A 57671-nucleotide genomic window follows, 5' to 3' on the forward strand; every position below is an offset into this window, starting at 1 on the left:
CCCCCCCCCGCCCCCCCCCGCGGCGGCCCCCCCCCCCCCCCCCCGGCCCCCCCCCCCCCCCCCCCCCCGCCGCACGTCCCGGCCGGGCCGTGTCCCGCGTCTCCCCGTCCGGCCGCGTCGCACCTCCGCGCCTCTCCGCCCGGCCAGGCCGCGCTTCCCGCTTTCTCCGCCCGGCCGGGTCGCTCCCACCGCGAACGCGCGTCCGATCGCGTCCGGTCCCGGCCTTCGGGGCCGTTCCACCTCGGGTTCCTCGTCGCCGGGGGGAGGATCCCTCGTACACTGATTCGATGATCTCCCCCGAGAACGACCCCGAGGTGAGCGACGCGTCGAGGGTCCTGCAACGCGTCTTCGGCTACGACACGTTCCGGGCCGGGCAGCAGGAGATCATCGACCACGTGGTGGCCGGTGGCGACGCGCTGGTGCTCATGCCGACCGGCGGCGGCAAGTCGCTGTGCTACCAGATCCCCGCGCTGGTCCGGAAGGGCGTCGGAGTGGTGATCTCACCGCTCATCGCGCTCATGCAGGACCAGGTGGACGCCCTGACCGCGCTCGGCGTACGGGCCGGCTTCCTCAACTCCACCCAGGACTTCGACGAGCGCCGCCGGGTGGAGTCGGCCTTCCTCGCCGGTGAGCTGGACCTGCTCTACCTGGCCCCGGAGCGGCTGAGGGTCGACGCGACGCTGCGGCTGCTGGACAGCGGGGTGATCTCGCTGTTCGCCATCGACGAGGCGCACTGCGTGGCCCAGTGGGGGCACGACTTCAGGCCGGACTACCTGGCGCTGTCGGCGCTGCACGAGCGCTGGCCCGACGTGCCGCGCATCGCGCTGACCGCGACCGCCACCAGGGCCACCCACGCCGAGATCGCCTCCCGGCTCAACCTGGAGCGGGCCCGCCACTTCGTGGCCAGCTTCGACCGCCCCAACATCCAGTACCGCATCGTGCCCAAGAACGAGCCCAAGCGGCAGTTGCTGGAGCTGCTGCGCGCCGAGCACGCCGGGGACGCGGGCATCGTCTACTGCCTGTCGCGCAACTCGGTCGAGAAGATCGCCGAGTTCCTGGTGGCGAACGGCATCCCGGCGCTGCCGTACCACGCCGGGCTCGACGCCCGCGTGCGGGCCGCCAACCAGGCGCGGTTCCTGCGCGAGGACGGCCTCGTCATGGTCGCCACGATCGCGTTCGGCATGGGCATCGACAAGCCCGACGTGCGGTTCGTCGCCCACCTGGACCTGCCCAAGTCCATCGAGGGCTACTACCAGGAGACCGGCAGGGCCGGACGCGACGGCCTGCCCTCGACCGCCTGGCTCGCCTACGGCCTGCAGGACGTCGTCCAGCAGCGCAAGATGATCGACACCTCCGAGGGCGACGACGTCCACCGCCGCCGCCTGGGCACCCACCTGGACGCCATGCTCGCGCTCTGCGAGGCGGTCGAGTGCCGCCGCTCGCGCCTGCTGGCCTACTTCGGCCAGGAGGGCACCGCCTGCGGCAACTGCGACACCTGCCTGTCGCCGCCGGAGGCGTGGGACGGCACGGTCGCCGCGCAGAAGGTCCTCTCGACGGTGTTCCGCCTCATGCGCGAGCGCCGCCAGAAGTTCGGCGCGGGCCAGATCATCGACATCCTGCTCGGGAAGAAGACCGCCAAGGTCATCCAGCACGACCACGACGGCCTGACGGTGTTCGGCATCGGCACCGAGCTGAGCGAGGCCGAATGGCGCGGCGTGGTACGCCAGTTGCTGGCCCAGGGGCTGCTGACCGTCGAGGGCGACTACGGCACGCTGGTGCTGACCGAGGCGAGCGCCGAGGTTCTGGGCCGCCGGCGCCAGGTCCCGCTCCGGCGCGAGCCGGAGCGGCCGGCCCGTGCCGCGAAGGCCGCGAAGGCGGCGAAGACCGCCACCGGACGCCGGGCCGACCCGGTCGAGCTGTCCGAGGAGGCGACCGGCGTGTTCGAGCTGCTCCGCTCCTGGCGCGGCGCCACCGCCAAGGAGCAGGGCGTGCCCGCGTACGTGATCTTCCATGACGCGACCCTGCGCGAGATCGCCGCCCGGCTGCCCGCGTCCCTGGAGGAGCTCGGCACGATCAGCGGGATAGGCGAGAACAAGCTCGCCAAGTACGGCGAGCAGGTGCTGGAGACCCTCGCCGGTGTCGGTGGTGACGGGAAGACCGGCGGTGACGGGAAGAGCGGCGGTGGCGGTGAGGAGATCGGCGGCGGTGGTCCCAGGGAGGACGCCTGGGAGGGAGGCTTCAGCCGGGAGCCCCAGGAGGACGACGACGATCCGGAGGCGTTCTCCTGAGGTAGAATCGGGGCAATCCGGGTCTTGAGGCCCGAGCGGTACGCGGTTGGGAGCCTGGAAGCGGATGTCCGCCTCCGGGCTTCTCGCGTTGACGGACGGATTCCCGCGGCTGCGGGCTCCCCGGAAGAGGACGGTCGTTGGCTGACAGAAGGAACGACCCGGTGGTGGTCGTCGGGCTCGGCCGTTTCGGCGGCTCCCTGGCGATCGAGCTGTGCCGCAGGGGGACCGAGGTGCTCGCCATCGACAACCGTCCCAAGGTGGTGCAGAGCATGGCGACCAAGCTCACCCACGTGGTCGTGGCCGACTCCACCGACATCGAGGCGCTGCGGCAGATCGGGGTGCCCGACTTCTACCGGGCGGTCGTCGCCATCGGCACCGACCTGGAGGCCAGCATCCTGACCACGTCCCTGCTCGTCGAGCTGGAGATCGAGGACGTGTGGGCCAAGGCGACCAGCCGCGACCACGGCCGCATCCTGGAGCGGGTCGGCGCCCACCACGTGATCCTGCCCGAGCACGACATGGGGGAGCGGCTGGCCCACCTGCTCAACGGGCGGATGCTCGACTACATGGAGATCGACGGGGACTACGCGCTGGTCAAGACCCGCCCTCCCCGCGAGTACGTCGGCGTGCCCCTGGGCGAGTCCAACCTCCGCCGCAAGTACGGGGTGACCGTGGTCTGCGTGAAGGGCGAGCACGAGGAGTTCACCTACGCCGACGCCGGGACCGTGCTGGGCTACGGGGACGTGATCGTGATCGCCGGCAGGATCGAGAAGGTCGAGCGCTTCACCGAGCTCCCCTGACGCCCCCTGCCTCCCGGCGCCCTCCGTGATCTCCTCCCCGGATGCCGCGTTCCCCGGCGCCGCCCGGGAGGGGGCCGTCCCGGCGTTGTCGTGGCCGGGTGGTGTGCGGCCGCCGCCCTCGACCTACACTGGGCGAACCCAAATAGAATGGAGTTCGGTAGCGATGCGATTCGGACTGATGCTCAACGAGCCCAAGGGTCCCGACGTCTTCGAAGGACTGCGGGAGCGCATCGCCCGCGCGGCCGGCGACGGCTTCTCCTCGTTGTGGATGTCGCACATCTTCGGCCTCGACACCCTGACCGCGCTGGCCGTGGCCGGTGGCCAGGTGCCCGGCATCGAGCTGGGGACCGCCGTCGTCCCGACCTACCCGCGCCACCCGGCGGCCCTGGCCCAGCAGGCCCTCACCGTCAACGCCGCCCTCGGCGGACGCCTCGCGCTCGGCATCGGGCTCTCGCACCAGATCGTGATCGAGGGCATGTACGGCTACAGCTTCGACAAGCCCGCCCGTCACATGCGCGAGTACCTGTCCATCCTGATGCCGCTGGTCCGGGGCGAGAGCGCCGACTTCGAGGGCGAGACCCTGACCGGCAAGCTCGGCCTGAGCACGCCCGCCCCGCACGACATGCCCGTGCTCATCGCCGCGCTGGCCCCCAGGATGCTCAAGCTGGCCGGTGAGGTGGCCGACGGCACCGTGCTGTGGATGACCGGACCCAAGACCGTGGCCGAGCACGTGGCGCCCGCCGTCACCGAGGCGGCACAGGCGGCGGGACGACCGGCGCCGAGGATCGTGTGCGCGCTGCCCGTCTGCGTCACCGACGACGTCGACGCGGCCAGGGCGCTGGCCGCCGAGCGGTTCGAGATCTACGGCCAGTTGCCGTCGTACCGGGCGGTGCTCGACCGGGAGGGCGCGGCCGGACCCGGGGACGTGGCGATCGTCGGCGACGAGGACGCGGTGTCCGCGCAGATCGAGACGCTCGCCAAGGCCGGGGTCACCGACTTCGTCGCCGCCGAGTACTCCTCCGGCGACCGCAGGACGCGGGACTTCCTCAAGGGCCTGCTCTGACGCGAAGGCTCGCGGGGCGGTCCTTCGCGAGGTGAGGACCGGCCGGGAACCCGCCGTGACACGGCGCGGTTCCCGGCCTTCCTGCCGTGAGGCGGCTTTTCCGTAGGCGGCCGGACCGGCCCCGTTCAGAGGCCGAAGGCGCTCAGCGCGGCCCAGGCCGTCCCGGTGCCGACGGCGGCTCCCGCGACCACCTGGGCGGGCGTGTGATGGGTCACCCGGACCCGCGCCCAGCAGATCGCCGCCACCAGCAGTGCGCCCGCGGCCAGGGTGGGCGCGGCGGGCAGCACCTGGGCGAGCACCACCACCGTGCCCGCCGACACGGCCGCGTGGAAGGAGATCTTCCACCTGAGGGTGATCGGGACCGTCACCGCGAGCGCGGCGAGCATCGCCGTCACCGTGGCCACCAGCAGCCGGGGGGCTCCCAGCACGACCAGCAGCACCAGCGCGACGACCACCGCGGCGACCGCCACCAGCAGCGGCCCGGTCCGGCTCGCCCGGTCGACCAGGTGATGGGAGTCCAGGCGCCCTGAGCGGACCCCGGCCAGGATCACCGCGGCCGGCACGCCGCCGCACAGGGCCGAGGCCAGCAGCCCCCAGGCCGCTCCGGCCGGGCCGTCGGCCATCAGCCCCACCAGCGGGGGCAGCGCGATCACCAGCACCTGCGGCGCGAACAGCCCGGTCAGCAACCGGGCCGCCGCGTCCGCCCCCCGCCCGGCCTCGGCGTCGGCTCCCTGCCCGGCCTCGGTGTCTGTGCCGCGTCCCTCCTCGGCGTCCGCCCTCTGCCCGCCCTCGGTGTCCGCGCCGCGTTCGCCCTCGGTGCCCGCCCTCGGTCGCCCCTCGGCGCTCCGTCCACTCTCAGCGTCCGTTCCCCGTCCACTCTCAGCGTCCGTTCCCCGTCCGCCCTCGGCGTCCGGGGTGGTCTGCCGACCGGTCATCGCGTCCTCCCGGCGTTCCGTGCGACGTCGCGGTCGCTCAGTCGTTGGCGTGCAGGACGCTGTTGAGCTCCACGCCCGTGCCCTGGCGGGGGACGACCTCGACCGCGCCGGAGGTGGAGTTGCGCCGGAACAGCAGGCCCGAGGCGCCGGAGAGCTCGGCGGCCTTGACCGCACGCCCCTCGGGCAGGGTCACCTTGGTCCCGGCGGTCACGTACAGGCCCGCCTCCACGACGCAGTCGTCGCCCAGGGAGATGCCGATGCCGCTGTTGGCGCCCAGCAGGCAGCGCCGCCCGATGGAGATGACCTGCTTGCCGCCGCCGGACAGGGTGCCCATGATCGAGGCGCCGCCGCCCACGTCCGAGCCGTCGCCCACGACGACGCCCGCCGAGATGCGGCCCTCGACCATGGAGCCGCCGAGCGTCCCGGCGTTGAAGTTGACGAACCCCTCGTGCATCACGGTCGTGCCGCTCGCCAGGTGCGCGCCGAGACGGACCCGGTCGGCCTCGGCGATCCGGACGCCGGTGGGCACCACGTAGTCGACCATGCGGGGGAACTTGTCCACGCCGTAGACGGTCACCTGGCCCCGGGCGCGCAGCCGGAGCCGTACCCGCTCGAAGTCCTCCACCGCGCACGGGCCGTGGCTGGTCCACACGACGTTGCTCAGCAGGCCGAACAGCCCGTCCAGGTTCTGGCCGTGCGGCCGGACGAGGCGGGCCGAGAGCAGGTGCAGGCGCAGGTAGGCGTCGTGCGCGTCGGCGGGGGCCTCCGACAGCGCGGTGATGCCGGTCCGTACCGCGACCACCTCCACGCCGCGGTCCTCGTCGGGGCCGAGCAGGGCGGCGACCCCCTCGCCGAGCTCCTCGGCGGCCTCCTGCCCGGTCAGCCGCCTGGTGCCGGGGGAGGGGGGCTCACCCAGCTGCGGGGACGGGAACCACGTGTCGAGCACGGTCCCGCCGGAGGTGATGGTCGCGATGCCGGCCGCGTGCGCGCCGGAGGTCTGGGCTGCTGCGTTCACACCGGCCAAGCCTAGCCAGAGCGGTCACGCCCGCGGTACGCCGAGGGAGACCCGAGGGGTTCCGCTGGCGGTACGGCCCCAAGCGCCGCCGACGGAGCCGCGAGAGCGGACCCGGGCCGTGCCGTGGGGGAGCCGCGAGAGCGGGCCGTGCCGTGGGGGCGGAGCCGCGCGGGCGATGCGTGCCGTGAGGGCGGGGCGTGCCGTGAGGGCGGGCCGCGCGGGCCGGGCGGGGTCGCGAAAAGGCGTCCCCGGCACCGGTAGCATCGACTCCCTACAGCTTTCGTCACATCCGACGACGTCTTCCCGGGAGCAACCGTGTCCGCCGTGCCAGAACTTCAGATCACCCTCGCCGGAACCGCGCGTGTGGTGGCGGAGGGCACGACGTACGGCCAGGCGCTGGAGGCCGACGGGCGCTCGGTCGTCGCCGCCCGCGCCAACGGCGAGCTCAGGGACCTCGCGGCCCCGGTGGCCGCCGGCGACGTGGTCGAGCCGGTCGAGGCGGGCAGCCCGGACGGGCGCGCCATCGTCCGCCACTCCGCCGCGCACGTCATGGCCCAGGCCGTCCAGGAGATCTTCCCCGAGGCCAGGCTGGGCATCGGCCCGCCGGTGGAGAACGGCTTCTACTACGACTTCGACGTCAAGGACCCGTTCACCCCCGAGGACCTCAAGCGCATCGAGAAGCGCATGCGCGAGATCGTCAAGCAGGGGCAGCTCTTCTCCCGCAGGCCCGTCTCCGACGAGGAGGCCGTCGCCGAGCTCGCCGCCGAGCCGTACAAGCTGGAGCTGATCGGCCTCAAGGGCGGGGCGGCCGACGAGGAGAGCGTCGAGGTGGGCGGCGCGGAGCTGACCATCTACGACAACCTCGACGCGAAAAGCGGCGAGCTGCGCTGGAAGGACCTGTGCCGCGGCCCGCACGTGCCGACCACCCGCTCCATCCCGGCGTTCAAGCTGATGCGCTCCGGCGGCGCCTACTGGCGCGGCAGCGAGAAGAACCCGCAGCTCCAGCGGATCTACGGCACCGCCTGGGAGTCGCGCGAGAAGCAGGACGAGTACCTGCACCTGCTGGAGGAGGCCGAGAAGCGCGACCACCGCAAGCTGGGCGCCGAGCTCGACCTGTTCTCCTTCCCCGACGAGCTGGGCTCGGGCCTGCCGGTCTTCCACCCCAAGGGCGGCGTGATCCGCCGCGCGATGGAGGACTACTCGCGCAGACGCCACGAGGAGGCCGGGTACTCCTTCGTCAACACCCCGCACATCACCAAGCAGAAGCTGTACGAGACCTCCGGCCACCTGGAGTGGTACGCCGACGGCATGTTCCCTCCCATGGAGCTGGAAGGCGCCAAGTACTACCTCAAGCCGATGAACTGCCCGATGCACAACCTGGTCTTCAAGGCGCGCGGGCGTTCCTACCGTGAGCTGCCGCTGCGGCTGTTCGAGTTCGGCACGGTCTACCGCTACGAGAAGTCCGGCGTGATCCACGGCCTGACCCGGGTGCGCGGTCTCACCCAGGACGACGCGCACATCTACTGCACCCGCGAGCAGATGCGCGACGAGCTGACGTCGCTGCTGCGCTTCGTGCTGGATCTGCTCCGCGACTACGGCCTGGACGACTTCTACCTGGAGCTGTCGACCAAGGACCCGGTCAAGTTCGTCGGCAGCGACGAGGACTGGGAGGAGGCGACCGAGACCCTGCGCGAGGTCGCCGAGGCGGAGAGGCTGGAGCTGGTCCTCGACCCGGGCGGCGCGGCCTTCTACGGGCCGAAGATCTCCGTCCAGGCCCGGGACGCGATCGGCAGGACCTGGCAGATGTCGACGATTCAGCTCGACTTCAACCTGCCGCAGCGCTTCGACCTGGAGTTCCAGGCAGCCGACGGGTCCCGGCAGCAGCCCGTGATGATCCACCGGGCGCTGTTCGGCTCGATCGAGCGCTTCTTCGGCGTCCTGGTCGAGCACTACGCGGGCGCGTTCCCCCCCTGGCTCGCGCCGGTCCAGGTGGTCGGCATCCCGATCGCCGAGGCCCACGTGTCCTACCTCCAGGAGCTCGCGGCCAAGGCCCGCGCCAAGGGGATCAGGATCGAGGTGGACGCCTCCGACGACCGGATGCAGAAGAAGATCCGCAACGCGCAGAAGTCCAAGGTGCCCTTCATGCTGCTGGCCGGCGACGAGGACATCGCGGCCGGCGCGGTCTCCTTCCGCTTCCGCAACGGCGAGCAGAAGAACGGCGTGCCGGTCGACGAGGCGCTCGCGGAGATCGTCGGCGCGATCGAGCGCCGCGCCCAGGTCTGAGGCCCCCTGCGTCCTTGATGAGAGCCCTCGGTGAGAGCCCCCGGTGAGACCTCGCCCGGTCCCGCCGGGGGTCCGCGTCCCGCCGGGGCCCGCCCGATCGGCGACGTCCCGGGAGTCCTGGTCCGCGGACGGATCACTCGGGCGATCCGCCGCCCTCACCAGGCCCTAACGTTGGCCCATGTCCGAAATGCCATCACGGGTCGAGTTGTGCCCGCTCACCCTCTCCGACCAGGACGAGTTCTGCTCGCTCGTACGGGCCAGCGCTGATCTGCACCGGCCGTGGATGCAACTGCCCGCGACCGCGGAGGAGTTCCGGGTCTGGATGCGTCGCTTCGACGGCGACGTCAACCTGGGCTTCCTGATCCGCGTCCGGGAGACCGGCGCGGCCGCCGGCATGGTCAACGTCAACTCGATCATCCGGGGCCGCTACCAGGGCGCGTCCCTCGGCTACGCGGCCTTCGCCCCGTCCGCGGGGCAGGGGTACATGACCGACGGCCTCACCGCCACCCTGCGGCACGCCTTCACCGGCCTGCGGCTCCACCGGCTGGAGGCCAACATCCAGCCGGAGAACGAGGCGTCCCTGGCCCTGGCCCGGCGCCTGGGGTTCCGTTACGAAGGGCTGTCTCCGGCCTACCTCTACATCGACGGGGCCTGGCGCGACCATGAACGCTGGGCCGTCACCGCACCCCACCCCTGGAGGCCCGACCCCTCCCTTCCGGAGGTGTGAGCCGCACGGCGCCGCTCGTGGGACACGTCCCGGCGCCGCGTCCCGACGTGATCGGGGGACATCGGCCGATCAGGTGACGGTGGGACCCGCGGCCCCCGCGGATCGCACGCGGCGTCAGGCCGCCCGGCCGTTTCCGGACGGCTCAGCCGTTCTCGCCGGGCAGGCGGACGTCGTCCACGTTGACGTTGACCTCGACGACCCGCATGCCCAGCATCAGGCTGATGGTCCGGGCCACGTTGGTCTTGACCTCGTTGGCCACGTCCATCACCACGTGCCCGTACTCGGTCACGATCGTCACGTCCACCGCGGCCGTGCGGTCCTGGACGTGCGCGCTGACGCCCCGCGGGCCTCGCCTGGTCCCGCCGGAGCCGGAGCCGGAGCCGAAACCAGAACCCGAACCGGAATCGGAACCGGCGCGGAGGCGTGACGGCTCCGCGGCCCTGGAGGAGTCGTCGCGGAGTTCGGCCACGCCCGCCACCTCCAGCGCGGCGAGGGCCGCCACCTTCTCCACCACCTCGTCGGCCACCTTGATCCGGCCCTTCACCACGGCCCCGGCCGCCGGGGAGGACACGGGCGGAGCCGGGGGGATCACCGAGATCGGCCGCGGCGCGGGCTCCGGCCGGTCGGGCGCGTCCTCGGCGGGGGACGCGGGGAGCGGCCCGTCCGACGGGGAGGGCGCCGGGGAGGGGTCCACCTCGACCACGGTCAGGACGGGCTCGTCCGCGAAGGACTCCGGCGTGTCCCGGAAGGTCGCGGGCTCGTCCCGCAGGGACTCCGGCTGTTCCCGGAAAAGATCGGCCTCGTCCGAGGAGGGCTCGGGCTCGTCCCGGAGGGACCCGGGCTCGTCCGGGGAGGGCGTGTACCCCTCCGGAGAGGGAGCGGACCCCTCCGGGGAGGGAGCCGGCTCGCCCAGGGACGGCAGCGGAGGCTCCACGGTGGACAGGGACAGGCTCAGGGAGAACGGGCGGGCGGGCCTGCCGCTCGCCTCGGAGGGAGACGCGGTCTCCTCGGTCGGTCGCTCGACGGAGACGTCGGTCATGGGGGCTCCTTGGCTGTCGTTGCTCGTGCAGGGGGATTCTGCCGGAAATCTGCCTTATTCGTCCGGCGATACGGTGACATGCGGGGAGAGGCCCCGGCGGGCCGGGGCCCGAGCCCGGCGGGATCGGCGGGACGGGCGTGGCAATATGCTGGCGGCCATGAGCAACGAGCCGGAGGCGCAGCACGGGGCGGGGACACCGGACGCGTTCCAGAGACTCTGGACTCCTCACCGGATGGCCTACATCAAGGGAGCCAGCAAACCGACCGGCTCCGGCCCCGAGGACGGCTGCCCGTTCTGCGAGATCCCCCGGATGAGCGACGAGGACGGCCTGATCGTCGCCCGGGGCGAGTCGGTCTTCGCGCTGCTCAACCTCTACCCGTACAACTCGGGGCACCTGATGGTCTGCCCCTACCGGCACGTCCCGGACTACACGGACCTGGACGGGCCCGAGACCGCCGAGCTGGCCGACTTCACCCGGCGGGCCCTGGTCGCCCTGCGCAAGGCCAGCGGCGCGCAGGGCTTCAACGTGGGCATGAACCTCGGCGGCGTGGCCGGCGCCGGTATCGCCGCCCACCTGCACCAGCACGTGGTGCCCAGGTGGGGCGGGGACACCAACTTCATGCCCGTGGTCGGCCAGACCAAGGTCCTTCCTCAGCTGCTGCGCGACACCAGGGAACTGCTCGCCGGCTCCTGGCCCGCCTCCGCGTAGGGGCGGGCTCCGGCCTGCAGGGCCCTGATCCCCACCGCGAGCGTCAGCGGCACCGCGAGCGCCAGCGCCATGGACAGCACCGCGGCGCCCGAGTCGTTGACCAGCATGCCGACCACGCCGCTGACCAGCGTGCCGACCAGTCCGGCCCGCAGCGCGGGGGAGTGCGTGAACGCCGCGGGCAGCACCCCGGCGGTCGCCTGCTCGGGCCGCAGCAGCGCGTACACCAGGAAGGCCACGGCGGCGATCACGACCGGCATCAGGTTGGGGCTGAGCAGGGTGCCGATCATCGCGCCGAACTTGCGGCCGATGACCTCCAGGGCCTCGCCGGTGAACACCTGGCCGACGAAGCGTCCCAGGTGGGTGCGCGAGCCCGGCGGGCGCAGGTAGTCCAGGTAGGCGATGGCCATCACGACGACGCCGCCCGCCACGCAGAACGCGCCCAGCTTGACGATCGAGACCCGCCTGCCCGCGATCAGCAGCGCGGTCACCGCGATGCCCGGCACGAACGCGATCACGCCGCCGAAGTCGCTGCCCACCCCGGGCCAGCCGCCCAGGATCATCGCGAACCCCCCCAGCCCCGCCACCACGGCGACCGCGGCGGTCGTGCGGCCCCCGCGCGTCAGCCGGTGCGCGATCGTGGCCGCCAGCAGCAGCACCGAGGTCGCGAAGAGCGCGAAGGGGATGTTGCCCAGCCCGTAGTAGCGGGCCCCGACCACCGCGCTGTAGCCCATCACGCTGTTGAGCTGCAACGTCGTCCCGGTCAGCAGGTCGCCCGCCAGGACCGCCGCGGTCGCCCCCGCCACCACCGCCAGGGGGCCGAGCGGGGCACGCCGCCAGGGACCGGCCAGCGCCAGTGCGGTCAGCAGCAGCGCCGAGACGACGATCCCGCCGACCAGCGCCACGAGCGGGGTCCCCGTGCGGTGCCAGCCGACGAGGTTGACCAGGTACGTCGAGACCGGCAGCGAGGCCAGCGCCACCGCGGCCACCCGGATGCCGGTGAGGCCGCGCCTGCGGCGCAGCAGCAGGAAGGCGGTCAGGTAGAAGGCGACCTGGAGCACGGCGACCGTGGTGAAGAACACCCCGCCCGCCTGCCGGATCGTCTGCCCGGCCACGTCGGCCCGGTCCAGCTCCAGCCTGGCCGCCTCGACGCCGCCGGTGCGCCGCCCGCTCGCCTGCCAGGGCACCCCGATCACCTCCTGCGGGGTCGCCACGCCGGCCAGGGAGAGCACGGTCGCGGTGATGTCCGGCAGGATCGTGGTGTCGTCGCGGTGGGTGGAGGCCGCCCCCAGGAAGCGGCCGGACGCCTGCCCGCCGCTCAGCATGGCCACCCGCAGGTGCGGGTCGCCGGCGTGGTCGGACAGGCCCGCCAGCAGCACGCGCGCGTTCTCGGGCAGGGCCCCCAGCACCGCCCCGGCCCTGGTGTCGGCCAGCCGCAGCCCGGCCGCCCGCTGCGGCTCCGTGAGCGGCTCGGGGTCGGCCGACAGCCGCCCGCCGGTCACGTACGGCCTGATCAGGTCGTCGATGTCGACGGCGGCCACCGGGCACCTGGCCAGCAGGGCGGGGTCGGCCTGGGCGGGGGAGGGGGCGTACACGTCGACCCGGCCCGACCGGTCGGCCAGGGCCAGCGCGGCGCCGGGGCCGATCGCCAGCGTGCACCGCCCCGCGGCGCGCAGGGCCTGGCCGAGGGCGCCCGCGTTGCGCTGCCGGGCGACGTCGTGCAGGTAGGAGTAGTCGGGGATGACCGCGCCGGTGCCGGAGGGCTCGGGCGTCGGCGGCAGCCCGCAGCCGTAGCCGACCGCCGACCTCACCCCGGCCGAGACCGTCAGCCACCCGTCGTAGGGGCAGGCGGTCCGGCCCACCGTGCGCACCGACAGCGAGCCGACGGCGCTGCGGCCGGCCAGCCGCCACAGGTTCGGGGTGGCCGCCGGGCCGAGATCGCTCCACCGCAGGCCGGGGATGCCGATCAGCACCACCTGTTCGTCCGCCTGCGTGGTGGCGGCGTGCGCGGCACCCGGCCACAGCAAGCCCAATACCACCGCAAACGCGACAAGCGTCCGCTTCACGAACGACCTCCCCTTCAGCTTCGGTCAAGGCTGGCACCGTAGGGGAAGATCGCGTCCGGGTCCAGCCGGCCCCCGGGCCGGCCCGCCGGTCGATCGGCAGGCCGGTGGCCGGCGCGCCGTACGGGATCAGGTCCCGCCCGGCGCGCTCTCGTTCTGCAGCCGGTCCAGCGCGGTGACGAGGTAGGTGCCCCCGCCGGGAGCGGTGAAGGCCTGGCGGTCCCCGGCGGCGGCCGGGACGATCGCGACGAGGTTGCGGGCGTCGGCGGTGGCGCACTCGCCGGGTCTGCCGGAGGCGATCCGGTAGACCGCGTAGGAGCGCGCGTCCGCCGACCCCCTCCAGCTGAGCGAGGTGCCCTGAAGGCGCACGTCGGCGGGCGTGGCCGGTGCCCGGCCGCCGCGGTCCTTCATCAGGGGCAGCAGCGCCGGGCGCGCGTAGTGGTTCTTGACGAGGCGGTCCAGCACCCCCAGCGGGTTGGTGGAGAGCTGCTTGGCGCTGAAGTAGACGTCGCCGGAGATCTGCGGGTAGGCGCGGTTGCGCTGCAGGTGGGAGGGCAGCTCGCCGGGCCTGGTCCAGGCGGGGGTGGCGGTGGTGCCGACCTGGTAGAGGGCCTGGCCGATGTAGAGCTGCACATCGGTGCCCTTGACCTCGTTCGCCCACCAGGGCATCAGCACGTCGTAGTCGGCGACCGCGAAGGCCCGGGGCCAGTACAGCTGCGGGATGACGTAGTCGACCGTGCCCTTGCGGATCCAGTGCCGGGCGTCGGCGTAGATCGCGTCGTAGGCGGACATGCCGCCGGTGGCCGAGCCGGTCGGGTCCTGGGCCTTGTTGCGCCAGATCCCGAACGGGCTGACGCCGAACTTCACGCTGTTCCTGGTCGCGTGCACGGCCTTGTCGACCTGGGCGATCAGCGTGTTGACGTTGGAACGGCGCCAGGCGGCCAGCTTCCTGTCCTTGCCGTACTTGGCGAAGGCGGCGCGGTCGTCGAACGTGGCGCCCGCGACGGGGTAGGGGTAGAAGTAGTCGTCGAAGTGGACGCCGTCGACGTCGTAGCGGCTCACCACGTCGGTGACGACCTTGGTGACGTGCTCGCGGACCGAGGGCAGGCCGGGGTTGTAGTAGGCCAGGCCGTTGTACCTGACGATCCAGCCCGGGTGCTGCCGGGCGGGGTGGCCTGGGGGCAGCGCGGCCAGGTTCCCGTCGGAGGAGGCCCGGTAGGGGTTGAACCAGGCGTGGAACTCCAGGCCGCGCCGGTGGGCCTCGGCCACGAGGAAGGGGAGCGGGTCCCAGCCCGGGTCCTTGCCCGCGACGCCGGTCAGGTACTGCGACCACGGCTCCAGCGACGACCGGTACAGCGCGTCGGAGGCGGGGCGGATCTGGACGAACACCGCGTTGAACCGCCGCTTGACCGCGCTGTCGAGGATCCTGACGTACTCGGCCTGCTGGCGGGCGACCGGCAGGCCGGTCCGCGAGGGCCAGTCGATGTTCTTGACCGTGGCGATCCAGATCCCGCGCAGCTGGCGCTTGGGGTATCTCGGGTCCACGTCGCAGCGCGCCGAGGCGGCGGTCGTCGCGCCGTCGGTGCCGCCCGCGCCCGTGGCGGCGTCCCCGGCGCCGGTACGGGCCGGGGCGCTCTCGGCGCTTCCGGCGCTCCTGGGACGGCCGGGCGCGGTGTCGGGGCCGAAGGTGTAGGCGGCGCCGGTGGTCAGAACGGCGAGTGCGGTAGCGGCCAGCAGAGGGCGTCCGTTTCGCATGATTCCTCAGTCTGGCATCCGGGCCGGTGTGCTCCGGCCAGAAAAAAGAAATCGTTTCGTGATGACTCCGTTACGGAAGGGCCGCAGGTGAGGCGTGTGCCCGGCGGGACGTCTCCCCCGCCGGGCGCGTGCCTCGCGGGCGGCCTCAGGTGGTGACCTTCTCCACCAGGTGCGAGGGGAGCGGCTCGTAGCGCAGGAAGACACGGCGGAAGGTGCCCGTACCGTGTGACATCGACCTCAGGTCGATCGAGTAGCGGGTGATCTCCAGCTCGGGCACCTCGGCCCTGACCAGGGTGCGGCCCACGCCCACCGGCTCGGTGCCCAGCACCCGTCCCCGGCGCGAGGACAGGTCGGACATCACCGCGCCCACGTGCTCGTCGGCGACCAGCACGGAGACCTCGTCGACCGGCTCCAGCAGCAGCGTGGGCACCTTGGCCGCGGCCTCCTTCAGCGCGAGCGCCCCGGCGATCTGGAAGGCCATGTCGGAGGAGTCGACCGAGTGGGCCTTGCCGTCGTAGAGGGTCACCCGCACGTCCACCATGGGATATCCGGCGACCACCCCGCGCTGCATCTGGGTGCGCACGCCCTTCTCCACCGAGGGGATGAACTGGCGCGGCACCACCCCGCCGACGATCTTGTCCACGAACTCGAAGCCCCCGCCGGACGGCAGGGGCTCGACCTCCAGGTGGCAGACCGCGAACTGGCCGTGACCGCCGCTCTGCTTGACGTTGCGGCCCAACGCCTGGCAGGTGCCGCCGAAGGTCTCCCGCAGCGGCACCCGCAGCTCGATCTTCTCCACCTCCACGCCGTGCCGCCTGCTCAGCCGGTCGAGCAGCACGTCGGCGTGGGCCTCGCCCAGGCACCACAGGACGAGCTGGCGGGTCTCGGGGTTGTTCTCCAGCCGCAGCGTCGGATCCTCGGCGACCAGCCGCTGCAGCGCCTGGCCCAGCTTGTCGTCGTCGGCCTTGGAACGGGGCTGGATCGCCACCGGCAGCAGGGGCTCCGGCATCGTCCAGGCCGTCATCAGCAGCGGGTTCTCCTTCTCGGAGAGGGTGTCGCCGGTCTCGGCGCGCGAGAGCTTGGCGACCGCGGCGATGTCCCCGGCCACGCACTTGGGAGCGGTGCGCTGGAGCTTGCCCAGCGGTGAGGACAGGGCGCCGATGCGCTCGTCCACGTCGTGGTCCTCGTGCCCGCGGTCGGCCAGGCCGTGCCCGGAGACGTGCACGGTCATGTCGGGGCGCAGCGTGCCGGAGAAGACGCGGACCAGGCTGATCCGGCCCACGTACGGGTCGCTGGTGGTCTTGACGATCTCGGCGACCAGCGGGCCCTCGGGGTCGCAGGACAGGCCGGGGACGGGCGCGCCGTCGATCGTGGTCACCTCGGGCAGCGGGTGTTCCAGGGGTGAGGGGAAGCCCTGGGTGACGAGCTCCAGGATCTCCAGCGCGCCCACCCCCGCCCCGGCGGCCAGCACCGGGTAGAAGCCGCCGCGCGCGACCGCCTTCTCCAGGTCCTCGATGAGGGCCTTGGTCTCGATCTCCTCGCCGGCGAGGTAGCGGTTCATCAGGGACTCGTCCTCGCTCTCCTGGATGACGCCCTCGATCAGGGCGCCCCGGTAGAGCTCGATCTGGTCGGCGTAGGCCGGTCCCGGCGCGTTCTCGGTGCGGCTGCCGGTGGCGTAGTTGTAGAACTTCTGGGTCAGCAGCCCGATCAGGCCGTTCACCCTGCCGTTGGTCACCACCGGCAGGTACAGCGGGGAGACCCCCTCGCCGAACGCCTCCTGGCAGGCGGCCAGGGCCGACTCGAAGTCGGCCCGCTGGTGGTCCATCTTGGTGATCACCACCGCGCGGGGCATCCCGACCGAGGCGCACTCCTCCCAGAGCATCCTGGTCAGGCCGTCCACGCCGTCGGTGGCCGGGACGACGAACAGCGCCGCGTCGGCCGCACGCAGCCCGGCGCGCAGGTCACCGACGAAGTCGGCGTAGCCGGGCGTGTCCAGAAGGTTGATCTTGATGCTGTCGTGCACCACCGGGGACAGGGTGAGGTTCACCGAGCGCTGCTGGCGCACCTCGACCTCGTCGAAGTCGCTCACGGTGGTGCCGTCCTCGACCCGGCCGGGCCGCGAGACGGTCCGCGTCGCCTCCAGCAGGGCCTCGACCAGCGTGGTCTTCCCGGCGCCGGAATGGCCGACCAGTACGACATTTCTAATCATGTCCGGCTGGTCGGCCGCGGGTGCCCTCCCCGCGGCTCCCGCTGCTCCGCCGGTCGTTCTGTCCGCCACATCGCCTCCCGCGTCGTTGCCGAAGGAGCGCGGCCCGATGGGACCGCACTCCGGGGGGTCCGCCGCCGCACCCGTACGCCGACGGACGCGGTCTGTTCACCAAATACCCATGTGGCGAATATCACAAGAGGGATAAGGCGATCCTCTTGCGAGATGAAGATCGAATCGCTAACGACGAACGCGGGACGCGCGGTCGCGGGTCGCGTGCGGGCCGCGCCCCGCCGCCCGCCGGCCGCCCGCCGGCCGCCCGTACGCCGCCCGTACGCCGCTTGTCGGCCGATCGTCCGCCGGCCGTCCGCCGACCCGGCCGTCGCGCGCCCGCAGGCCGGTTGGCCTACGATCGGAGCGCGATGTTGAAACTCCTGCGCCCCGCCGTCACCCGAGTCCTGACCCCGCTGGGCCGTACGCTCGTCCGCCACGGGGTCAGCCCCAACGCGGTCACCGCCGCGGGCACCCTGGGAACGGTCGCCGCGGCCCTGTTCTTCTACCCCAGGGGCCAGCTGTTCGCCGGCACGGTGGTGATCACCTTCTTCGTGTTCGCCGACCTCCTGGACGGGGTGATGGCCAGGATGACGGGCCCCGGGAGCGTCTGGGGCGCCTTCCTCGACTCCACCCTCGACCGGGTCGGCGACGCCGGCATCTTCTCCGCGCTCGCGTGGTGGTTCGTCGTGAGCGACCAGCCGGTGCTGGCCGGGGTGGCGCTGTTCTGCCTCGTGGCGGGCGCGGTGGTCTCCTACATCAAGGCCAGGGCCGAGGCGCTGGGCATGACGTGCGACGTCGGCCTCGCCGAGCGGCCCGAACGCCTGGTCGTGGGCCTGGTCTCGGCCGGGCTCGGCGGCCTCGGCGTGCCGTACGTGCTGCCCGTGGGGCTGTGGCTGCTCGCCGTGGCCAGCGCGGTCACCGTGGTCCAGCGCCTGCTGAACGTGCGCCGGCAGGCCGTCTCCGCCTCGCCCCGCACCCTTCGCTGATCGGAAAGATGGATGACCGACACGCCCTCCCCCCAGGACCGTCTCGTCGCGGCCGCCTTCGGCGCCGGCTGGACGGTCGTGCCCCGCCTGCCAGAGCGGCTCACCGCCGCCGCCTTCCGCGCCGCGGCCGACCTGCTCTGGAGGCGCCGCGGGAAGTCCGTGCTCAGGCTGGAGGCCAACCTCGCCAGGGTCAAGGGCGCCTCGCCCGGCGATCCGGCGATCCGCGCGCTCTCCCGCGCCGGGATGCGCTCCTACTTCCGCTACTTCCACGAGGTGTTCCGGCTGCCCTCGATGTCCGTCGAGGAGATCGTCTCCCGGATGAGCGTGGCCGGGGCCGAACCGGTCTACGAGCACCTCGCCGCGGGCAGGGGAGTGGTCATGGCCCTGCCGCACACCGGCAACTGGGACCAGGCCGGCGCGTGGTTCGCCAAGACGGGCCACCCGTTCACCACGGTCGCCGAGCGGCTCAGGCCCGAGTCGCTGTTCCACCGCTACACCGCCTTCCGCGAGGGCCTGGGCATGGAGGTGCTCCCGCTCACCGGCGGGGACGGCCACACCTTCGGCACCCTGGCGCAGCGCCTGCGCGCCGGACTGCCGGTGGCGCTGCCGGCCGAGCGGGACCTGACCGCCAAGGGGGTCGAGGTGCAGTTCTTCGGCTCGGCCACCCGCATGCCCGCCGGACCCGGCCTGCTGGCCGTGCACACCGGGGCGCCGCTCATCCCGGCCCTGCCCTACTTCACCGAGTCCGGCTGGGGACTGCAGTTCTACGACGAGATCGAGATCCCCGCCGAGGGCGACAGGAAGGAGAGGGTGGCCGCGGCGATGCAGAGCCTGGCCACCGTCTTCGAGAAGGGCATCGCCGAGCACCCCGAGGACTGGCACATGCTGCAGCGCCTGTGGCTCGAGGACCTGGAGCCCAAGGCATGAGGATCGGCATCGTCTGCCCCTACACCTGGGACGTGCCCGGCGGCGTGCAGGTGCACATCCGCGACCTCGCCGAGGCGCTCATGGCCGACGGCCACCACGTCTCGGTGATCTCCCCGGCGGCGGACAACGCGCCGCTGCCCCCGTACGTGACCTCGGCCGGCCGCGCGATCCCGGTGCCCTTCAACGGGTCGGTGGCCAGGATGTCGTTCGGGTTCCTGTCGGCGAACCGGGTGCGGCGCTGGGTGCGCGAGGGCCGGTTCGACGTGCTGCACGTGCACGAGCCGGCCATCCCGTCGCTGGGCCTGCTCGCCTGCTGGGTGGCCAGGGGGCCGATCGTGGCGACCTTCCACGCCTCGTACGGCAACTCCCGCTCCTTCGCGGCCGGGGTGCCGCTCATCATGAGCGCGCTGGAGAAGATCACCGGCAGGATCGCGGTCTCCGACGCGGCCAGGAAGACGCTGGTCGAGTTCATGGGCGGCGACGCCGTGCTGATCCCCAACGGGGTGGCGGTCGGCCGCTACGCCGAGGGCGAGCCGCTGCCCGGGTGGGACGAGGGCGAGGTGATCGGCTTCCTGGGACGGATGGACGAGCCGCGCAAGGGCCTGCCGGTGCTGCTGGAGGCGTTCGCCCTGCTGGCCGCCGAGCGGCCCGCGCTGCGCCTGCTGCTGGCCGGCCCCGGCGACGCCGCCGAGGTGCTGGAGCGGGTCCCGGCCGCCCTCCACGACCGGATCGGCCTGCTCGGCATGGTCAGCGAGGAGGACAAGGTCCGCGCCTACCACACGGTGGACGTCTTCTGCGCGCCCAACCTGGGCGGGGAGAGCTTCGGCATCGTGCTGACCGAGGCGATGTCGGCGGGGGCGGCGATCCTGGCGAGCGACATCCCGGCCTTCGCCAAGGTGCTCGACGGGGGCAGGGCCGGGGCGCTGTTCGCCACCGGCGACGCGGTGTCGCTGGCCCGCGAGGCCGCCGCGCTGCTGGACGACCCCGCGCGCCGGGCGACGCTCTCCCAGGAGGCCCGGCGGGCCGTGCGCAAGTACGACTGGTCGACGGTCGCCCGCGACGTGCTGAGGGTCTACGAGACCGTCGCGAGCACGGCGAGCACGACCGGGGTCGAGGAGGACGACGACGGCGACCGGGACGCCCCCGACGATCGGGGCGACCGGGACGGCCGGGCCTCCGCGGCCGACGGGGCCGACGGGGGCGACGGGGCCGGAACGGCGAACGGGGCCGGCGGAGCCGGCGGCTCGGGCGGGGCCGGGAACGCCGGGACGGCCGGGAACGCCGGGAACGCCGCCCTGGTCGGCACGGCGGCCGAAGGGGACGGCCGGTCGTGACGACGACGATCCTGGTGGCGGTCGCGCTCGTCGTGCTCCTGGCCGTCTACGTCTCCTGGAGGGCAGGCCGGCTGGACCGGCTGCACATCCGGCTGGAGCTGGCCCGCGAGTCGCTGGACGCCGCGCTGGTGCGGCGGACGGCCGTCAGCCTGGAGCTGGCGGCCTCCCGGATGCTGGACCCGGCGACGAGCCTGGTGCTGGCCGCCGCCGCCCACGAGGCCCGTACGGCGGGTCCCGAGGAGCGCGAGCACGCCGAGAGCGACCTGTCGCGCACCCTGCGGGCGGTCGTGGACCAGGAGCGCTTCCGGGACCGGCTGGCCGGGACCAGGACCGGGCCGGACCTGCTGGAGGAGCTGGGCGCCGCGGTGGCGAAGGTCCTGTACGCCCGCCGGTTCTACAACAACGCGGTGGGCGTGACCCGTACGGCGCAGCGCCGCCCGCTGGCCCGCACGCTCCGGCTGGCCGGGCACACCGCGTACCCGGACTTTTTCGAGATCGACGACGCGCCCCCGGCCGCACTGGCCGCCGAATAGCGCATATATGCCGATTAAGGGGTGCATGAACCGGAGTATCTGACAAGTCGGACACCGGTAGGCTCTTGGCGTTCGTGCCGAGTGGCCTAGCTGGAGGAGACGCGTCGTGCGGGTGCGCCGGAGGATCACCGTCGTGGTGGCGGGAGTCGCGCTGCTGGCGCCGGCCGCCGCCTGCTCGTCCGACGAGCCCGCCCCTGCGGGCAACGCCCAGGGCGCGACCGGTGAGCCCAGCGCGGCCCCGACCCCGGCCCCGGAGCCCGAGCCGACGCACCCCTTCACCGGTATGCCGGGCTCGGCCCGAAAGCCCGTGCTCGCGGTGAAGATCGAGAACACCGCCGCCGGCAAGCCGCAGCTCGGCCTGAAGAGCGCGGACGTGGTCTACGTCGAGCAGGTCGAGGCGGGCCTGACCCGGCTGATGGCGATCTTCTCCTCGAAACTCCCGGCCAAGATCGGCCCGGTCCGCAGCGCCCGGATCTCCGACCTGCACATCGTCCCCCAGTTCGGCAGGCCCGCCTTCGCCTACTCGGGCGCGCAGACCAAGATGCTCCCCTTCATCGCCGAGGCACCGCTCTTCGACGTCTCCGACAGCCGCCAGCCGGGCGCGTACTTCCGCCAGCCGGGGCGTTTCGCCCCCTACAACCTCTTCGCCGAGACCCGGCGGCTGCTGGCCGGGGCGCCCAAGGCGACCAGGGCCAAGGACATCGGCTTCACCTTCGGCGACGCCCCCGAAGGGGGCACGCCGCGCAAGAGCTACACCGTGCGCTACCCGGCGGCGCGCTTCGCGTTCGTCTGGTCGGAGCCCGCGGGCAGATGGCTGATCTGGCAGGACGGCAAGAAGGACATGTCCGCCGAGGGCGGCCAGCTCGGCGCCCCCACGATCGTCGTCCAGTACACCAGGACCGAGCGCTCGCAGTTCCACGACAAGAACCAGAGCTACACCCCGCTGGTGCACACCACCGGCAAGGGCAGGGCCGTGGTGCTGCGCGACGGCCAGGCGTTCAAGGCCCGCTGGTCGCGGCCCTCGGAGAAGAAGGGCACCGTCTTCACCACCGAGGCGGGAGATCCGATGAACTTCGCCCCCGGCCAGGTCTGGGTCGTGCTGGCCTCGGCCAAACCCGTCATCCCCTGACCCGCGACCCTTACATGATGTCCAACGGGCAGCGTCAAGCGTGACAAGGTGGCATGTGAGGGGAAAGGCCGCCCTGCGCCTACGATGGAGGCGACAGCGGCCGTCCCCCGGGGCGGCCCGTGACCCGCAGCAGACGTCGTGAGGTAGAGCCCGTGTCCAGCAGCACGCCCGAAGTCAGCGAGACCACCGTCACCGGAACCGCCCGGGTCAAGCGCGGCATGGCAGAGATGCTCAAGGGCGGCGTCATCATGGACGTCGTGAACGCCGAGCAGGCGAAGATCGCCGAGGACGCCGGCGCCGTCGCCGTCATGGCCCTCGAGCGGGTGCCCGCCGACATCCGCGCCCAGGGCGGCGTCTCCCGGATGAGCGACCCCGACATGATCGACGGCATCATCGCCGCCGTCTCGATCCCGGTCATGGCCAAGGCCCGCATCGGCCACTTCGTCGAGGCCCAGGTCCTGCAGTCGCTCGGCGTCGACTACATCGACGAGTCCGAGGTCCTCACCCCGGCCGACTACGCCAACCACATCGACAAGTGGCGCTTCACCGTGCCCTTCGTCTGCGGCGCCACCAACCTGGGCGAGGCGCTGCGCCGCATCACCGAGGGCGCGGCGATGATCCGCTCCAAGGGCGAGGCCGGCACCGGCGACGTCTCCAACGCCACCATGCACATGCGCAAGATCCGCGGCGAGATCAAGCGGCTCTCCTCGCTGCCCGAGGACGAGCTGTTCGTCGCGGCCAAGGAGCTCCAGGCCCCGTACGAGCTGGTCGCCGAGGTCGCCAGGGCCGGGAAGCTGCCGGTGGTGCTGTTCACCGCCGGGGGCATCGCCACCCCGGCCGACGCCGCGATGATGATGCAGCTCGGCGCCGAGGGCGTGTTCGTCGGCTCGGGCATCTTCAAGTCCGGCAACCCGGCCGAGCGGGCCTCCGCGATCGTCAAGGCCACCACCTTCCACGACGACCCCGACGTGATCGCCAAGGTCTCCCGCGGCCTGGGCGAGGCCATGGTCGGGATCAACGTCGACGAGATCCCGGCCCCGCACCGGCTGGCCGACCGCGGCTGGTAGACGGTCCCGGCAGGCCGTGTCCCCTGCCCGCCGGGCCCCGGCGGGCCGGGGCCGACTCCGCGGGGAGAAATCGTTTTGGGATGATCCGGGCGAGGGTCATACCCTGAGGAGGACCCACTCGCCCGGAAAGGACCACCGGTGACCAACGCCCCCACGATCGGCGTGTTCGCGCTCCAAGGCGACGTGCGCGAGCACATGCGCGCCCTGGAGGCGGTGGGCGCCCGGGCGGTCGCCGTGCGGCGCCCCCGGGAGCTGGAGGCGGTCGACGGCCTCGTCGTGCCGGGCGGGGAGTCCACCACCATGTGGAAGCTCGCCGAGACCTTCGAGCTGCTGGAGCCGCTCCGCATGCGGATCAAGGCCGGCATGCCCGCCTACGGCTCCTGCGCCGGCATGATCATGCTGGCCGACCGGATCGAGGACGGGATCGAGGGCCAGCAGACGATCGGCGGCATCGACATGGTCGTCCGCCGCAACGCCTTCGGCCGCCAGGTCGACTCCTTCGAGGCCGACATCGACTTCGCCGGTCGCGGGGGGATGCGGGCGGTCTTCATCCGCGCTCCCTGGGTCGAATCCGTGGGTTCGGAGGTCGAAGTGCTGGCGCTGGCCGAACCTGGGGATAGGATCGTCGCGGTCCGTCAGGGACCGCTGCTCGCCACGTCCTTCCACCCGGAGATCACCGGGGATGTCGGTGTGCATTCATATTTCGCTGAGATGGTGAGGGAGCTCTAGGCGATGTCCGGCCACTCCAAATGGGCGACGACGAAGCACAAGAAGGCCGCGCTCGACTCCAAGCGCGGCAAGCTGTTCGCCAAGCTCATCAAGAACATCGAGGTGGCGGCACGGACGGGCGGCCCCGACCCCGACGGTAACCCGACGCTGTACGACGCCATCACCAAGGCGCGCAAGAACTCGGTGCCGATCGACAACATCGAGCGCGCCCGCAAGCGCGGCGGCGGCCTGGAGGCCGGCGGCGCCGACTGGCAGACCATCATGTACGAGGGGTACGCCCCCGGCGGTGTCGCCGTGCTGATCGAGTGCCTGACCGACAACCGCAACCGCGCCGCCTCCGAGGTCCGCGTCGCGCTGACCCGCAACGGCGGCTCGCTGGCCGACCCCGGCTCGGTGTCGTACATGTTCAACCGCAAGGGCGTCGTGCTCGTCCCCAAGGGCGAGCTGGGCGAGGACGACGTGCTGTCGGCGGTGCTGGACGCCGGCGCCGAGGAGGTCAACGACCTGGGCGACCAGTTCGAGGTGGTCTCCGAGGCCACCGACCTCGTCCCGGTCCGCAAGGCCCTGCAGGACGCCGGGATCGACTACGACTCGGCCGAGTCCGGGTTCATGCCGACGCTGAACGTCCCGCTCGACGAGGACGGCGCCCGCAAGGTCTTCAGGCTGATCGACGCCCTGGAGGACAGCGACGACGTCCAGAACGTCTGGGCCAACTTCGACGTCTCCGACGAGGTCATGGAGAAGCTGGACGCCTGACGGCCGCCGCCCGGCGATTTTCGGTTGATCTCATATTGCCTGCGAGGTTTGTCCGTCTGGCCAGGGGCATATCACGCGCACGATGGGCAATCCTGATCTGATCTTCGCCGTGGCGGGCGTCGCTGCGCTGCTCGCGGCCACCCTGCCGCAGCTCCTGAGCCGACGTCCCTTCTCCCTGCCGCTGGCCTGCCTGCTGTGCGGCCTGCTCCTGTACCTCCTGCCGCTGGAGCTCCCCGACGCCGACCCGATCGCCCACCGGGCCCTGGTCGAGCACGCCACCGAGATATGCGTGTTGATCTCCCTGATGGGCGCCGGGCTGGCCATCAACCGTCCCTTCGGCCGGCGCTCGTGGTCCTCGACCTGGCGCCTGCTGGGCTGGACGCTCCCGCTGACCGTCCTCGGCGTGGCCGCCGCCGCCTACGGCCTGCTCGGCTGGCCGCTGGCGGCGGCGCTGCTGCTGGGTGCCGTGCTCGCGCCGACCGACCCGGTCCTCGCCTCCGACGTACAGGTCGGCGAGCCCGTCGAGTCGGATGAGGCCGATGAGTCGGAGAAGCCCGACAAGCGGGAGGAGCCGGAGGAGTCCGTCGACTCGGACAAGGACGAGGCCCCGGAGGAGCCCGTCGACTCGAAGAAGGACGACGACCCCGACAAGGACGACGACTCGGAGAAGGACGACGAGGTCCGCTTCACCCTCACCTCCGAGGCCGGTCTCAACGACGGCCTGGCCTTCCCCCTGGTGTACGCCGCGATCGCGCTGGCCGTCAGCGGGGGAGCCGGCTGGCTGGGCGAGTGGGCGCTGGTCGACGTGCTCTACCGGTGCGGCGCCGGCGTGGTGGGCGGCCTGCTGATGGGCAAGCTGCTGGGGCGCCTGTTCTTCCGCGCCCGTGTCTCCGACCTGCGGCTGGCCGAGCACCGCGACGGGTTCGTGGCGCTGGCCGCGACGTTCCTGGCCTACGGCCTGACCGAGCTGGTACACGGGTACGGCTTCATCGCGGTGTTCGTGACCGCCTGCACGATCAGGGCCGCCGAGCGCCACCACGGCTACAACGGGGTGCTGCACGGCTTCATCGAGCAGATCGAGCGGCTGTTCACGGCGTGGCTGATCGTCCTGCTCGGCGGCTTCGTCGCCCTCGGCGGGCTGAACGCGCTCACCTGGCGGGGCGCCGCCGTCGGCCTGCTGCTGATCCTGGTGATCCGCCCGCTGACCGGATGGCTGGCCGAGCTGGGCGGCAGGGCCGGACCGCGCGAGCGCATCGCGACCGCGTTCTTCGGCATCCGCGGCATCGGCTCGCTGTTCTACCTCGCCTACGCCCTCGGCCAGGCCGACTTCGGCGTACCGGCCGAGGAGCTGTGGGCGGTGGTCGCCTTCACGGTGGTGGCCTCCCTGGTCGTGCACGGCATCTCGGCCACGCCGGTGATGACCCGCCTGGACCGGCTCCGCGACCGGGTCGGCCGCGCCCGGGACGTCGACCCCGCCACCCAGCACCTCTGACCGGCCCCCGGGGCGCCCCTGGGGGCCGGGGCCGCCCCGGCCACTCCGGCGGAGCCGCGAGAGCCGTGCGCGGCGCGCTTCCAGGCGGTAGAGTCTGCCACCGAACTGGTGTTCGGCGAGCGGAGGCGTGTCGGTGCGGGTGCCCGAGCTGCGGGTGATGGGGGTCGATCCCGGGCTTACCCGATGCGGGCTCGGCGCGGTCGAGGGCCGGCCAGGGGCGCCGCTGAGCCTGGTCAGGGTCGGGGTGGTCTACACCCCCGCCGACGACGAGATCGGCGCCCGGCTGGTGGCGATCGAGGCCGGCATCGAGCAGTGGCTCGACGAGGTCAGACCCGACGCGGTGGCCGTGGAGCGGGTCTTCGCCCAGCACAACCTCAGGACCGTGATGGGCACCGCGCAGGCCTCGGCCGTGGCCATCCTGTGCGCGTCCCGCAGGGGGCTGCCGGTGGCGCTGCACACGCCGTCCGAGGTCAAGGCCGCGATCACCGGCAGCGGCACGGCCGGCAAGCAGCAGGTCGGCGCGATGGTCACCCGCCTGCTCCGGCTGGACGCCATGCCCAAGCCCGCCGACGCCGCCGACGCGCTCGCCCTGGCGATCTGCCACGTCTGGCGGGGCGGCGCCCAGAACAGGCTGGCCCAGGCCGCGGCCCAGGCGGCCGACAGGGCGGCCGGCCGGGCCGCGGGCGCCCCGGGAACGACCGCCGCGGCCTACTTCCGCGACCGGGGCCGTGCCGGATACTCGAGAGGAACCACGAAGTGATCGCCTCGGTGCGGGGACAGGTGACCGCGATCGCGCCCGACGGGGCGGTCGTCGAGGTCGGGGGTGTCGGGGTCCGGGTGCACTGCACCCCCATGACGCTGGCGGCGCTCAGGCAGGGCGAGGAGGCCAGGCTGGCCACCTCGCTGGTGGTCCGCGAGGAGTCGCTGACGCTCTTCGGCTTCGCCACCGACGACGAGCGCGGCATCTTCGAGATGCTCCAGGCGGCCAGCGGGGTCGGCCCCAAGGTCGCGCTGGCCATGCTGGCCGTGCACACCCCCAACGCGCTCCGGATGGCCGTGGCCGCCGCCGACGTCAAGGCGCTGACCAGGGTTCCCGGGGTGGGCCCCAAGGGCGCCCAGCGGATCATCGTCGACCTCAAGGACAAGCTCGGCACCCCCGAGGAGGCCGTCGCCGCGGCGCTCAACGGCGACGCCCCGGTGCCCGCCTGGCGCGACCAGGTCCATTCCGGCCTGGTCGGGCTCGGCTACTCGGCCCGCGACGCCGACGAGGCCGTCGCCGCGGTCGCGCCCCAGGCCGACACCGCGCTCGCCGAGGGGCGTACCCCGCAGGTGGCGGCCCTGCTCAAGGCCGCGCTGCGGATGCTGAGCGTGCGATGAGGGTCCTGCGGGCGGCGAGGGAAGGCGGACGGGCGTGAGCGAGCGGGATCTGGTGTCGCCGGAGGCCGAGGGTGACGAGCAGAACATCGAGGCGGCCCTGCGGCCCAAGCGGCTGGACGAGTTCATCGGCCAGGCGCGGGTGCGCGAGCAGCTCTCGCTGGTGCTGCAGAGCGCGCTGCGGCGCAACCGGCCCCCCGACCACGTGCTGATGAGCGGCGGCCCCGGTCTCGGCAAGACGACCCTCTCCATGATCATCGCGACCGAGCTGTCGGTGCCGCTCAGGATCACCTCGGGACCGGCGCTGGAGCGGGCCGGCGATCTCGCGGCGATCCTGTCGACCCTGTCGGAGGGCGAGGTCCTGTTCATCGACGAGATCCACCGGATGGCCAGGCCGGCCGAGGAGATGCTCTACCTCGCCATGGAGGACTTCCGCGTCGACATCGTGGTGGGCAAGGGCCCCGGGGCGACCGCCATCCCCCTGGAGATCGCCCCGTTCACCCTGGTCGGCGCCACCACCCGGGCGGGCATGCTGCCCGCGCCGCTGCGCGACCGCTTCGGCTTCGTGGCGCACATGGACTTCTACGGGGTCGCCGAGCTGGAGCAGGTGCTGCACCGCTCCTCGCGGCTGCTGGGCGTCACCCTGCCGGCCGACGCCGCCCGCGAGATCGCCGGGCGTTCGCGCGGCACGCCCCGCATCGCCAACCGCCTGCTGCGCCGGGTCCGCGACTTCGCCGAGGTGCGGGCCGGCGGCGTGGTGACCAGGGACGTCGCCTCGGCCGCGCTCAACCTCTACGAGGTCGACGCCGAGGGGCTCGACCGGCTGGACCGGGCGGTGCTCGGGGCACTGCTGCGCAGGTTCGGCGGTGGCCCGGTGGGGTTGTCGACGCTGGCGGTCGCGGTGGGGGAGGAGCCGGAGACGGTCGAGGTGGTGGCCGAGCCGTTCCTGGTACGCCAGGGGTTGCTGGCCCGCACCCCCCGCGGCCGGGTCGCGACCGCCGCCGCCTGGACCCACCTCGGGCTGACCCCGCCGCCGGACGCCTTTGGCGCCTCGTTCCTCGTCGACCTGGGAGACGAACCGGGAAAGATATAACGTGGGAACCGTAGGGGAGACGTACGGAATCGATCACAGGTCGATGACGACGGTATCGAAACGGGAACTTCCTCGCGTGCCGAGACGTCACCTCGTTGCCGCGCTCCTAACAGCTCGCCTAAACTCCTAGGCTTGGTCGGCTGTGTAGGCTGACGTGCTGAGTGGCGTGGCCGTACAAGACGTCCGGCTTGAGCCGGCCATTCTCAAGAGAGGGAGCGGCCCCGTGGGCGACAGCTATTCGAGTTTGATCATGATCGCTCTCATGGTCGTGGTGTTCTACTTCCTGCTCATCCGCCCGCAGCGCAAGCGGCAGCAGGAGCAGGCCAAGATGCAGAACAGTCTCACCCCGGGCACCGGCGTGATGACCACGACGGGTCTGTTCGCGACCGTGGTGGCCATCGACGCCGACGACGTGATCCTGGAGATCGCCCCCGGGGTCGAGACCCGCTGGGTCAAGGCGGCCATCGGCCGCGTCCTGGTCCCCGTCGACGACGTGGAGCAGGACCTCAAGGCCACCACCGGCACACTCGGCACCAGCGACACTCTCGGTACCGCCGACCCGGCCGTCCACGACGTGCCGAAGACGGCCGAGCAGCACGGCGAGGGTCAGGACTCGACGAGCAGGAAACCGTGAGCAGGATCCCCACCCGTCCCCTATAGCCGAAAGAACTGACGACCAGTGGCCCGACCGACCAGCAGCCAGAGCAGACCGGGGCGCATGCTCCTGCTCCTCCTGGCGATCATCCTCGCCATGGGCGGTGTGATGCTCTTCAACAAGGCATACACCCCCGAGTACGGCCTCGACCTCGCCGGCGGCACGACAGTGACGCTGCAGCCCGTAACGGCGACCGGAGGCGCTCCCACCGAGGAGAGCCTCAACCTCGCCGTGAACATCATCCGGGACCGGGTGAACGGCACCGGCATCTCCGACGCCGAGGTCGCCAAGGCCGGTGACAACATCCTCATCTCCGTCCCCGGCGTGGGCCAGGAGGAGGTCGTCAAGCTGGTCGGCACCACCGCGGAGCTGAGGTTCCGCCAGGTGCTGGCGGTCGGGCCCGGGTCACCGGCACCCCCGGGACAGCTGTCCACCCAGGCGCCGACCCCGTCCCCGTCGCCCACGACGTCGGGCAAGGGCGGCAAGGGCGACAAGAAGGCCGAACCCGGAGAATCCGCGACCCCGAAGCCCGACGCGACCCCGAAGCCCGACGCGACCGCAGCCCCCGACACCGGGGCCACCCCGGCCGGCCGTGCCCTGTCGTCGGCGCTGACCCGGGCGGGCTCCGCCGCCACCCCGGCCCCCGCCGCCACCCCCTCGGCCGGGTCCGGCCAGGACGGGGCGTCGGCCAAGCCGGACGCGAGCGCCAGCCCCGGCGCCAGTGCCGCGCCCACCGCCCCGCCGAGCACCATGCCCACGGCGCCTGCGGCGCCCGAGGACCCGGCGGCCGGTATGAACACCACCGGCATCGACCCGGCCGCCCTGAAGCAGTTCGAGACGCTCGACTGCTCCAAGGACGCCGGCAAGGGAGCCCAGGACGCCCCGGACAAGCAGTACGTCGGCTGCAGCGCCGACGGCGCCGCCAAGTACGTCCTGGAGAAGGCGGCCGTCACCGGCACCTCGATCGACTCCGCCTCCTCGGGCGTCGACCAGACCACCGGCGAGTGGCTCGTGCAGCTCTCGTTCAAGGGCCAGGGCCCCGACCAGTGGTCGAAGGTCACCACCACCGCCTTCAACTCGCAGGCCCCGCGCAACCAGGTCGCCATGGTCCTCGACGGCGTGGTCATCTCCGCCCCCGTCATCCAGGAGCCCATCACCGGCGGCCGGGCGCAGATCTCCGGCAGCTTCACCCAGGCGACCGCCGACGAGCTGGCCAACCAGCTCAAGTACGGCGCGCTCCCGCTGAAGTTCAAGCAGGGCGCCATCGAGGAGGTCTCCTCCATCCTGGGCGCCGACCAGCTGCGCGGCGGCCTCATCGCGGGCGTGATCGGCCTGCTGCTGGTCGTGGTCTACTCGATGCTCTACTACCGCGGCCTGGGCGTCGTCTCGGTGCTGAGCCTGCTGGTCGCGTCGATCGTGACCTACCAGGCCGTGGTGCTGTTCGGCGCGTTCGCGGGCTTCCGCCTCTCGCTGCCGCACATCATCGGCCTCATCGTGTCGATCGGTATCACCGCGGACTCGTTCATCGTCTACTTCGAACGCATCCGTGACGAGATGAAGGAGGGCCGGCGCTCGCTGCGCACGGCCATCGAGGTCGCCTGGGTCCGTGCCCGGCGCACGATCCTCATCGCCGACGCGGTCATGTTCATCGCCGCCCTGGTGCTGTACTTCCTGGCGGTCGGCGGCGTGGCCGGGTTCGCCTTCGCGATGGGCCTGACCACCCTCATCGACATCGCGGTGGTGTTCATGTTCACCAAGCCGTTCATCGCGCTGCTGGCGAGGCTGAAGTTCTTCGCCAGGGGCCACAGGCTCTCCGGTCTCGACGCCGAGCGCATGAGCGAGACCGCCGTCGCACCCAAGACCGTTCCGCAGGAGGCATGATGTCCGGCATCGCGCGCCGGCTGTACCGGGGTGAGGTCAACGTCGACTTCGTCGGCCGCCAGAAACTCTGGTACAGCCTCTCCGGCATCCTGCTGGTGATCTCCATCGCCGGTCTGGTCTTCAACGGCCTCAACCTGGGCGTGGAGTTCAAGGGCGGGTCGGTCTTCTCGTTCAAGGCCCCGACCGCCACCATCGAGCAGGTACGCGGCACCTTCACCGAGTCCGGTGCCCACCAGGTCATCGCCCAGACGACCAACAACGGCTGGCGGGTCACCACCGAGACCCTCCCGGCCGAACAGGTCACCGCGACGCAGAAGGCGGTGGCGAACGAGTTCGGGATCAGGCAGAACGACGTCACCCTGCAGGTGATCGGCGGCTCCTGGGGTGGCCAGGTGGCCAACAAGGCCGTCATCGGACTGATCGTCTTCATGCTGGCGATCATCCTGTACCTGACGATGGCCTTCGAGTGGAAGATGGCGCTGGCCGCGGTCGTGGCCCTGCTGCACGACCTGGTGATCACCGCGGGTGTCTACGCCTGGTCCGGGTTCGAGGTCACCCCGTCCACGGTGCTGGGCTTCCTGACGATCCTCGGATACTCGCTCTACGATGCCGTCGTCGTGTTCGACATGATCAAGGAGGTCACCGCCAAGCTCGGCACGACCTCCAAGATGACCTACACCGAGGCCGCCAACAACGCGCTGAACCACACGCTGATCCGGTCGCTGAACACCACCCTGGTGGCGATCCTGCCGGTCGCGGCCATCCTGTTCATCGGCACCACGCTGTTCGGCGCCGGCACGCTGAAGGACCTGTCGCTCTCGCTGTTCGTCGGCATGCTCGTCGGCACCTACTCCTCGCTCTGCGTGGCGACGCCACTGCTGGTCACGCTGAAGGAGCGCGAGCCGCGCTACCAGGCGATCGCCCGCAGGCTCTCCTCGCACGGCGGCTCCGGGGTGAAGGCGGCCACGCGCCAGCCGGTCGCCGCGGGGGCCGGAGGTGGCGCCACGGCCACCGGCGGGGCCACCCGCACGGTCACGCCGTCCGCCGACAAGCGCAAGAAGAGGTAGCTCCGGGCACGTCCGCGCCTCCGCTCCCCGCCAGGGAGCGGAGGCGTTCGCCTTCCCGGCCCTCCCGCCGTCCCCGCCGTTCCCGTACCCCTCGGCGTTTCCGCCCCTCCCCTGCAAGGAGTTCACCGTGACCGAGCTGAGCAGCCTGATCCTCGGCCGTATCCGCGACGTGCCCGACTACCCCAAGCCCGGGGTGCTGTTCAAGGACATCACCCCGCTGCTCGCCGACCCGGTCGTGTTCGCCGCGGTGACCGACGAACTGGCCGGGATGTACGAGGTGGACAAGATCGTGGGCATCGAGGCGCGGGGGTTCATCCTGGCCGCTCCGGCCGCCCTGCGGGCGGGTGCGGGATTCGTCCCGGTACGCAAGAAAGGCAAACTGCCCTCTGAGACGCTTGAGGAGTCCTACGATCTGGAGTACGGCTCCGCCGTCATCGAGGTCCACCGGGACGCGTTCGTCCCCGGAGAGCGGGTCCTGATCGTCGACGACGTGCTCGCCACCGGCGGCACGGCACGGGCGGCGGTGGAGCTGGTCCGCAGGGCGGGCGCCGATGTCGTCGCCCTCGCCGTGCTCATGGAGCTGGCCTTCCTCAAGGGACGCGAGCGCCTGACCGACGTCGAGGTGCGCTCCTTGGTCGTCGTTTGACCCACCCGCGGACGAATGCGCACAAGTCGGTCTGGATACACTGAAGAATCTGGACTCGAACGTAGGGAGTCTGAGTGCCCCGTGATGTGGTCGTCCCCGACACGACCGCCGGCGGTGGTGGTCCCGAGACGGCCGCCCCCGCAGGCGACGCCGGTTCCGCCATGTCCGGAGCCGCCGAGGAGAAGCCGGCGGTAAGGCGAAGGCTCGCCCGTCTTGGGGGACAGTGGGGTGGCGGCATGAATCCGGTTCTGGAGCCGCTGTTCCGGACGGTCCGCGCGACCCATCCGAAGGCGGACCTGAGGCTCATCGAGCGCGCCTACGACGTTGCCGCCCACCACCACCGCGACCAGAAGCGCAAGAGCGGCGACCCGTACATCACCCACCCGCTGGCGGTGGCGACGATCCTCGCCGAGCTCGGCACCGACGACGAGACGCTCTGCGCCGCGCTGCTGCACGACACCGTCGAGGACACCGCCTACGGCCTGGACGAGCTGCGCTCGGACTTCGGCGACAACATCGCGCTGCTGGTCGACGGCGTCACCAAGCTCGACAAGGTCAAGTTCGGCGACGCGGCCGAGGCCGAGACCGTGCGCAAGATGGTCGTGGCGATGTCCCGCGACATCCGGGTGCTGGTGATCAAGCTCGCCGACCGGCTGCACAACATGCGCACCATGCGCTACCTGCCCGAGCACAAGCGTCACCAGAAGTCCCGCGAGACGCTGGAGATCTTCGCGCCGCTCGCCCACCGGCTGGGCATGAACACCATCAAGTGGGAGCTGGAGGACCTCGCGTTCGCCATGCTCTACCCCAAGCGCTACGACGAGATCGCCCGCATGGTGTCGGAGCGTGCCCCGCGCAGGGACCTGTTCCTGCAGGAGGTCATCGAGAAGGTCTCCGGCGACCTGCGCGACGCGAAGATCCGCGCGACCGTCAAGGGCCGCCCCAAGCACTACTACTCCGTCTACCAGAAGATGATCGCCAGGGACGTCGCCTTCGACGACATCTACGACCTGGTGGGCATCCGGGTCCTGGTCGACACGGTCCGCGACTGCTACGCGGCGCTGGGAACGATTCACGCGCGATGGAACCCGGTGCCCGGCCGGTTCAAGGACTACATCGCGATGCCCAAGTTCAACATGTACCAGTCGCTGCACACCACGGTCATCGGCCCCGAGGGCAAGCCCGTCGAGCTGCAGATCCGCACCAACGGCATGCACCACAGGGCCGAGTACGGCGTGGCCGCGCACTGGAAGTACAAGGAGGACACGACCACCTCCGGTCCCGCGGGGGCGAAGCTGAAGCCCGCCAGCGACATGGCCTGGCTGCGCCAGCTGCTCGACTGGCAGAAGGAGACCGCCGACCCGGGCGAGTTCCTGGAGTCGCTCCGGTTCGACCTGTCGGTCTCCGAGGTCTACGTCTTCACGCCCAGGGGCCAGGTGATCGCGCTGCCCGAGAACGCGACACCGGTCGACTTCGCCTACGCCGTTCACACCGAGGTCGGCCACCGCTGCATCGGCGCCCGGGTCAACGGCCGCCTGGTGCCCCTGGAGTCGCGGCTGAGCAACGGCGACACCGTGGAGATCTTCACCTCCAAGTCGCCCGACGCCGGCCCGTCGCGCGACTGGTTGAAGTTCGTCAAGTCCGGCCGGGCCCGCAACAAGATCCGTCAGTGGTTCTCCAAGGAGCGCCGCGAGACCGCGATCGAGGCGGGCAAGGAGGCCATCGGCCGCGCCATGCGCAAGCAGGGCCTGCCGCTGCAGCGCCTGATGTCGGGAGAGTCCCTTCTGGCCCTCGCCAGGGACCTGCGCTACCCGGACGTCTCCGCGCTGTACGCGGCCGTCGGGGAGGGCCACGTCGCCGCGCAGGCGATCGTGCAGAAGCTCGTGACGTCCTTCGGGGGGGTGGAGGGCGCCGAGGAGGACATCGCCGAGACCTCGGTCCCCACCAAGCTGCGCGGCCGCCCGCGCGGCAGCGGCGGCGCCGGGGTGGTCGTCGCGGGCGACTCCGACGTCTGGGTACGCCTGTCGCGCTGCTGCACCCCGGTCCCCGGCGACGAGATCGTGGGCTTCGTCACCCGCGGGCACGGGGTGTCGGTGCACCGCACCAACTGCCCGAACATGGACCAGCTCACCTCCGAGCCCGACCGCCTGGTCGAGGTCGCCTGGTCGGCCGCGGACGACTCGGTCTTCCTGGTGGCCCTGCAGGTCGAGGCGCTGGACCGGCCCCGCCTGCTCTCCGACGTGACCCGCACCCTCTCCGACCAGCACGTCAACATCCTGTCCGCGTCGGTGACGACGTCCAGGGACAGGGTCGCGATCAGCAGGTTCACCTTCGAGATGGGCGACCCCAAGCACCTGGGGCACGTGCTGAAGGCGGTCCGCAACATCCAGGGCGTGTACGACGTCTACCGGGTCAGCGGCGCCGGTTCCTGAGGGCACCGGCCGCCGGGCCGTTCCCCGATGACCCGGAACAGGAACGACGCCCCACCCGGTCCCTCCGGTGCCGCACCCGGCCGGGCGCGGCACCGAAGGGACGCCGGAGGGGCGCCGGAGGAATCAGGAGAACTCGGCGAGCGTGCGCTCGGCCTCCTCCAGCCAGGAACGGCGGGCGGTCAGGGCCTCCTCGGCGTCCTTGACGTCCTTGTCCCTGCCGGCCTCCTGCGCCTTGGCCAGGCGGGTCTCCAGCTGGCCGATGGACTTGCGCAACTGGTCGACGGTGGTCTGGGCGCGGGCGCGGGCCTCGGGGTTGGAGCGCTTCCACTCCGTCTCCTCGGCCTTGCGGACCGCCTCGTCGATCTTGCGCAGGCCGCCCTCCAGCCGGTCACGCTGCTCGCGCGGGACGGCACCGGCCGCCTCCCAGCGCTCCAGGAGAGCGCGCAGGGCACCGCGGGCCGCCCGGGCGTCGGTGACCGGGAGGATCTTCTCCGCCTCGGTCAGCAGCTGCTCCTTGACCTCCGCGTTGGCGGCCAGCGAGGCGTCGCGCTCGGCGAAGACGGCCGAGCGGGCCTGGAAGAACCGGTCCTGGGCGCCCTTGAAGCGGCCCCAGAGCTCGTCCTCCACCTCACGGGAGGCCCGCCCCGCGTTCTTCCACTGCTGCATCAGCTCGCGGTAGGCGGAGGCGGTGGTTCCCCAGTCGGTGGACGAGGCCAGCTCCTCGGCCTCGGCGACGATGCGCTCCTTGGACGAGCGCACCCCCTCGCGCTGCTCGTCCAGCCCGGCGAAGTAGACCTTGCGCCGCTTGGCGAAGGCCGTACGGGCCGCCGACAGGCGCTTCCACAGGGCCGCCTCGGTCACCCGGTCGATGCGCTCGGCGGCCTTCCACTCCTCGATCAGCTGGCGCAGCCGCTCACCCCCCGTCTTCCAGTGGGTGGTGTCCTCGGCGATGCGCTCGGCCTCGGCGACGATCCGCTCCTTGATGCCCTTGGCCTCCGCCCTGGCCACGTCGCGGGCGGCCTTGACCTCCTCCCGGCGCTGGGCGACCAGCTCGGTGAGGGCGCCCAGGCGGGTCAGCAGCGCGTCCAGGTCGCCGACCGCATGCGCGTCGGTGATCGCCTCACGGAGCTTGACGATGGTCGCCTCCGCCTGGGCGGGCGGCAGGTCGGTGCCGCGGACCCGCTGCTCCAGCAGGGTCACCTGCCCGGCCAGTTCGTCGAACTTGCGATGGAAGTAGGCCAGGGCCTCCTCCGGTTCGCCGGCCTGCCAGGACCCGACGGCCCGTTCGCCCTCGGCCGTACGTACGTAGACGGTGCCGTCGTCGTCTACCCGGCCCCACGGGTCGGTGCTCACCGTGTCCTCCCGCACTTTCATCAGCCTTTCGGGACTTACCGCCCCTTGTATGTATTACGTCAGCTCTTGCTGGACATTGTCACGTCTTTGATTTCGACAGTCTCCTTCGGCGCTCCGGTGCCGCCGTCTCCCGGCGGGATGAACCCGGCCTTGTTCACCTTGTCGAGGATCTCCAGACCCTTGGTGACCGTACCGAACGGCGTGTAGTCCGCGGGCAGCTGGGTGTCGCCGTAGACCAGGAAGAACTGGCTGCCGTTGGTGTCGGGTCCGCTGTTGGCCATGGCCGCGACGCCCCGGGTGTACTTGGCCCCCTCCAGGTTCTCGTTGACGAAGCGGTAGCCGGGACCGCCCTGGCCGTCGGTGGGGTTCTTGCCGTCGGCCTTGGCCAGCGGGTCGCCGCACTGCAGCATGGGGAACTGGTCGGAGCCCAGCCGGTGGCACTTGGAGCCGTTGAAGTACTTCTTCTGGGCCAGGTGGGCGAAGGAGTTGACCGTGCAGGGCGTCTTCTCCGCCGACACCTCGATCACGATGTCGCCGAGGTTGGTCTCGATGGTCATCTTCTTCGGGCTCTTGTCGACCTTCGCCGGGGGCAGGCCCACGTTCTTGACCGCGCCGTCGGGGGCGGCGGCGTAGCCACAGGTGCCGGCCGCCGGGTCGAACGCCGTCGGCGCGGGACCTGCGGCCTCCGACACGGACGAGCTCGGCGACGGGGCCGGCTCGGAGGTGGCGGTCGCCGTCGTGTCGGAGCCGCCGAGCAGGGTGGTCGCGGCGATCACGCCTCCCACGACGACCACGGCGGCCACGCTGGTACCGATGATCGCGTTGCGCTTTGACTTGGCCTCGCGTTCGAGACGCCGCTGCGTCTGCCGCTCGTAGTGCTCGCGCGCCAACTGCTTCTGACGGTCCTTGCCGCTCACCGCTTCGCCCTCCCGAGTGCCGAGTAGTACTTAATGAGGTGGGCGAATCGTATCGGCCAATGGGTAATGGTTCGCAGCCCGCCGACCCGCACCGGTACCCTTCGGTTACATTCCCATCCGCATTCTTGACGAGATCAGCTGAGGCAGATGCTCATCGCCGGCTTTCCCGCAGGGTCCTTCCAGACCAACTGCTACGTCGTCGCTCCCGCCGCGGGAGAGGAGTGCGTGGTCGTCGATCCCGGTCAGAACGCCGTCGGCGACCTCGACGACCTGCTGCGCGAGCACCGGCTCAAGCCGGTCGCGGTGCTGGTCACCCACGGGCACATCGATCACATGTGGTCGGTCGCCCCGGTCTGCGGCGCGCGTGACGTCCCCGCGTGGATCCACCCCGAGGACCGCGACCTGCTCTCCGACCCGGGCAAGGGCCTGTCGCTGTCGACGAAGCAGCAGATGTTCGGCGGTCTCACCTTCACCGAGCCCGACGACGTGCGCGAGCTCGCCGACGGCCAGGTGCTGCGTCTGGCGGGCCTGGAGCTCACCGTCGACCACGCCCCCGGCCATACCAGGGGGTCGGTGACGTTCAGGTTGCCCGCCACCGAGGAGATCCCGGACGTGATGTTCTCGGGCGACCTGCTGTTCGCCGGCTCCATCGGCCGCACAGACCTTCCGGGCGGCGACTACCCGACCATCCTGCGCAGCCTGGCGGCCAAGTGCCTGCCGCTGCCGGCGGAGACGGTCGTGCTGCCCGGCCACGGACCACAGACCACGATCGGCCAAGAGCGTGCCGGCAATCCCTACCTCGCGGAGGCGGAGAGGGCCGCGGGAGCCGATCCCGCGGACGTCCGGCACGACGGCGGCCCCGGCAGGGGACTTTAGACAATGACTTTGCAGGCGCCCAAGGGCACCTTCGACTGGCTCCCGCCGCGCTCCGAAAGGGCGCTGGCGGTGCGCGAGGCACTGACCGCACCCGCCCGCCGGGCGGGGTACGGCTACATCGAGACCCCGGTCTTCGAGGACACCGCGCTCTTCGTCCGCGGGGTCGGCGAGTCCACCGACATCGTCTCCAAGGAGATGTACACCTTCGAGGACAAGGGCGGCCGCTCCATCACGCTGCGCCCGGAGGGCACCGCCTCGGTGGTGCGGGCGGTGCTCCAGCACGGCCTGCACAACGGGCAGCTCCCGGTCAAGCTGTGGTACTCGGGCAGCCAGTTCCGCTACGAGCGGGCCCAGAAGGGCCGCTACCGCCACTTCTCGCAGGTCGGCGCCGAGGCGCTGGGCTCGGAGGATCCGGCGCTGGACGCCGAGCTGATCCTGCTGGCCGTCGACGGCTACGCCGCGCTGGGGCTCACCGGCGTCCGGCTGCTGGTCAACACGCTGGGCGACGCCGTGTGCCGCCCCGTCTACCGGGCCGCGCTCCAGGAGTTCCTGCGCGGCCTCGACCTCGACGAGCCCACCCGGCAGCGGATCGAGCTCAACCCGCTGCGCGTGCTCGACGACAAGCGCCCCGAGGTGCAGGCCCAGCTCAAGGAGGCGCCGCTGGTCGTCGACCACCTGTGCGGGGCGTGCGAGGCCTACCACGAGGAGGTCCGCTCCCTGCTGAGCGCCTCCGGCGTCGCCTACACCGACGACCCCCGGCTGGTGCGCGGCCTGGACTACTACACGCGCACCACGTTCGAGTTCGTCCACGACGGGCTCGGCTCGCAGTCGGCGGTCGGCGGCGGGGGACGCTACGACGGGCTGAGCGAGATGCTCGGCGGCCCGCCCCTGCCCAGCGTCGGCTGGGCGCTCGGCGTCGACCGCACGGTCCTGGCCATGGAGGCCGAGGGCCTGTTCGGGGCCGAGGACGCCGGGACACGCGTCCAGGTGTACGGTGTGCCGCTGGGCGAGCAGGCGCGCCGCCGGATGTTCCTCCTCGTCGCCGAGCTGCGCCGGGCCGGTCTGAGCGCCGACATGTCCTTCGGCGGCAGGGGCGTCAAGGGCGCCATGAAGGGCGCGGACCGCTCCGGGGCGAGCCACGCGGTGATCCTCGGCGAGCGGGACATCGCCGAAGGGGTCGCGCAGGTCAAGGACCTTCTCAGCGGGGACCAGGCCGCCGTGCCGCTCGCCGGGATCGTCACCACGTTGAAGGAGAGACTGGACAAATGATCCGCACGCACGAAGCGGGATCGCTGCGCGAGGAGCACGCCGGGCAGCAGGTGACGCTCGCCGGATGGGTGGCACGACGCCGTGACCACGGCGGCGTGGTCTTCATCGACCTGCGCGACGCCTCCGGCTCGGCGCAGGTGGTCTTCCGCGAGGAGGACGACGCCCACGGCCTGCGCGCCGAGTACTGCGTCAAGGTCGTCGGCGAGGTGCGGGTCCGCCCCGAGGGCAACGAGAACCCCGACCTGGCGACCGGCCGGATCGAGGTCGTCGCCTCCGAGGTCGAGGTGCTCAGCGAGTCGGCGCCGCTGCCGTTCCCCATCGAGGGCGGCGCGGGCGTCTCGGAGGAGGCCCGGCTCAAGTACCGCTACCTCGACATCCGCCGCCCGCAGGTCGCGCACGCCATGCGCATCCGCTCCCGGGCCACGTACCTGGCCCACGAGGTCATGAACGAGCACGGGTTCACCTACGTGGAGACCCCGACGCTGACCCGCTCGACCCCGGAGGGGGCCCGCGACTTCCTGGTCCCGGTCCGCCTGCAGCCGGGCAGCTGGTACGCCCTGCCCCAGTCGCCGCAGCTGTTCAAGCAGCTCCTGCAGGTGGCCGGCCTGGAGCGCTACTACCAGCTCGCCAAGTGCTACCGCGACGAGGACCTGCGCGCCGACCGGCAGCCGGAGTTCACCCAGATCGACGTTGAGATGTCCTTCGTCGACCAGGACGACGTCATCGCCCTGGGCGAGGCGCTGGTCGGGCGCATCTGGAAGGAGACCCTCGGCTACGAGCTGCCGCTGCCGCTGCCCAGGATGACCTACCACGAGGCCATGGCCCGCTACGGCTCGGACAAGCCCGACCTGCGCTTCGGCCAGGAGCTCGTGGAGATGACGCGGTTCTTCGCCGACACCACCTTCCGGGTCTTCCAGGCGCCGTACGTGGGCGCCGTGGTCATGCCGGGCGGCGCCTCGCAGACCCGCAAGGAGCTGGACGGCTGGCAGGAGTGGGCCAGGTCGCGCGGGGCCAAGGGCCTGGCGTACGTGCTGGTGGGCGAGGACGGCACGCTCGGCGGCCCGGTCGCCAAGAACCTGTCCGAGACCGAGGCGGCCGGTCTGGCCGCCGAGGTGGGCGCCGCGCCCGGTGACGCGATCTTCTTCGCGGCCGGTGCCGCCTCCGCCTCCCGCGACCTGCTCGGCGCGGCCCGCCTGGAGATCGGCCGCCGCCGCGGGCTGATCGACGAGTCGGCGTGGAACTTCCTGTGGATCGTCGACGCCCCCATGTTCGAGGAGGACGGCGAGGGCGGCTGGACCGCGGTCCACCACCCCTTCACCGGTCCCAAGCCCGAGTGGGCCGACACCTTCCAGGACCGTCCCGGCGAGGCCCTGGCCTACGCCTACGACATGGTCTGCAACGGCATGGAGATCGGCGGCGGCTCGATCCGTATCCACCGCGCCGAGATGCAGCAGCGCGTCTTCGACGTGCTCGGCATCTCCAAGGAGGAGGCGGAGAACAAGTTCGGCTTCCTGCTGGAGGCGTTCACCTTCGGCCCGCCGCCGCACGGCGGCATCGCCTACGGCTGGGACCGGATCTGCATGCTGCTCGCGGGCGGCGACTCCATCCGCGACGTCATCGCCTTCCCCAAGACGGCCTCCGGCTTCGACCCGCTGACCGGCGCGCCGACCCCGATCACGGCCGCGCAGCGCAAGGAGGCCGGCGTCGACGGCAGGCCCAAGTCCGGCGCCTGACCCGGCCTCTCCCATCCGGGGCCCGGCCCGTGATCGGGCCGGGCCCCGCGTGGTGCCGGGCGGTCAGAAGGAGACCGGCAGGTTCCGCAGACCGCGGATGATCGAGCCGTTCCCGCGCCAGGAGAGCTCGGAGGGCGGGCAGGCGAGGCGCAGGCCGGGCAGCCGGCGCAGCAGCGTCTCGAAGGCGATCCGGCCCTCCAGGCGGGCCAGGTGCGCGCCCATGCAGAGGTGGATGCCGTGCCCGAAGGCCAGGTGGTGGTTGTCGGCGCGGGTGACGTCCACGACGTCGGGGTCGGCGAAGACGCCCGGGTCCCTTCTCACGGAGCGCGGCGTAGGTCGCGTAGGGATTCCTGCCGAACTCGGGATCGAACACGAAATCGCCGCGCAGTCTCTCCGCCATCGATGACTCCCTCAAGAGGTGGACCGGACCTGTTTCGAGTCTGGCCGTGGGGAAGGGGACGGCGGGCGACTGTGGCGGTGATCACGGCCTTTCCGTGATCACGATTTTCTCAGGAACACGGTCCGGGCATCCCGCGCGGACCCCACATGGCCCGTCCGGGCGCTCAGGACGTCCCGGGCTCCCCGCGCGTGCGTCGTGGCCCCACTGTGCCCGGCAGACCCGGCCCGTGTCGTACGGGCGCTCTGAGCGCCCCGCCGGATCCTTGGCCCCGCGGAGCCTGAGCGTGGTCGCCTCGCCGGGAACCGAAGGGCGCGTGGGGAGGCCAGGGAGACGGGGAAGACGCGGGAGACGCGGGAGACGGGGCGGGCCCGTGAGGCCCGGACACGGAAACGCCCCGGGCAGGCCTTACGGCCTCCGGGGCGTTCACGGTGTCCGGTGACGCGGCGACGTCGCGATGCGGCGGTATCGCGACGCGGTGATCCGGCGACGTGGCGATGTGGTGATCCGTTCCGGTGACGCGTCGTCACCGGAAGCGCGTCAGGAGAGCTTCACGTCCTTGATGACCACCGGCAGCTTGGGGGCGGTGGAGCCGCCGTCGCCGGTGATGTCGTCGGGGTTCTGGATCCATCCGCCCGCGTAGATCTTCTCCAGGACGTCCATGCCCTTGCGGACGACGCCGAAGGGCGTGTAGGCCTTCTCCACCTGGTTGGTGTCGTCGGCCATCGAGATCCAGAACTGGCTGCCGTTCTGGTCGACGGCGTCGGGAGCCTGGGCCACGGCGACCACGCCCTTGGGGTACGCGGCCCCCTCCATGTTCTCGTTGGCGTAGACGTAGCCCGCGCTGCCCTGGCCGTCGGTGGGGTTCTTGCCGTCGGCCTTGGCCTGAGGGTCACCGCACTGCAGCAGGCCCACCCCGGAGTTCTCCGGCGTCGCCAGGCGGTGGCACTTGTTGCCGTCGAAGAAGTTCTTCTTGGCCAGGAAGGCGAAGGAGTTGACCGTGCACGGCGCCTGCGCGGTCGCCAGCTCGATCTCGACGACCCCGTGGTTGGTGGTGATCGTCATGGTCTTGAGCTTCAGGTTCGGCTTCTTCGGCGGCATGCCCACGAACTTCATCGGGCTGCCGCTGGTGTCCTTGGTGTAGGAGCAGGTCGTGTCGACCGGCGCGGCCGGGGCCGTCAGGCTCGGCGTCGGCGCCGCGGTGGGTGTGGTCGCCGGGGACGGCGAACCCGTGGCGGCGGCGGCCGGCTTGGCGTCGTCGTCGCCCCCCAGAAGGGTCACACCGGCCACCAGCCCGCCCGCCACAACGAGCGCGGCGACCGTTCCGATGACGGCGTTCCGCTTCGACGTGCCGGCCTGCTGCTCAGCACGCTTCGCCTGCCGCTCCCTGTGCTCCCGAGCCAACTGGCTCTGGCGGTCCTCGGCGCTCACCGCTATGTCCTCCAGGATTGCTGTTGCATGATGTGCGGACTGGCGAAAGAGTACCGGCCCCGTTATGTGCTTCACGTAAGTGGTGAAATTCACCGCGTGGTGACGGATGGTCGTAAGGGACGAAAAATGGCCCTTCACGCTCCCCATAGCCGGTTCATGGTGGGATCCATGCCTACCGACGACGAACCACGCACCACCGGAGCCTCCCATGTTCGACGAGATCCTCGGCCTGCCCCCGCACCCACTGATCGTCCACGCGGCGGTGGTCCTCACCCCGTTGCTCGCGGTGCTCGCCGTCGTGTACGCGCTGGCGCCCCGCACCCGGCCGGTGCTCACCTGGGCGGTGGCCGGGCTCGCCCCGATCGTGCCGGTGAGCGTGTTCGCGGCCCGGCAGAGCGGTGAGGCCCTGCAGGCGGGCCGTTTCTCCTCCGCGAGCGGCGAGCTGGGGGAGCGCATCACCGAGCACGCCGGTTTCGGCACCCCCCTGCTGCTCGTCACCCTCGGCCTGGGGGTCGCCTCGGCTGCCCTGGTCCACGTCTGCCGCGGCGACCGGTTCGGCCGTCCGGTCGTGACGGCGGTCTCGGTCCTGACCGTGATCCTGGCGGTCGCCGCCCTCTACTACGTGGTCCGGGCCGGGCACAGCGGCGCCGTCGCGGTCTGGGGGAGCTGAGCCCCACCGGGCGGCGGTACTGTCTCAGGCGTGGACAGCCTGTTCGACGCGGCGGCCGAGGAGGCCCATCGCGGCCAGGAGCCCCTGGCGGTGCGGATGCGCCCCCGGGGCCTGGACGAGGTGATCGGCCAGCGGCACCTGCTGGGCCCCGGCACGCCGTTGCGCCGCCTCGTCGAGGCCGAGGCGCCGATGTCGCTGTTCCTGTGGGGGCCGCCGGGCACCGGCAAGACCACCCTCGCCTACGTGGTGGCCGGTGCCACGAAGCGGCGCTTCGTCGAGGTGTCGGCGGTCTCGGCCGGGGTCAAGGAGGTCCGCGCGGCCATCGAGCAGGCCCGCAGGGACCTGGGCATGTCCGGCCGCCAGACCGTGCTGTTCGTCGACGAGGTCCACCGTTTCAACAAGGCGCAGCAGGACGCCCTGCTCCCCGCCGTGGAGAACCGCTGGGTCACCTTCATCGGCGCCACCACCGAGAACCCGTTCTTCTCCGTCATCTCCCCGCTGCTGTCGCGCTCGCTGCTGCTGACCCTCCAGGCCCTGTCGGAGGACGACGTCCGCGCGGTGCTGGAGCGCGCCGTCGCCGACCCGCGCGGCCTGGACGGGAAGGTCCGCCTGGCGCCCGAGGCCGCCGAGCACCTGGTCCGGCTGGCCGGCGGCGACGCCCGCAGGTCGCTCACCTACCTGGAGGCCGCCGCGCTGATCGCCGACGGCGAGGTCACGGTCGAGGTGGTGGAACGCGCGGTGGACAAGGCCGCCGTCCGCTACGACCGTCAGGGCGACCAGCACTACGACGTGATCAGCGGTTTCATCAAGAGCATGCGGGGCTCCGACGCCGACGCCGCGCTGCACTACCTGGCCCGGATGATCGAGGCGGGGGAGGATCCCCGGTTCATCGCCCGCAGGATCGTCATCTTCGCCTCCGAGGACGTGGGCATGGCCGACCCCACCTGCCTGCAGGTGGCGGTGGCCGCGGCCCAGGCGGTGGAGCTCATCGGCATGCCCGAGGGCAGGCTCAACCTGGCCCAGGCCGTCATCCACTGCGCGCTCGCCCCCAAGTCCAACGCGGTGATCACCGCCATCGGCGAGGCCTCGGCGGACGTGCGGCGCGGCGCCATCGGGCACGTCCCCGCGCACCTGCGCGACTCCCACTACGCCGGGGCCGGGAAGCTCGGGCACGGCGAGGGCTACCGCTACCCCCACGACTTCGAGCACGGCCTGGTCCGGCAGGAGTACGCGCCCGAGGAACTGCGGGACCGGCGCTACTACCGCCCCACCCGGCACGGCGCCGAGGCGGCCTTCGCCGACCGCTGGTCCAGGATCCGCGCCTTCCTGCGCGACGAGTGACCCGCCCCGTGCCCGGTGCGCGGTGAGCGAGGGGCGATGACCTCGGGCACGATAGGGTTTCGCCATTCCACCCGACCACGGCCGGGGTCACCTATGAGGGGACGGGTCCGCAATGCTCACCGCAGGAGAGGTCGCCGGGCTGATCGCCGCGATGGCCTGGGCGATCCTGGTCTGCTTCATGGCCGTCGCCCTGGTCAGGCTGATCCGTCTGCTGACCGAGACCACCAAGATGGTCTCCCAACTGGGCGACCGCGTCGTCCCGCTGCTGGAGGACGTCTCCTCGGCCGTCGGCGAGACCAACCGGCAGCTGGTGGCCCTGGAGGCCATCACCAAGGACGTCAAGCAGGTCAGCGGGCACGTCGCCCGGGTCAGTGACGTCACCCAGAACCTCGTCACCGGGCCGATGATCAAAGTCGCGGCGTTCACCCACGGCCTGCGCCGGGCACTGGGCGCCCGCCGCCGCCCGGCGGGCACCCGGCCGGCGCTGGAGAGGCGGCGGCGATGATCCGCAGGCTGTTCTACATGGGACTGGGCGCGTTCGGCGCCGTGTGGGTCATGCGCAGGCTCCAGGCGCTGCACCCCGACCACCTGGCCCGCCGGGCCGTGCACAACGCCGCCGGAGCCCTGGAGCAGGTGCGCGACCTGGCCGGGGAGACCCGGCGGGGCGCGGCCGAGCGGGAAACCGAGTTGCGCTCCAGGTTCGGGCTCGACACCGTAGAAGAATCCCTGGGAAACCCCTACCACTCCAACGTAAAGGACGGCCGCTGACATGGATTCGGCAGAGATCGCCCGCCGCTTCCTGCGCTTCTTCGAGGAGCGTGGGCACACCGTCGTGCCCTCGGCCAGCCTCATCGCGGAGGACCCGACCCTGCTCCTGGTCAACGCGGGCATGGTGCCCTTCAAGCCCTACTTCCTGGGCCAGCAGAAGCCGCCCTTCAAGCGGGCCGCCAGCGCGCAGAAGGTCGTACGGACCCTCGACATCGACGAGGTCGGCAAGACGACCCGGCACGCCAGCTTCTTCCAGATGCTCGGCAACTTCTCCTTCGGCGACTACTTCAAGGACCAGGCGATCCCCTTCGCCTGGGAGCTGCTGACCAGGCCCGAGTCCGAGGGCGGCTTCGGCTTCCCCGAGGACCGCCTGTGGGCCACCGTCTACCTCGACGACGACGAGGCCGCCGAGATCTGGAGGAAGGCCGGGGTCCCGGCCGAGCGCATCCAGCGCCGCGACCTGGCCGACAACTACTGGCACATGGGCGTGCCCGGCCCCGGCGGCCCGTGCAGCGAGATCTACTACGACCGCGGCCCCGAGTACGGGCGCGAGGGCGGCCCGGTCGCGGACGAGAACCGCTACCTCGAGGTGTGGAACAACGTCTTCATGCAGTTCCAGCTCAGCGCGGTCCGCAGCAAGATCGACTTCGACATCGCCGGGGAGCTGCCCGCCAAGAGCGTCGACACCGGCATGGGCCTGGAGCGCATGGCGGCGATCCTGCAGGGCGTCGACAACATCTACGAGATCGACACCACGTACAAGATCCTCGAACGGGCGGCGGAGCTCACCCGGACGCGCTACGGCCGCGACGGGCGCGCCGACGTGTCGCTGCGCGTGGTCGCCGACCACGTCAGGACCGGCGTCATGCTCGTCGCCGACGGGGTGCTGCCCTCCAACGAGGGCAGGGGCTACGTGCTGCGCCGCATCCTGCGCCGCGCCATCCGCAACCTGCGCCTGCTCGGCGCGGGCGAGGAGCGCTACATGCACGAGCTCACCGCGGTGACCGTCGAGGTGATGGGCCGGCAGTACGCCGAGCTCACGGCCGACGCCCCGCAGATCCACGGTGTCATCGACGCCGAGGAGGCGTCCTTCCTCGGCACCCTGCGCACCGGGACCGCGATCTTCGACGTGGCCGCCGAGGAGACCAAGCGCAAGGGCCGCGCCACGCTCGCCGCCGACCAGGCCTTCCAGCTCCACGACACCTACGGCTTCCCCATCGACCTGACCCTGGAGATGGCCTCCGAGCAGGGGCTGCAGGTCGACGAGGAGGGCTTCCGCCGGTTGATGAAGGAGCAGCGCGACCGCGCCAAGGCCGACGCCGCCGCCAAGAAGACCGGCAACGCCGACATCTCCATCTTCGGGACGATCCTGGAGAAGACCGGCAAGGTGGAGTTCCTGGGGTACGACCAGGTGACCGCCGAGGCCGAGGTCATCGGCCTGCTGGTGGACGGCGCCCCGGTGCCCGCGGCGGGCGCGGGCACCTCTGTCGAGGTCGTGCTGGGCCGCACCCCCTTCTACGCCGAGGGCGGCGGCCAGCTCTCCGACCAGGGCGTGATCCGCACCGGCGGCGCCGAGGTGGAGATCGTGGACGTGCAGTCCCCGGTCCCCGGGGTCGTCGTGCACCGGGGCAAGGTCCGCTCCGGCGAGATCCGGGTGGGCGACCAGGCCCAGGCCGAGATCGACGTCGAGCGGCGCCGGGCGATCTCCCGCAGCCACACCGCCACCCACCTGGTGCACCGCGGCTTCCGCAACGCGCTGGGCGAGACCGCCGCGCAGGCCGGCTCGGAGAACTCGCCGGGCCGCTTCCGCTTCGACTTCACCGCCGCGGGCGCGGTACCGCCCAGCGTGCTGCGCGACGTCGAGGACGAGGTCAACGCCGTCCTGATCAACGACCTGCGGGTCAACGCCTTCCACACCTCCCAGGCGGAGGCCCGCGCGATGGGCGCCCTTGCCCTGTTCGGCGAGAAGTACGGCGACACCGTCCGCATCGTCGAGGTCGGCGAGTACTCCCGGGAGCTGTGCGGCGGCACCCACGTGGCCAGCTCCGGCCAGCTCGGCCTGGTCAAGGTGCTGGGCGAGGCCTCGATCGGGGCGGGCGTGCGCCGGGTGGAGGCCCTGGTCGGGCTGGACGCCTTCCGCTTCCTGGCCAAGGAGAGCGTGCTCGTCGCCCAGCTCTCGGACCAGCTCAAGGCCCGCAGGGAGGAGCTGCCCGAGCGCATCGAGGGCATCGTCACCCGGCTGCGCTCGGCGGAGAAGGAGCTGGCCTCCCTGCGTTCGGCCCAGGCGCTCGCCGGAGCCGGGCAGATCGCGGAAAGTGCCCGTGATCTGCACGGAGCCGCCGTCGTGACACACCGCGCGCCTGATGGCACCTCTCCGGACGATCTGCGTAAGCTCGCCCTGGACGTCCGCGGCCGCCTGCCGGGCGATCGCGCCGCGGTCGTCGTCGTCGCCGGTGTTCCCGGTGACCGGCCGGTCGTCATCGCCGCGGTGAACGAGGCGGGACGCGACCGCGGCCTGAAGGCGGGGCCGCTGGTCGGCATCGCCGCGAAGGCGCTCGGAGGTGGTGGTGGCGGTAAGGACGACGTCGCGCAGGGAGGCGGGGTGCGCCCCGAGGACATCGGTGACGCACTCGCCGCCGTCGAGCGGTCGATCACGCAGACGCTCTCCTGACGAGGAACGGCACCCCGGTGCCGCGTCCGGCACGAGGGTGGGGACGATGATGAGAAACGGTGTCCGGCTCGGGGTCGACGTCGGCTCGGTCCGCATCGGCGTGGCGCGCAGCGACCCCTCGGGGTCGCTGGCCACGCCGGTGGAGACCGTCCGGCGCGGCAGGGGCGACCTCGACCGGCTCGCGGAGATCGCGGCCGAGTACGAGGTCGTCGAGGTGGTGGTCGGCCTGCCGACCTCGCTGTCGGGGCGTGAGGGGCCGGCGGCCGAGGCGGCCCGCGCGTTCGCGGGCAGGATCTCGGCGCGGCTGGCCCCCGTCCCGGTCCGGCTGTTCGACGAGCGGCTGACCACCGTCACCGCCCAGCAGGGCCTGCGGGCCAGCGGCGTGCGCGCGAAGAACCAGCGCGCCGTGGTCGACCAGGCCGCCGCGATCGTGCTGCTCCAGGCGGCGCTGGACGCCGAGCGCGCCACCGGCAGGCCTCCCGGCAGCCCGGTGACGCCGCCCGCGCGCGGGACCGGCGCGGGCCCGGCCCGCGGACCCGGCGGGACCGGCGAGAGCTCCGACGGCGCGCCGGCCGACGGGGGCGCCCGATGAGCCGCCCGCGGCCGCTGTGGCCGCTGCTGGCCGGGGCGTCCGCGCTCGTGGTCGCCGCGGGGGCCGCCGGGCTCATCGTGGTCCGCCCCTACCTGGCGCCCTCCGACTTCGAGGGGCCGGGGACGGGCACGGTCGTGGTGGAGATCCCCCCGGGGGCGAGCGCCGCCGAGATCGCGCGGACGCTGGCCGACGCCGGGGTCGTGGCGAGCGCCAGGGCGTTCGTCAGGCGGGCCGAGGAGCAGGCCAGGACCGACACCCTGCACCCGGGCCGCTTCAGGCTGCGCAGGGGCATGGACGCGGCCTCCGCGCTCGACCTGCTGGCGGCGCCCGGCACGCGGATGGTGCGCACGGTCACGATCCCCGAGGGACTGCGCCTGCCCGAGCTGCTCGACCGGCTCGCCGAGGGCACCGGCCTGCGCCGGGGCGACCTGGCCAGGGCCGCGGCCGACGAGGGGGCGCTGGACCTGCCCCGGTACGCCAGGAGCGCCGAGGGCTTCCTGTTCCCGGCCACCTACGAGATCGAGCCGGGCACCACCGCGCCCGGGCTGCTCGCCGCGATGGTGGAACGTTACAAACAGGTCGCCGACGCCCTCGACCTGGAGGGCAGGGCCGAGCGGAGGCGGCTGACGCCGCTGGAGGCGGTCACGGTGGCCAGCATCGTCCAGGCCGAGGGCGGGCGGGACCCGGACTATCCCAAGATCGCTAGAGTGATCTACAACCGGATCAGGGCCGGGACGCCCCTCCAGCTGGACACCACGGTGCTGTACGCGCAACGGCGCAGGACCCTGGAGGTGTCCCAGAAGGACACCGAGGTGAGGTCGCCGTACAACACCTACCTGCGTCCCGGTCTGCCGCCCGGGCCCATCGCGAATCCCGGGGAGAAGGCATTGATCGCGGCGCTCCAGCCAGATCAAGGTGATTGGTTCTGGTTTGTGACCACCAATCCGGAGCATAGAATCACGAAATTCACTGACAAAGAGAGTGAGTTTGTGAGATACCGGGAACAGCTGAACAGATACCTAGGGAAGCGTTGATGCCCGGCGGAACACCCCCCGTTCCGCCGCGAGCGGCGTCCCGCGTCCCCGGACCGGACGGCGACTCCCGCGACGGTGGGACGTCCGGCAGGATGCCCCCCTCCGGTTCGGCGGACCCGCTTGACGCGAGGCCGTCCTCAGCGGGAGATTGGCCAGCGTCTCTATGAACGATCTCGATATGGACTTCCTGGTCGGCTCCGACGACGAAGGTCGGTCGCGCCGAGGCTCCCGCGCGTCCTCGGGCCGCGACCCCGGCGAGCGCCGTGGCCGGCGGCGCAGGCGCCGCCGTGGCCGTGGCCGGTTCCTCGCCCCGATGCTCGCGATCATCGTGCTGGTGGGCGGCATCGGCGCCGCGGGCTTCTACGGCTACACCTGGGTGCGCGACGTGATGACCCCCGACGACTACACCGGCCAGGGGTCCGGCGAGGTCGTCGTGGAGATCAAGGACGGCCAGACCGCCTCCCAGATCGCGCAGACCATGCAGGACCAGGGCGTGGTGAAGAGCGCCAAGGCCTTCGTCGACGCCGTGGGCCAGGCGGGCAAGAGCTCCGCCCTGCAGCCCGGCGAGTACACCATGCGCAAGCAGATGTCGGCCGCCGAGGCCGTGAAGCTCCTCGACCCGGAGAAGCGGCTGCTGGAGCGGGTCACCCTCAAGGAGGGCCTGCGCCTGGTCGACACCCTCAAGCAACTGTCCCGGCAGACCGGCAAGCCGCTGAAGGAGTTCCAGCAGGCGGCCAGGGACGGCGAGGCGCTCGGCCTGCCGCCGTACGCCAGGGGCAGGCTGGAGGGCTACGCCTTCCCGGCCACCTACGAGATCAGGCCGAAGATGACGGCCTCGCAGATCCTGACCGAGATGGTCGACCGCTTCCACCAGACCGCCGAGAAGGACGAGCTGCAGGCCAAGGCCAAGGAGCTCGGCCACACCCCGCACGAGATCATGACGGTCGCCAGCATCGTGCAGGCCGAGTCCGGCACCAAGGAGGACATGGGCAAGGTGGCCCGCGTCATCTACAACCGGCTCGACCGGGACCCGCCCCGCCTGCTGGAGATGGACAGCACCGTGATGTACGGGCTGAACAAGTACGGCATCGAGTCCTCCAACAAGGACCTGAACAGCACCTCGCCCTACAACACCTACAGGCGCCTTGGCCTGCCCCCCGGCCCGATCGCCAACCCCGGCGACGACGCCATCCAGGCGGCCCTCAACCCCACCAAGGGCGACTGGGTGTGGTTCGTCACCACCTGTCCCAGCAAGCGCCTCACCAAGTTCGCCTCCCTGGAGTCCGACTTCGTCGCGCTCAAGGCCGAGTACGAGCGGAACAAGGGGAACGGGTGCTGAAGGCGGCGGTGCTCGGATCGCCGATCGTCCACTCGCTCTCCCCGTACCTGCACCGCGCGGCCCACCGGGCCATGGGACTGCACGACTGGCACTACGAGGCGATCGAGTGCGACGAGGACGCCCTGCCCGCCCTGATCGGCGGGCTGGACGGCACCTGGCGCGGGCTGTCGCTGACCATGCCGCTCAAGCGGGCCGTGCTGCCGCTGCTCGACACCGTCTCCGAGCTCGCCCTCCAGGTGGGCGCGGTCAACACCGTGATCCTCTCCGGCGGCGGGCGGCACGGCGACAACACCGACGTGCACGGAATCGTCGAGGCCCTGGCCGAGGCCGGGGTGACCGCGCCGGCCTCGGCGACGATCCTGGGCGGCGGCGCGACCGCCGCCTCCGCGCTGGCCGCCCTGCGCGACCTCGGCCTGGGGGAGGCGACCCTCGTGGTCCGCGACCCGGCCAGGGCCTCCACGACCGCCGAGGCGGCCGAGCGGCTGGGCGTGAACCTGTCCGTGCAGACCCTCGACAAGCTCGAGGCGGCGCTGGAGGTCGACCTGGTCGTCTCGACCCTGCCCTCCGGCGCCGCCGACGACCTGGCCGGCACGCTGGCCGGGGTGCCCGCCCTCTTCGACGTGACCTACGCGCCCTGGCCCACCCGGCCGGCGGCGGCGGTGGCCGGACGGGGCGGGACCGTCGTCGGAGGGTTCCCGATGCTCCTGCACCAGGCGGCCAGGCAGGTCGAGCTGATGACCGGCCGGGCGGACGTGCCGGTGGAGGCCATGCGCGAGGCGGGCAAGGCCGAGATCGTCAGGCGCGCCGCACCGGCCGAATGACCGGCCCGGCCGCGCCCGTGGCGTTCCCGGGCCCGTCGGCGTCTCCGTCGTCTCCGGCTGTCTCCGCGTTCCCGGCCTCGCGGCGCGGTGCGGGATGATTCTGAGTGAGCACGCCGTTGTGGTAGAGTAACGACTCGATCGGTCCGGCGTGCCTGCTGGACGCGCAAGCGGAGGTCGCCCTCCCACCTCGTCGACCGCAAGGACGACAGGTCAGGATCACACCGGGTGACTCCCGGAGAGCTTACGGCGTAAAGCCCTCGGTTCATGTGGCCCCGCATGCGTGACGTGCGGGGCATTCTGCGTTCGACACCCTGTCGAGGGGTGCGCGTGCGCGACCTTCCCGGCACGATCGAGCATGTTGCGGCCCCCTGACGGGGGCCGTGGATCGCAAACCTAGGAGGCCCCATCAGCGCCGAGCCCCGCATCAATGACCGCATTCGCGTGCCCGAGGTCCGCCTCGTCGGCCCGAACGGCGAGCAGGTGGGCATCGTCTCCATCGGCGATGCCTTGAAGCTGGCTCAAGAATCCGACCTCGACCTGGTCGAGGTCGCGGCAACGGCTCGTCCGCCAGTGTGCAAGCTCATGGACTACGGCAAGTTCAAGTACGAGTCCGCGATGAAGGCACGCGAGGCGCGCCGCAACCAGGCGTACACCATCATCAAGGAGATCAAGCTCCGGCCGAAGATCGACCCGCACGACTACGAGACCAAGAAGGGTCACGTGGTGCGGTTCCTCAAGGCCGGGGACAAGGTCAAGGTCACCATCATGTTCCGTGGCCGGGAGCAGTCCCGGCCCGAGCTGGGCTTCCGGCTCCTGCAGCGGCTGGCCGAGGACGTGACGGAGCTCGGCTTCGTCGAGTCCCAGCCCAAGCAGGACGGCCGTAACATGATCATGGTGATCGGCCCGCACAAGAAGAAGGCAGAGGCCAAGGCCGAGAAGGCGGCGGCCAAGGCGCGGCATGACGAGGACGCCTCCGGTGACGCGTCCCGGTCCGCCGACGAGACGCACACCGACGACGTCGACGGTGTCGACAACGTCGACGAGCAGGTCTCCGTCGGTGGAGCGGTGGCGGCCCCGCAGGAGTAACTCGCATAGCCTGGATCCTCAGGTAGTCGCGAGATCAAGCCGAGACCGGGTCCGGTCTCGCAGTCAGGCATGCCCTTGACTCGGGTTACCGGCCCGGGACATCGGCGCGATCGAGGGAGAGACGGCCGAGATGCCGAAGATGAAGACGCACAGCGGTGCGAAGAAGCGGTTCAGGCTCACGGGCACGGGCAAGCTCGTGCGCCGTCGCGCCAACCGCGCGCACTACAACGAGCACAAGGCGTCCACCCTGACGCGTCGTCTCAAGCCCGAGGTCGTGCTTTCCGACGCCGACTCCAAGAAGATCAAGAAGCTGCTCGCTAAGTAACCGCCCCCGGGGAGATAGATACACATGGCACGCGTGAAGCGGGCGATCAACGCCAAGAAGAAGCGCAAGGTCGTTCTCGAGCGGGCGAAGGGCTACCGGGGTCAGCGTTCCAGGCTGTACCGCAAGGCCAAGGAGCAGATGCTCCACTCGATGACGTACGCCTACCGCGACCGCAAGGACCGCAAGGGCACCTTCCGCCGTCTCTGGATCCAGCGGATCAACGCCGCTGCCCGCCAGAACGGCATCACCTACAACAGGCTCATCCAGGGCCTGCGGCTCGCCTCCATCGAGGTCGACCGCAAGATCCTCGCCGACCTGGCGGTCAACGACGCCGCCACGTTCGCGACGCTGGTCGAGGCCGCCAAGAAGGCGCTCCCGGCCGACGTGAACGCGCCGGTCGCCGGCTGAACGAGCCGGACGGACGAGGTACCGACGACGACGCGGCCCGCAGCTTCGAAGCTGCGGGCCGCGTTCGCATTCTTGGGGGACGGGCATGGCCGGGTCTGAACTGACCAACATCAAGTCACCGCGGGTCAAGGCCGCGCGGCGGCTGACCAAGCGGGCCTTCCGGGACCGCGACCGTTCCTTCCTGGCCGAGGGGCCGCAGGCGGTCCGCGAGGCGCTGGCGCTGGACGGCGTGGTGGTGGAGTTGTTCGCCACCGCCGAGGCCGAGGCGCGCCACGCCGACCTGGTCGCCGCCGCCGGCGCCGCCGGGGTGCCGCTGCTGCGCGCCAGCGGCGAGGTCATGGCCGAGCTGGCCCAGACCGTCACCCCGCAGGGGCTGCTGGCGGTGTGCCGCTTCGTGCACGTGCCGCTGGAGACCGCGGTGACGGACGGCGCCACGCTGGTGGCCGTGCTCGCCCACGTCCGCGACCCCGGCAACGCCGGCACCGTGCTGCGCACGGCCGACGCCGCCGGCGCCGACGCGGTCGTCTTCACCGACGCCTCGGTCGACCCCTACAACGGCAAGTGCGTGCGCGCCAGCGCGGGCAGCCTGTTCCACCTGCCGGTCACCACCGGCGCCGGGGCCGGCCACGTCGCCGCCCACCTGAAGGCCTCGGGGCTGCGCGTGCTGGCCGCCGACGGCGCGGGCGAGCTCACCCTGGACGAGGTGGACCTGTCCGGCCCCACGGCCTGGATCTTCGGCAACGAGGCGTGGGGGCTGCCGCCGGACATCCTGGCCCTGGCCGACGAGGTCGTCAGGGTGCCGATCCACGGGCGGGCCGAGAGCCTGAACCTGGCGACCGCCGCCGCGGTCTGTCTGTACGCATCTGCCCGGTCTCAGCGCACCGATCCCGCCGGTGCCCGGCGGCCGGCGCCCGCGAGCTGACCGGCCGTGCGGGAAACCCGCTATTGTCGGCCATGTAGCGTCGAGGAGGCGGGGTCGTTGCACGGCGAACACACCGGTGGGCGGAGCGCCGACCCCGTTCCCATGATCGACGCCGACGAGCTGCCCGACGGCCTCGTGGTCGCCGACGGCGACGGGCACGTGCTCACCGTCAACCGCGCCGCGACCCTCCTCACCGGAGTCACCCGCGAACGGGCCGCCGGACGCCACCTGCGCGACGTCTTCTCCTTCCGCGACCAGGACGGGCGCGACTGGTGGAAGTGGCTCGACACCTACGGCGGCCTGCCCGGCCGCTCCCGCCAGCCCGAGCTGCCGCTGCGCACCCCGGGCGGGCAGGAGATGCTGGTGGCCGCCCGCCTGGTGCGCCGGCCCGAGCGGGGCGGCAGGGTCGTCCGGGTGGTCATCACCCTCCGCGACGCCGGGGCCCGCGCCCGCCTGGAACGCAGCCGCGCCGACCTGGTCTCCACCGTCGCCCACGAGCTGCGCTCCCCGCTGACCAGCGTCAAGGGCTTCACCGCGACCCTGCTGGCCAAGTGGACGCGCTTCACCGACGACCAGAAGCTGGTCATGCTGGAGACGGTGAACGCCGACGCCGACCGGGTGACCCGGCTGATCACCGAGCTGCTGGACGTCTCGCGCATCGAGTCGGGACGGCTGGAGATCCACCGCCAGGTGGTCGACATCCCGGCCAGGATCTCCAGGATCATCGCGGGCCGGGTGGCCGCGGGCGAGCCCGGGGACCGCTTCGTGCTCGACGTGCGCGGCGAGCTGCCCGAGACCTGGCTCGATCAGGACAAGATCGATCAAGTGCTCGCCAACCTGATGGAAAACGCGGTGCGTCACGGGCGCGGTACGGTGACAATAGTGGTCGAACCGAGCGAATGGGGAGTTGCCGTGTCCGTCCGTGACCAGGGAGAGGGCATTCCGCCCGAGCTGGTCACGCGCGTCTTCCGGCAGTTCTGGCGGGGCAACGCCCGCCGCCGTGGCGGCACCGGGCTCGGCCTGTTCATCGTCAAGGGGCTGATCGAGGCGCACGGCGGCACCATCTCCGTGCAGCGCGGGCCCGAAGGCGGCGCCGAGTTCCGATTTATGGTGCCCACCGGCACCCCGGACTTCGCCTGAGCGCGGATGTCGGCCCGGTGGGCTCACCCGACTAGACTCATGGCCGCTCAAGCCCTGGATTCGGAGCCCTCTTGTGTCAAACTACGACCCGGTCGAGGTGACCCCGCTGCACGCCGACGAGATGGCGCGCATGCAGGCCGACGCGCTGGAGGCCGTCAAGGCCGCGCGTGACCTCGAAGAACTGAAGCGGGTGCGCCTCGCGCACGCCGGTGACCGCTCGCCGATCGCCCTGGCCAACCGCGAGATCGGCGTGCTGCCCCCGGCGGCCCGCGCCGAGGCGGGCAAGCGCATCGGCCGTGCCCGCAAGGCCGTCGCCGAGGCCCTGGCGCTGCGGCAGGCCGAGCTGGAGGCCGAACGCGACGAGCGGGTCCTCGTCGAGGAGACCGTCGACGTCACGCTGCCCACCGGCCGCGCCTCCCGGGGTGCCAGGCACCCGCTGACCACCCTGCAGGAGCGCATCGCCGACACCTTCGTGGCGATGGGCTACGAGGTGGCCGAGGGGCCGGAGCTGGAGGGGGAGTGGTTCAACTTCGACGCCCTCAACATCTCCACCGACCACCCGGCGCGCTCGGATCACGACACCTTCTTCGTGGAGTCCGTCGACTCCGGCAAGGTGCTGCGCACCCAGACCTCCCCGGTCCAGATCAGGGCGCTGCTGGGCAGGCCGCTCCCGGTCTACGTGATCTCCCCCGGCAAGGTGTTCCGCACCGACGAGCTCGACGCCACCCACACCCCGGTCTTCCACCAGATCGAGGGGCTGGCGATCGACGAGGGCCTGACCATGGCCCACCTCAAGGGCACCCTGGACCGGTTCGCCGAGGTCATGTTCGGCGAGGGCATCACCACCCGGTTCCGGCCCAACTACTTCCCGTTCACCGAGCCCTCCGCCGAGATGGACCTGCGCTGCTTCGTCTGCCGCGGCGCCTCGGCGACGCCCGGCAACCCGCCCTGCCGCACGTGCAGGTCCGAGGGATGGATCGAGTGGGGCGGCTGCGGCATGGTCAACCCGCGGGTGCTCGTCGCCTGCGGCGTCGACCCGGCCCGCTACAGCGGCTTCGCCTTCGGCATGGGCGTCGAGCGCACCCTGATGTTCCGCCACAACGCCGAGGACATGCGCGACATGGTCGAGGGAGACGTCCGCTTCACGCTCCCGTTCGGAATGGAGGTCTGATGAAGGTCCCGCTTTCATGGCTGCGGGAGTACGTCGATCTCCCCGCCGTCACGGCGCACGAGATCGCCGAGAAGCTCACCGCCGCCGGGCTCAAACTGGAGTCCGTCGTCTCCTACGGCCACGACATCAAGAACGTCGTCGTGGGCGAGGTCGTCGCCGTCGAGACGCTGGAGGGCTTCAAGAAGCCCATCCGCCACTGCCGGGTCGAGGTGGGCGAGGCAGCCCCCCGCGAGATCGTCTGCGGCGCGACCAACTTCGCGACCGGCGACCGCGTCCCGGTCGCGCTTCCCGGCGCGGTGCTGCCCGGCGGCTTCGAGATCGCCTCGCGCAAGACGTACGGGCGGCTGTCGGACGGCATGATCTGCTCCGAGG

51 protein-coding genes and 1 pseudogene (1 of these 52 only partly in view) are annotated in these 57671 nt (G+C 71.9%); 42 read left to right on the plus strand and 10 right to left on the minus strand.

Going from position 1 to position 57671, the window contains the following annotated elements:
• The first annotated feature begins 287 nt into the window (after positions 1–287).
• The 3 genes from recQ (at position 288) to ACLQ2R_RS19930 (ending at position 4151) form a co-directional block, all read left to right on the plus strand.
• Positions 288–2288 (plus strand): DNA helicase RecQ, encoded by a 2001-nt coding sequence (gene recQ / locus ACLQ2R_RS19920; protein WP_425961512.1) that lies wholly within the window; start codon positions 288–290, stop codon positions 2286–2288.
• Positions 2289–2425: 137 nt separating this feature from the next.
• The gene (locus ACLQ2R_RS19925) at positions 2426–3088 is read left to right on the plus strand and encodes a potassium channel family protein (RefSeq protein WP_386242904.1); all 663 of its coding nucleotides are present in this window, start codon (positions 2426–2428) and stop codon (positions 3086–3088) included.
• Positions 3089–3251: 163 nt separating this feature from the next.
• Positions 3252–4151 (plus strand): LLM class F420-dependent oxidoreductase, encoded by a 900-nt coding sequence (locus tag ACLQ2R_RS19930; protein WP_425961514.1) that lies wholly within the window; start codon positions 3252–3254, stop codon positions 4149–4151.
• 125 nt (positions 4152–4276) lie between these two features.
• On the opposite strand, the gene ACLQ2R_RS19935 is transcribed toward ACLQ2R_RS19930, so the two are convergent.
• Positions 4277–5086 (minus strand): hypothetical protein, encoded by an 810-nt coding sequence (locus tag ACLQ2R_RS19935; protein ID WP_425961515.1) that lies wholly within the window; start codon positions 5084–5086, stop codon positions 4277–4279.
• Positions 5087–5123: 37 nt separating this feature from the next.
• The gene (dapD, locus tag ACLQ2R_RS19940) at positions 5124–6101 is read right to left on the minus strand and encodes a 2,3,4,5-tetrahydropyridine-2,6-dicarboxylate N-succinyltransferase (protein ID WP_425961516.1); all 978 of its coding nucleotides are present in this window, start codon (positions 6099–6101) and stop codon (positions 5124–5126) included.
• Between the two features lie 315 nt (positions 6102–6416).
• On the opposite strand from dapD, the gene thrS reads away from it, so the two are divergent.
• On the plus strand, positions 6417–8384 hold the full coding sequence (gene thrS / locus ACLQ2R_RS19945; RefSeq protein WP_425961517.1) for a threonine--tRNA ligase: 1968 nt from the start codon (positions 6417–6419) through the stop codon (positions 8382–8384).
• A 178-nt stretch (positions 8385–8562) separates the two neighbouring features.
• Positions 8563–9111, plus strand: coding sequence for a GNAT family N-acetyltransferase (locus tag ACLQ2R_RS19950; protein ID WP_425961518.1), 549 nt, complete (start codon positions 8563–8565; stop codon positions 9109–9111).
• Positions 9112–9253: 142 nt separating this feature from the next.
• On the opposite strand, the gene ACLQ2R_RS19955 is transcribed toward ACLQ2R_RS19950, so the two are convergent.
• Positions 9254–10150: an Asp23/Gls24 family envelope stress response protein gene (locus ACLQ2R_RS19955; protein WP_425961520.1), complete on the minus strand. Its 897-nt coding sequence runs from the start codon at positions 10148–10150 to the stop codon at positions 9254–9256.
• Between the two features lie 157 nt (positions 10151–10307).
• Here ACLQ2R_RS19955 and ACLQ2R_RS19960 point away from each other — a divergent pair, with 157 nt between their 5' ends.
• Positions 10308–10859, plus strand: a complete 552-nt coding sequence (locus ACLQ2R_RS19960) for an HIT family protein (RefSeq protein ID WP_386242881.1) — start codon at positions 10308–10310, stop codon at positions 10857–10859.
• Here ACLQ2R_RS19960 and ACLQ2R_RS19965 read toward each other — a convergent pair.
• From ACLQ2R_RS19965 to ACLQ2R_RS19975, 3 genes are all read right to left on the minus strand, one after another.
• On the minus strand, positions 10802–12883 hold the full coding sequence (locus ACLQ2R_RS19965) for a hypothetical protein (protein WP_425961521.1): 2082 nt from the start codon (positions 12881–12883) through the stop codon (positions 10802–10804). The genes ACLQ2R_RS19960 and ACLQ2R_RS19965 overlap by 58 nt on opposite strands.
• A gap of 165 nt (positions 12884–13048) precedes the next feature.
• A complete protein-coding gene (locus tag ACLQ2R_RS19970; protein ID WP_425961522.1) occupies positions 13049–14674 on the minus strand; it encodes a glycoside hydrolase family 10 protein in 1626 nt (541 codons plus the stop codon).
• 145 nt (positions 14675–14819) lie between these two features.
• A complete protein-coding gene (locus tag ACLQ2R_RS19975) occupies positions 14820–16952 on the minus strand; it encodes an elongation factor G-like protein EF-G2 (protein WP_425961523.1) in 2133 nt (710 codons plus the stop codon).
• A gap of 350 nt (positions 16953–17302) precedes the next feature.
• On the opposite strand from ACLQ2R_RS19975, the gene pgsA reads away from it, so the two are divergent.
• The 17 genes and pseudogenes from pgsA to ACLQ2R_RS20060 all read left to right on the plus strand — a co-directional run bounded on the left by pgsA (position 17303) and on the right by ACLQ2R_RS20060 (position 35035).
• Positions 17303–17920: a phosphatidylinositol phosphate synthase gene (gene pgsA / locus ACLQ2R_RS19980; RefSeq protein ID WP_425961524.1), complete on the plus strand. Its 618-nt coding sequence runs from the start codon at positions 17303–17305 to the stop codon at positions 17918–17920.
• Positions 17921–17932: 12 nt separating this feature from the next.
• Positions 17933–18847: a phosphatidylinositol mannoside acyltransferase gene (locus ACLQ2R_RS19985; RefSeq protein WP_425961526.1), complete on the plus strand. Its 915-nt coding sequence runs from the start codon at positions 17933–17935 to the stop codon at positions 18845–18847.
• Positions 18844–19968, plus strand: a pseudogene (locus ACLQ2R_RS19990) (glycosyltransferase family 4 protein); the annotation flags it as partial. The gene ACLQ2R_RS19985 and the pseudogene ACLQ2R_RS19990, both read left to right, overlap by 4 nt.
• A 209-nt stretch (positions 19969–20177) precedes the next feature.
• Positions 20178–20714: a hypothetical protein gene (locus tag ACLQ2R_RS19995; protein ID WP_425961527.1), complete on the plus strand. Its 537-nt coding sequence runs from the start codon at positions 20178–20180 to the stop codon at positions 20712–20714.
• Positions 20715–20820: 106 nt separating this feature from the next.
• Positions 20821–21843: a DUF3048 domain-containing protein gene (locus ACLQ2R_RS20000; RefSeq protein ID WP_425961528.1), complete on the plus strand. Its 1023-nt coding sequence runs from the start codon at positions 20821–20823 to the stop codon at positions 21841–21843.
• Positions 21844–21995: 152 nt separating this feature from the next.
• On the plus strand, positions 21996–22910 hold the full coding sequence (pdxS, locus tag ACLQ2R_RS20005; RefSeq protein WP_425961529.1) for a pyridoxal 5'-phosphate synthase lyase subunit PdxS: 915 nt from the start codon (positions 21996–21998) through the stop codon (positions 22908–22910).
• 138 nt (positions 22911–23048) lie between these two features.
• Entirely contained in the window at positions 23049–23639 is a 591-nt protein-coding gene (gene pdxT / locus ACLQ2R_RS20010; RefSeq protein ID WP_425961530.1) for a pyridoxal 5'-phosphate synthase glutaminase subunit PdxT, read from the plus strand.
• A gap of 3 nt (positions 23640–23642) precedes the next feature.
• Positions 23643–24395 carry a YebC/PmpR family DNA-binding transcriptional regulator gene (locus ACLQ2R_RS20015; protein WP_362806749.1) on the plus strand — a complete coding sequence of 251 codons (753 nt, stop codon included), beginning with the start codon at positions 23643–23645 and terminating at the stop codon, positions 24393–24395.
• An 82-nt stretch (positions 24396–24477) separates the two neighbouring features.
• The gene (locus ACLQ2R_RS20020; protein ID WP_425961532.1) at positions 24478–25887 is read left to right on the plus strand and encodes a cation:proton antiporter; all 1410 of its coding nucleotides are present in this window, start codon (positions 24478–24480) and stop codon (positions 25885–25887) included.
• A 148-nt stretch (positions 25888–26035) separates the two neighbouring features.
• Positions 26036–26647 carry a crossover junction endodeoxyribonuclease RuvC gene (gene ruvC, locus ACLQ2R_RS20025; RefSeq protein ID WP_425961607.1) on the plus strand — a complete coding sequence of 204 codons (612 nt, stop codon included), beginning with the start codon at positions 26036–26038 and terminating at the stop codon, positions 26645–26647.
• Entirely contained in the window at positions 26644–27264 is a 621-nt protein-coding gene (ruvA, locus tag ACLQ2R_RS20030) for a Holliday junction branch migration protein RuvA (protein WP_425961533.1), read from the plus strand. Before ruvC ends, ruvA begins: the two co-directional genes overlap by 4 nt.
• A gap of 34 nt (positions 27265–27298) precedes the next feature.
• Entirely contained in the window at positions 27299–28354 is a 1056-nt protein-coding gene (gene ruvB, locus ACLQ2R_RS20035; RefSeq protein ID WP_425961535.1) for a Holliday junction branch migration DNA helicase RuvB, read from the plus strand.
• A 250-nt stretch (positions 28355–28604) separates the two neighbouring features.
• Positions 28605–28988, plus strand: coding sequence for a preprotein translocase subunit YajC (gene yajC / locus ACLQ2R_RS20040; protein ID WP_425961537.1), 384 nt, complete (start codon positions 28605–28607; stop codon positions 28986–28988).
• An 84-nt stretch (positions 28989–29072) separates the two neighbouring features.
• On the plus strand, positions 29073–30890 hold the full coding sequence (gene secD, locus ACLQ2R_RS20045; protein WP_425961539.1) for a protein translocase subunit SecD: 1818 nt from the start codon (positions 29073–29075) through the stop codon (positions 30888–30890).
• Positions 30887–31957, plus strand: coding sequence for a protein translocase subunit SecF (gene secF, locus ACLQ2R_RS20050; protein ID WP_425961541.1), 1071 nt, complete (start codon positions 30887–30889; stop codon positions 31955–31957). The genes secD and secF overlap by 4 nt, the downstream gene beginning before the upstream one ends.
• A 127-nt stretch (positions 31958–32084) precedes the next feature.
• Complete coding sequence (locus tag ACLQ2R_RS20055; RefSeq protein WP_425961543.1) at positions 32085–32603, plus strand: adenine phosphoribosyltransferase; 519 nt, start codon at positions 32085–32087, stop codon at positions 32601–32603.
• Positions 32604–32839: 236 nt separating this feature from the next.
• Positions 32840–35035 (plus strand): RelA/SpoT family protein, encoded by a 2196-nt coding sequence (locus ACLQ2R_RS20060; protein ID WP_386242832.1) that lies wholly within the window; start codon positions 32840–32842, stop codon positions 35033–35035.
• A gap of 123 nt (positions 35036–35158) precedes the next feature.
• Here ACLQ2R_RS20060 and ACLQ2R_RS20065 read toward each other — a convergent pair whose 3' ends face one another.
• Positions 35159–36409 carry a DUF349 domain-containing protein gene (locus ACLQ2R_RS20065; protein ID WP_425961545.1) on the minus strand — a complete coding sequence of 417 codons (1251 nt, stop codon included), beginning with the start codon at positions 36407–36409 and terminating at the stop codon, positions 35159–35161.
• A gap of 38 nt (positions 36410–36447) precedes the next feature.
• Positions 36448–37305 carry a peptidylprolyl isomerase gene (locus ACLQ2R_RS20070; RefSeq protein ID WP_425961547.1) on the minus strand — a complete coding sequence of 286 codons (858 nt, stop codon included), beginning with the start codon at positions 37303–37305 and terminating at the stop codon, positions 36448–36450.
• A gap of 147 nt (positions 37306–37452) precedes the next feature.
• On the opposite strand from ACLQ2R_RS20070, the gene ACLQ2R_RS20075 reads away from it, so the two are divergent.
• Genes ACLQ2R_RS20075 through aspS form a run of 3 tightly spaced genes read left to right on the plus strand, consistent with a single transcriptional unit; the run spans position 37453 to position 41183 of the window.
• Positions 37453–38181, plus strand: a complete 729-nt coding sequence (locus ACLQ2R_RS20075) for an MBL fold metallo-hydrolase (protein ID WP_425961548.1) — start codon at positions 37453–37455, stop codon at positions 38179–38181.
• Between the two features lie 3 nt (positions 38182–38184).
• The gene (gene hisS, locus ACLQ2R_RS20080) at positions 38185–39450 is read left to right on the plus strand and encodes a histidine--tRNA ligase (RefSeq protein ID WP_425961550.1); all 1266 of its coding nucleotides are present in this window, start codon (positions 38185–38187) and stop codon (positions 39448–39450) included.
• A complete protein-coding gene (aspS, locus tag ACLQ2R_RS20085; protein ID WP_425961552.1) occupies positions 39447–41183 on the plus strand; it encodes an aspartate--tRNA ligase in 1737 nt (578 codons plus the stop codon). The genes hisS and aspS overlap by 4 nt, the downstream gene beginning before the upstream one ends.
• Before the next feature lie 63 nt (positions 41184–41246).
• Here aspS and ACLQ2R_RS20090 read toward each other — a convergent pair whose 3' ends face one another.
• Positions 41247–41504 (minus strand): cytochrome P450, encoded by a 258-nt coding sequence (locus ACLQ2R_RS20090; protein WP_425961554.1) that lies wholly within the window; start codon positions 41502–41504, stop codon positions 41247–41249.
• Positions 41505–42120: 616 nt separating this feature from the next.
• Positions 42121–43011, minus strand: a complete 891-nt coding sequence (locus ACLQ2R_RS20095; RefSeq protein WP_425961556.1) for a peptidylprolyl isomerase — start codon at positions 43009–43011, stop codon at positions 42121–42123.
• A gap of 208 nt (positions 43012–43219) precedes the next feature.
• Between ACLQ2R_RS20095 and ACLQ2R_RS20100 the strand changes: the two genes are divergently transcribed.
• The 16 genes from ACLQ2R_RS20100 to ACLQ2R_RS20175 form a co-directional block, all read left to right on the plus strand.
• Positions 43220–43681: a hypothetical protein gene (locus ACLQ2R_RS20100; protein ID WP_425961558.1), complete on the plus strand. Its 462-nt coding sequence runs from the start codon at positions 43220–43222 to the stop codon at positions 43679–43681.
• Between the two features lie 30 nt (positions 43682–43711).
• A complete protein-coding gene (locus tag ACLQ2R_RS20105) occupies positions 43712–45022 on the plus strand; it encodes a replication-associated recombination protein A (protein ID WP_425961560.1) in 1311 nt (436 codons plus the stop codon).
• 112 nt (positions 45023–45134) lie between these two features.
• Positions 45135–45527, plus strand: coding sequence for a DUF948 domain-containing protein (locus tag ACLQ2R_RS20110; protein WP_425961561.1), 393 nt, complete (start codon positions 45135–45137; stop codon positions 45525–45527).
• Positions 45524–45790, plus strand: a complete 267-nt coding sequence (locus tag ACLQ2R_RS20115) for a hypothetical protein (protein ID WP_425961563.1) — start codon at positions 45524–45526, stop codon at positions 45788–45790. The genes ACLQ2R_RS20110 and ACLQ2R_RS20115 overlap by 4 nt, the downstream gene beginning before the upstream one ends.
• A 1-nt stretch (position 45791) precedes the next feature.
• The gene (gene alaS, locus ACLQ2R_RS20120; protein ID WP_425961565.1) at positions 45792–48461 is read left to right on the plus strand and encodes an alanine--tRNA ligase; all 2670 of its coding nucleotides are present in this window, start codon (positions 45792–45794) and stop codon (positions 48459–48461) included.
• A 49-nt stretch (positions 48462–48510) separates the two neighbouring features.
• Entirely contained in the window at positions 48511–49053 is a 543-nt protein-coding gene (gene ruvX, locus ACLQ2R_RS20125) for a Holliday junction resolvase RuvX (protein ID WP_425961609.1), read from the plus strand.
• Positions 49050–50087: an endolytic transglycosylase MltG gene (gene mltG, locus ACLQ2R_RS20130; protein WP_425961567.1), complete on the plus strand. Its 1038-nt coding sequence runs from the start codon at positions 49050–49052 to the stop codon at positions 50085–50087. The genes ruvX and mltG (ACLQ2R_RS20130) overlap by 4 nt, the downstream gene beginning before the upstream one ends.
• A 163-nt stretch (positions 50088–50250) precedes the next feature.
• Entirely contained in the window at positions 50251–51426 is a 1176-nt protein-coding gene (gene mltG / locus ACLQ2R_RS20135; RefSeq protein WP_425961569.1) for an endolytic transglycosylase MltG, read from the plus strand.
• Positions 51423–52247 carry a shikimate dehydrogenase gene (locus tag ACLQ2R_RS20140; RefSeq protein ID WP_425961610.1) on the plus strand — a complete coding sequence of 275 codons (825 nt, stop codon included), beginning with the start codon at positions 51423–51425 and terminating at the stop codon, positions 52245–52247. Before mltG (ACLQ2R_RS20135) ends, ACLQ2R_RS20140 begins: the two co-directional genes overlap by 4 nt.
• 423 nt (positions 52248–52670) lie before the next feature.
• Positions 52671–53333 (plus strand): translation initiation factor IF-3, encoded by a 663-nt coding sequence (gene infC / locus ACLQ2R_RS20145; protein ID WP_425961612.1) that lies wholly within the window; start codon positions 52671–52673, stop codon positions 53331–53333.
• 130 nt (positions 53334–53463) lie between these two features.
• On the plus strand, positions 53464–53658 hold the full coding sequence (gene rpmI / locus ACLQ2R_RS20150) for a 50S ribosomal protein L35 (protein ID WP_362806817.1): 195 nt from the start codon (positions 53464–53466) through the stop codon (positions 53656–53658).
• A 24-nt stretch (positions 53659–53682) separates the two neighbouring features.
• Positions 53683–54066 (plus strand): 50S ribosomal protein L20, encoded by a 384-nt coding sequence (gene rplT, locus ACLQ2R_RS20155; protein ID WP_012892552.1) that lies wholly within the window; start codon positions 53683–53685, stop codon positions 54064–54066.
• An 85-nt stretch (positions 54067–54151) separates the two neighbouring features.
• Positions 54152–54988, plus strand: a complete 837-nt coding sequence (locus tag ACLQ2R_RS20160) for a TrmH family RNA methyltransferase (RefSeq protein WP_425961571.1) — start codon at positions 54152–54154, stop codon at positions 54986–54988.
• 102 nt (positions 54989–55090) lie between these two features.
• Positions 55091–56128: an ATP-binding protein gene (locus tag ACLQ2R_RS20165; protein WP_386243412.1), complete on the plus strand. Its 1038-nt coding sequence runs from the start codon at positions 55091–55093 to the stop codon at positions 56126–56128.
• A 121-nt stretch (positions 56129–56249) separates the two neighbouring features.
• On the plus strand, positions 56250–57299 hold the full coding sequence (gene pheS, locus ACLQ2R_RS20170; protein WP_425961615.1) for a phenylalanine--tRNA ligase subunit alpha: 1050 nt from the start codon (positions 56250–56252) through the stop codon (positions 57297–57299).
• Positions 57299–57671: the 5' portion of a phenylalanine--tRNA ligase subunit beta gene (locus tag ACLQ2R_RS20175; RefSeq protein ID WP_425961573.1), read on the plus strand. It continues 2219 nt past the right edge of the window; only the first 373 of its 2592 coding nucleotides appear in the window; the start codon lies at positions 57299–57301; the stop codon falls past the right edge of the window. Before pheS ends, ACLQ2R_RS20175 begins: the two co-directional genes overlap by 1 nt.

This window comes from Streptosporangium sp. DT93, assembly GCF_049844535.1.
GTDB lineage: Bacteria > Actinomycetota > Actinomycetes > Streptosporangiales > Streptosporangiaceae > Streptosporangium.

Excerpts from the sequence above, each read along its gene's own strand:
- secF (WP_425961541.1), top strand. The coding sequence starts at position 30,887 with ATGATGTCCGGCATCGCGCGCCGGCTGTACCGGGGTGAGGTCAACGTC.
- ACLQ2R_RS19930 (WP_425961514.1), top strand. The coding sequence starts at position 3,252 with ATGCGATTCGGACTGATGCTCAACGAGCCCAAGGGTCCCGACGTCTTC.
- alaS (WP_425961565.1), top strand. The coding sequence starts at position 45,792 with ATGGATTCGGCAGAGATCGCCCGCCGCTTCCTGCGCTTCTTCGAGGAG.
- rplT (WP_012892552.1), top strand. The coding sequence starts at position 53,683 with ATGGCACGCGTGAAGCGGGCGATCAACGCCAAGAAGAAGCGCAAGGTC.
- rpmI (WP_362806817.1), top strand. The coding sequence starts at position 53,464 with ATGCCGAAGATGAAGACGCACAGCGGTGCGAAGAAGCGGTTCAGGCTC.
- pgsA (WP_425961524.1), top strand. The coding sequence starts at position 17,303 with ATGTTGAAACTCCTGCGCCCCGCCGTCACCCGAGTCCTGACCCCGCTG.
- ACLQ2R_RS20165 (WP_386243412.1), top strand. The coding sequence starts at position 55,091 with ATGATCGACGCCGACGAGCTGCCCGACGGCCTCGTGGTCGCCGACGGC.
- ACLQ2R_RS20160 (WP_425961571.1), top strand. The coding sequence starts at position 54,152 with ATGGCCGGGTCTGAACTGACCAACATCAAGTCACCGCGGGTCAAGGCC.
- ACLQ2R_RS20100 (WP_425961558.1), top strand. The coding sequence starts at position 43,220 with ATGTTCGACGAGATCCTCGGCCTGCCCCCGCACCCACTGATCGTCCAC.
- ACLQ2R_RS19955 (WP_425961520.1), bottom strand. The coding sequence starts at position 10,150 with ATGACCGACGTCTCCGTCGAGCGACCGACCGAGGAGACCGCGTCTCCC.
- ACLQ2R_RS19970 (WP_425961522.1), bottom strand. The coding sequence starts at position 14,674 with ATGCGAAACGGACGCCCTCTGCTGGCCGCTACCGCACTCGCCGTTCTG.
- ACLQ2R_RS20075 (WP_425961548.1), top strand. The coding sequence starts at position 37,453 with ATGCTCATCGCCGGCTTTCCCGCAGGGTCCTTCCAGACCAACTGCTAC.
- ruvX (WP_425961609.1), top strand. The coding sequence starts at position 48,511 with ATGAGAAACGGTGTCCGGCTCGGGGTCGACGTCGGCTCGGTCCGCATC.
- ACLQ2R_RS19960 (WP_386242881.1), top strand. The coding sequence starts at position 10,308 with ATGAGCAACGAGCCGGAGGCGCAGCACGGGGCGGGGACACCGGACGCG.
- ACLQ2R_RS20020 (WP_425961532.1), top strand. The coding sequence starts at position 24,478 with ATGGGCAATCCTGATCTGATCTTCGCCGTGGCGGGCGTCGCTGCGCTG.
- ACLQ2R_RS20015 (WP_362806749.1), top strand. The coding sequence starts at position 23,643 with ATGTCCGGCCACTCCAAATGGGCGACGACGAAGCACAAGAAGGCCGCG.
- ACLQ2R_RS20115 (WP_425961563.1), top strand. The coding sequence starts at position 45,524 with ATGATCCGCAGGCTGTTCTACATGGGACTGGGCGCGTTCGGCGCCGTG.
- ACLQ2R_RS19950 (WP_425961518.1), top strand. The coding sequence starts at position 8,563 with ATGTCCGAAATGCCATCACGGGTCGAGTTGTGCCCGCTCACCCTCTCC.
- ACLQ2R_RS20060 (WP_386242832.1), top strand. The coding sequence starts at position 32,840 with ATGAATCCGGTTCTGGAGCCGCTGTTCCGGACGGTCCGCGCGACCCAT.
- ACLQ2R_RS20065 (WP_425961545.1), bottom strand. The coding sequence starts at position 36,409 with ATGAAAGTGCGGGAGGACACGGTGAGCACCGACCCGTGGGGCCGGGTA.
- ACLQ2R_RS20110 (WP_425961561.1), top strand. The coding sequence starts at position 45,135 with ATGCTCACCGCAGGAGAGGTCGCCGGGCTGATCGCCGCGATGGCCTGG.
- pheS (WP_425961615.1), top strand. The coding sequence starts at position 56,250 with ATGGCGCGCATGCAGGCCGACGCGCTGGAGGCCGTCAAGGCCGCGCGT.
- yajC (WP_425961537.1), top strand. The coding sequence starts at position 28,605 with ATGATCGCTCTCATGGTCGTGGTGTTCTACTTCCTGCTCATCCGCCCG.
- secD (WP_425961539.1), top strand. The coding sequence starts at position 29,073 with ATGCTCCTGCTCCTCCTGGCGATCATCCTCGCCATGGGCGGTGTGATG.
- mltG (WP_425961569.1), top strand. The coding sequence starts at position 50,251 with ATGAACGATCTCGATATGGACTTCCTGGTCGGCTCCGACGACGAAGGT.
- hisS (WP_425961550.1), top strand. The coding sequence starts at position 38,185 with ATGACTTTGCAGGCGCCCAAGGGCACCTTCGACTGGCTCCCGCCGCGC.
- aspS (WP_425961552.1), top strand. The coding sequence starts at position 39,447 with ATGATCCGCACGCACGAAGCGGGATCGCTGCGCGAGGAGCACGCCGGG.
- ACLQ2R_RS19935 (WP_425961515.1), bottom strand. The coding sequence starts at position 5,086 with ATGACCGGTCGGCAGACCACCCCGGACGCCGAGGGCGGACGGGGAACG.
- ACLQ2R_RS19985 (WP_425961526.1), top strand. The coding sequence starts at position 17,933 with ATGACCGACACGCCCTCCCCCCAGGACCGTCTCGTCGCGGCCGCCTTC.
- recQ (WP_425961512.1), top strand. The coding sequence starts at position 288 with ATGATCTCCCCCGAGAACGACCCCGAGGTGAGCGACGCGTCGAGGGTC.
- mltG (WP_425961567.1), top strand. The coding sequence starts at position 49,050 with ATGAGCCGCCCGCGGCCGCTGTGGCCGCTGCTGGCCGGGGCGTCCGCG.